Here is a 55253-nt window from a genome sequence, read left to right as displayed (position 1 = left end):
GACCACCCATCTCCCGCTTGAGCGCATCGCCGAAACGGTTGGTTTTGGCGATCCCGGACGCATGCGGCGCGCCTTCCTGCGTACCCTTGGCCAGCCGCCGCAGGCGTTTCGGGCGACAGCCGAACACAGAGAGCTTCAGCCGGGGCGGCCAAGCAGCGGCTCTGCCGGCTTAGAGGCCGTTCTGGTCCAAAGGCAGACAAAAGCGAATGAGTGCACTTGATCCATCGCCGAAGTTTCCCAAAAATCACCAAAGCCGGTGCTGCCATCGGGGCGCGCGCCACTTTCCGTCTGTTGGACTGGATATTGCGGCGCCTGGCCTAATCGCCGCAGTTGAGGAACCGGATAGCCATTATGAGGAGACTGTTTATAACGGTCGCTGAAATCGCGATGACCAAGGGGAGACGATGCGCTACATACGTCCGCTTTCAATAGAAGATGCCGTTGGCCAGTTGGCCGGGTCGGCTGGTACGGCCGCCATCCTTGCAGGAGGCAGCGACCTCCTGGTCAGGATGAAGGGCGGCTTTGCCGAACCAGAGCTGATCGTCGACATCAAGGCGATCGATGGCTTGAGCGAGATCCGGGAAACGGCTGAAGGCTTCAGCATCGGCGCCGCGGTTCCCTGCGCCGTCCTGGGAGAGAACACCGCCCTCAAGAAGGCATGGCCTGGTGTCGTCGAGGCGGCCAAGCTGATCGGCTCCAAGCAGGTGCAGGGACGCTGCACCATCGTGGGCAATCTCTGCAACGCCTCGCCGGCCGCCGACAGCGTGCCGGCGCTGGTTGCCGCCGGCGCCAAGGCAGTGGTCGTCGGGCCGGCGGGCCGGCGCACGATTCCCGTGCAGAGCGTGCCGACCGCGCCGGGCAAGACGTCGCTGGCCAAAGGCGAGATCATCGAGGCGATCCTGCTCGACAAGCGCGAGCCGCGCTCTGGCGATGCCTATCTGCGTTTCATTCCACGCACCGAGATGGATATCGCGGTGGTCAGCGCCGGGGTGAACCTGACGCTCGACGAGCACGGTGTCGTCAAATCGGCCCGCGTTGCGCTGGGCGCCGTGGCGGCGACGGTGCTTCTGGTCGAAGAGGCCGCGGAGGTGCTCATCGGCTCCAGGCTGGACGAGGCGACGCTGGAGCGGCTCGCCAAGGTCTGCGCGGGGGCATGCCGTCCCATCGACGACAAGCGCGGCACCATCGAATTCAGACGAAAAGTTGCGGGTGTGCTGGCCCAGCGGGCCGCCACATCAGCCTATGCACGTGCAGGAGGCAAATGATGGCTGGTATAGCAGTTTCAACGACAATCAACGGCGACGCTGTCGAATATCTTTGCCAGCCCGACGAGACGCTGCTGGACGTCCTGCGCGATCGGCTGGGGCTGACGGGCGCCAAGGAAGGCTGCGGCACCGGCGACTGCGGCGCCTGCAGCATCATCCTCGACGATCGGCTGGTGTGCTCGTGCCTGGTGCTCGGCGCCGAGGCTGAAGGCCGCCGCGTCGAGACCATCGAGGGCATGGCCCATGGCGATACGCTGCACCCGCTGCAGCAGAAGTTCCTCGAGCACGCCGCATTGCAATGCGGCATCTGCACGCCGGGCTTCCTGATCGCGGCCAAGGACCTCCTGGCCAAGAACCCCGACCCGACCGAGGAGGAAATCCGCTTCGGCCTTGCCGGGAACCTCTGCCGCTGCACCGGCTACGACAAGATCGTGCGCGCCGTCCAGGACGCGGCCATCGTGATGAAGGGAGCCTGAGATGAATTTCGATCCACGTTTTTCCGGACGTAAATTCACCTCCGTCGGCACGCGTCCGATCCGTCCCGACGGCATCGACAAGGTGACGGGCCGCGCGCGTTATGGCGCCGACTTCAACATGGCCGGCCAGCTGGTCGGGCGTGTTCTCAGAAGCCCGCACGCCCACGCCAGGATCGTCAAGATCGACACGTCCAAGGCGGAGAAGCTCGCCGGCGTCAAGGCGGTGATCACCGCGGCCGACCTGCCCGACCTCACCGATGGCGATGCCGCCATGTACGACGTCCTCGACAATTGCATGGCGCGCACGAAGGCGCTCTATGACGGCCACGCGGTGGCCGCAGTCGCCGCGATCGACGCCCGCACCGCCAGGCAGGCGCTGAAGCTCATCGAGATCGAATATGAGCTTTTGCCGCATGTCACCGATGTCGACGAGGCGGCGAAGCACACGGCGCCCTTGATCAATGATGCCATCTTCACCGAGGGCCTCGAGGAAAAGCCGGTAAAACCCTCCAACATCACCAAGCGCAGCCAGTTTGGCCATGGCGATGTCCATCAGGGCTTTGGGCAGGCCGACTTCATCGTCGAGCGTTCCTTCAAGACCGAACAGACGCACCAAGGCTATATCGAGCCGCATGCCTGCGTGGCGAATTTCAGCTCCGACGGCACCGCCGACCTCTGGGTGTGCACGCAGGGCCATTTCGTCTACCGCCAGCACTGCGCCCAGCTGCTTGGCATGGAAGCCTCGAAACTGCGCGTCACCTCCTCGGAGATCGGCGGCGGTTTTGGCGGCAAGACCCATGTCTGGGCCGAGCCGGTGGCGCTGGCGCTGTCGCGCAAGGCTGGACGGCCGGTGAAGCTGGTGATGACCCGCGACGAGGTGTTCCGCGCCTCGGGCCCGACCAGCGCCACCTCGATCGACGTCAAGATCGGCGCCCGCAAGGACGGCACGATCACCGCCGCCGAAGCGACGCTGCGCTACAGCTGCGGCCCGTATGCCGGCTCCTGGGCCGAGATCGGCGCCATGACCGCGTTTGCCTGCTACAAGCTCGATAACGTCAAGACGGTCGGCTACGAAGTGCTGGTCAACCGGCCGAAGACCGCGGCCTATCGCGCGCCTTCGGCGCCGATGGCGGCCTTCGCGGTGGAAAGTGCCGTCGACGAGCTGGCCAAGAAGATCGGCATGGACCCGGTCGACTTCCGCATCAGGAACGCCGCGCAGGAAGGCACCCGGTCCTCCTATGGCCCGGTCTACGGACCGATCGGCATCGGCCCGACGCTCGAGGCGGTGAAGAGCCATCCGCACATGAAGGCACCGCTGGGCAAGAACCAGGGCCGTGGCATGGCTTGCGGCTTCTGGTTCAACTTCGGCGGCCAGACCTGCACCGACCTCAACATCGGCATGGACGGCTCGGTCTCGCTGGCCGTCGGCACGGTCGATGTCGGTGGCTCCCGCGCCTCGCTATCGCTGGTGGCGGCGGAGGAACTCGGCATCGACTATTCCCAGGTCAAGGCGATCGTCGCCGACACGTCCAGCCTCGGCTATAACGACATGACGGACGGCAGCCGCGGCACCTTCTCGTCTTCCATGGCGACGATCTCGGCCGCCCGCAATGCGATCAAAATCCTGCGCGAGCGCGCCGCGCAGATGTGGGACATTGCCGTCGACGACGTGGTCTGGGAAAAGGGCCACGCGATCGCCAAGGGCGAGAAGCACGGCAATCTCGGCAAGCTGTCGCTGAAGGAGATCGCGGTCGAGTCGGGCAAGACCGGCGGCCCGATCGCCGGCCACAGCGAACTCGTCGCCGATGGCGCCGGCGTCTCCTTCGCCACCCATATCTGCGATATCGAGGTCGATCCCGATACCGGCGCTACCAGGGTCATCCGCTACACGGTCGTGCAGGATGCCGGCAAGGCGGTGCACCCGACCTATGTCGAGGGCCAATACCAGGGCGGTGCGGCGCAAGGCATCGGCTGGGCGCTCAACGAGGAGTATATCTACGGCAAGGACGGGCGGCTGCAGAACGCCGGCTTCCTCGACTACCGCATCCCGGTCTGCTCGGACCTGCCGATGATCGACACGCAGATCCTCGAGATTCCCAACCCCAACCATCCCTACGGGGTGCGCGGCGTCGGCGAGACGTCGATCGTGCCGCCGCTGGCGGCGATCGCCAATGCGGTGTCGAACGCCGCGGGCGTGCGCATGACGCACATCCCGATGTCGCCGCCGCGCATCCTGGCGGCGATCGAGGCGGAACGGGAATGGTCGAAGTAACGCTCTGGGGCTCGCTCGCCGCGACCGCCGGAGGCCAGAGCAAGGTCGAGATCGAGGCCAAGGACATAAGGGAGCTGTTCAGGAAGCTGGCTGAACAGTATCCCGGCCTCGAGCACTGGATCGACAAAGGCATCGCCGTCGCCATCGACGGGACGATCTACCGCGATACCTGGTCGAAGAAGCTGCCAGAGGGGGCGGAGATTTTTTTGTTGCCGCGGCTGGCGGGGGGATGAGCGGGCGGCTGGCAGGGTAAAAAGTGCACTGTCACCGTAATTCTAAGAAGGCCAAAAACCGCTGTTGGATTCGACCGGGAGGAGGGTCTGATTTGCGCCTCATGCCGGTCATCGCCACGGCTCATCGCCTCTTCTCACGAGCGGACATCTTCGCGACTAGGCTGAAGCTCGCTCGGCGCCGAGAACCGCAGCGAATGTCATGGACTCGATGGTCCGCCCTCTCATCTTTCCGTCCGCCCACCGCATATGCGCGACGTCGAAACTCCGGGAAGGATTGCGTTGGAGCGGCGCTGATCAGACTGGCTGCGCCTCTTCAGTGTGGCGTGCGTTCCAATGGCGCAGCAGGACCGGGACGAAAAGCGCCACGCCGAGTAGCGAGGAATAGAGTTCGGGTGCCACCAGAAGCAGGGCGGCGAACACGAGCAGCACGTTTTCCCATGGGCGTGTGCGCACCAGAAGATAGCGCGATAGCGCGGCGCCCAGGCAGGTGATGCCCAGCACGCAGCCGAAAAAGGCGAGGAAGAAGTTCGGCCAGGTGAAATCCTTCGTCACCAGCAGCAAGGACGGTGAGAAGACGAACACGAAAGGAACCAGTGCCTTACCCATCCCCAGCCGGAAGGCGGTGTTGCCGGTCTTGAACGGGTCCGCCCCCGCCATGCCAGCGGCGGCGTACGCCGCCAGCGCCACCGGTGGTGTGATGTCCGCCAGCAGTCCGTAATAGAACACGAAGAAGTGAGCGACGATCGGCTCGGTGCCGAGCATAACAAGCGCCGGCGCCGCGATCGTCACCATAATGATGTAGTTCGCGGTCGTCGGGATGCCGCAGCCCATCAGGATGCAGACGACGCCAGTCATGATCAAGGTGAACAATAGGGTCAGACCCTGGGCCGAGAAGATCGCCTCAGGGATGAAGGTGCCGAAGAGAAGGGAAAGGTGTCCAGCCGTCGATGTGACGATGTAGGACAGCTTGAAGCCCACTCCGGTCAGGGTGACGACGCCCACGACGATGCCGACGGTTGCGGCGGCGGCTCCGACTGCGAGCGCATATTTGGCGCCGTCGCGCAGGCACATCACGATGTCGGCGACCGACATGCGCCGGCGCGGATTGAGCAAACCGACGAGAATACACAAGGTGATGCCCCAGAAGGCGGCCATGTAGGGCGTGTAGCCCGAGAGCAGCACGCCGATGAGGACGACGAGCGGGATGATCGTCGGCCAGTCCCGCTTCAGCGCCTCGACGACATCGGGCATCTCGTCCGGCCTGAGCCCCCTAAGGCCGGTTCGCTTGGCCTCGAAATGCACCTGCATGAACACGCCAAAGAAGTGCATGAAGGCGGGCACGATGGCGGCAAGGATGATGGTCGTGTAGGGTAGTTCGAGAAATTCGATCATCAGGAAGGCCGCTGCGCCCATGATCGGCGGCGTCACCTGACCGCCGGTCGAGGACGCCGCTTCCACCGCTGCGGCGAAATGTTTCTTGTAGCCGAGCTTGATCATCGCCGGGATGGTCAGCGAGCCGACGGTAACGGTGTTGGCGACCGACGAGCCGGAAATCATGCCGAACAGCGCCGAGCCGAAGATCGACACCTTGGCGGGACCGCCGGCGTAGCGGCCGGCGACCCACGCCGCGCAGTCGAGGAAGAGCTGGCCGAGGCCAATGCGGGTGGCGAAGACGCCGAACAGCACGAAGTGGAAGACGTAGGTGGCGACGACGCCGAGCGCGATGCCGTAGATGCCCTGCGTCGTCAGATAAAGGTGATCGACAAGCTGGGAGACGGACGCGCCGGGGTGCACTAGAATGCTCGGCATGTACCGCCCCAACAGCGCGTAGGCCATGAAGACGACGGCGATGATGGGCAGCGGGATGCCGACGGAGCGGCGCGTCGCCTCCAGCAGAAGCAGGATGAGGATAAGGCCGAACACCACGTCGAGCGCCGTGGGATTGCCGACGCGGAAGGCAAGGTCGTCGAGCGGGATCATAGGCACGTGCATGACGACGACGACCGCAGCGATCGCCAGCAGCCAGTCGAAAAGGGGTATGCCGAGCGGCCGCAGGAGGCTGGACCGCGCGGGCTGGTCGTAGCTTTTCTTCACCAGCGGGAAGACGAGGAAGATCAGCGCCAGCACCATCGACAGGTGGATACCCCGGTGCAGCATTTCCTGCAGCAGGCCGAAACCGGCGGTGTAGTAGTGAAACAGTGACAGCGCCACCAGGAGGAAGCCGACCAGCCAGCCCGCGACACGGGTCAGTGGCCGGAAGCGGATTTCGGAGTCGAATTTCTCCTCCAGTTCGCGAGCGTTCTCCTCATCGAACTCCATTGCGGAAAGCTTGATCTTGTCGTCATCGCTCATGGCCGGTTCCGTGTCCTTAATTTCCAGACAAAAGAGGCGGAAAGCATCCCTTCCGCCTCGTTGTTGTCAGCCGGTCCAAATGGCTCTTATTTCAGGGTGCCGACTTCCTTGTAGAATTTCTCTGCGCCGGGATGAAAAGGAATGCCGGCGCTGGTAACCGCGTTCTGGAGCGTGATCAGCTTGCCCTTGGCGTGGCCTGCCTGCAGGGCCTTTTGGGTTTCGTCGCTGTAGAGCGACTTGACGATCTTGTAGACGAGGTCGTCGGTCTGCTTGGCGCTGGTCACCCATTGAGCGGCGACGGAAATGGTCTTGGTTTCGCCGACATTTTTGTAGGTGCCTTCCGGCACGGTGTCGGTGGAGAAGAACTTCTGCTCGGACAGCAGCTTGTCGGCCTCGGGGCCGGTGATCGGCACCAGCGTGATGTTGTTGGTGGTGGCAAGCTCAACGATGGCGCCGGTCGGATAGCCGCCGACGAAGAAATAAGCGTCCATGGCGCCATCCTGCAGCCGCTCTCCGGCCGGGCCAGGCTTGAGATATTCGGGCTGCACGTCCTTTTCAGCCAGACCGTAAGCGCCAAGCACAAGTCGCGCATCGACGATGGTGCCGGAGCCCGGCTCGTCAAGAGAGACGCGTTTGCCCTTGAGATCCGCCACCGACTTAATGCCGGCGTCGGCGCGCGCGACCAAATGGATCGTCTCGGGATAAAGCGTCGCGATGAGGCGCAGGTCATCAATCTTGGGCTTGCCCTCGTAGAGGCCGGTGCCCGAATGCGCCCAGTAGGCGACGTCGGATTGCGTGAAGCCCGATTCGGACGCGCCCGACTGGATGGCGCTGATGTTGGCTACCGAACCGTTGGAGGACGTGGCGGTGGCGACCAAGCCTTCGACGCCGGCCGCGCCAGTTGCCGAGATGGCGTTGGCGATCAGGCCGCCCACCGGATAGTAGGTGCCGGACGTTCCGCCCGTGCCGATGCGGAAAAACGCCTGCTGCGCGCGTGCCGGCGAAAATCCGGCCGCAGCCAGCGCCAGAGCGCCCGCGCCTATGGAAAAGGTGCGGCGGTTGATCGAAATAGTCATGCTACCTCCCAGTCTAAAGACCGGCAGGATGTTGCAGCGGCCAAGGTGTTGTCAACCTGTACGCGCTTTTTGAGAGCGGATCGGTCCTCGCGGGCTGGGGCTGTCGGCTGTTGCTGGCCGTGGCGCATCCTCAATGGGTGCAAATTTTGAAGAAGCACCAAAATTCGATCTGGCTTCATCATTGGTTGAACGGCAGTAGTTCGCATCCTTGCGCCAAAAAGCTGCCTGTCTGAATTCGGCCCAAACGCAGCCATTCACCTCAACCCGCTCCCATTTCTCCTCCACGATCCTCAAATAAGCCGCCGTCACGAATAGCAGATCGGCCCGAACAAGATCCGCCTTGCCCCTCCGGCATCCGCAGGATGGTCAAGAGCGTCGTCAGCACGGTCAGGATCAGCGCGCCGATGATGGTGCCGGTGTAGACACCGCGGCCGCCGAAGATGGAGGTGCCGCCGATCGCGGCCGCGGACCGATGGCAGTACCAGCGGTTCGGCGAGCGACAGCGATGGCGCCTTGATCAGGCTGATAGCAGGCGGGTGATGCCGACGAGCATGCTGGAGATCACATAAGGCCCAACGGCGCCTTCCATCACTCACACCGCTTCGCAATTCCGGCGCCTTCTGCCGGAAGGGCGCGGCAGCGCTATGGATACTTCGTTGGACGCACCCCAGGGTTCAAATCGCCCTGCAGTTCCTTCGGCAGCGGCAGGCTTGAGCATTGCAAGTGCACTTCCCGCGCGAACAGCTTTCGCTGCTTCTGCTCATGCTCCTTGATGGCCGCGACGAGGCCCATCGAGTATGGACCAAGCAGGACGCCGAAACCCCATCCCGGATGCTCCTTCTCGCGAGCCTGGTAATCCGAAGCCGCCCTGCGCGCCTGCTGGCATGCCGGCGAAGCCCATTTCTGGTCCTGCTGCGAAAGCGACGCCTCATAATCGACCGGCGATGTCGCGCACCCAGCCACTGCCGCAGTCAATGCGAGGCAGATTGCGATTCTCATCCGAAGCCTCTCCTAAGCCTTGTACAGGGCCTGCATAGACCTCTTCATCGCACAAGGCGATAGCTGCGGTCAGGCGCCCTCCCCACCCCCCGCAACCCCTCGCCCTCTCCCCGGCCTTCCCGCGGCCGGATTCGAACCCTGGAACCAAATCACGGGGCCTGGAACCAAATCACGGGCGAGACTGTTCAGTTGTAACTTTGATCCCACGCAGACATCCCGGCCGGCAAAGCGGCGACATTGAGGAGTTCTCACCATGAAGATTTCATCCGGATTTCGTTCCATCGCGGTTGCCGCCATCGCAACCGCGAGCATCGGCTTTGCCAGCGCCGCGCATGCCGACAGCGGCACGATCCGCTTCGCCGTCTACAAGGCGGCCTTCTTCGTCGGTGGCTCCGGAGGGGAAGGAACGTTCACCTTCCACGGCCGCACCTATCCCATCTCGGTCGGCGCTGTCTCGGGCGGCCTCGCCTTCGGCGTTTCCAAGACCTATTTCAAAGGCACCGTGCGCCACATCAAACGTGCACGGGATGTGACCGGGGTCTATGGTGCGGCGGGCGGTGGCGGCGCGCTTGGCAAGGGGGCTCAGGTGATCGTCATGACCAACGACAAGGGCGCCCGGCTCGAATTGACGGGCAGGCAGGTCGGCCTGCAGGTCAACGCCGATCTCAGTGGCATGAGCATCTCGCTGCGGTAAGGGCTAGCTCCTCAACCCCGGCGCTTCCTGCCCGGTGCGCTCGACATATTCCGTATAGCCGCCGCCATAGGTGTGGATGCCTTCGGGCGTCAGTTCCAGCACGCGGTTGGAAAGCGCCGCCAGAAAATGCCGGTCGTGCGAGACGAACAGCATGGTGCCCTCGTACTGCGAAAGCGCCGTGATCAGCATCTCCTTGGTGGCGATGTCGAGATGGTTGGTCGGCTCGTCCAGCACCAGAAGGTTGGGCGGGTCGAACAGCATCAGCGCCATCACCAGCCGCGCCTTCTCACCGCCTGACAGCACGCGGCATTTCTTCTCGATCTCGTCGCCGGAAAAACCGAAGCAGCCGGCAAGTGCCCTGAGCGGCGCCTGACCGGCCTGCGGAAACGCGTCCTCCAGTGTCTGGAACACGGTGCGCTCGCCTTCCAGCACCTCCATGGCGTGCTGGGCGAAATATCCCATTTTGACGCTTGGCCCGCGCGCGACCGTGCCGGTGTCGGGCTCGGAAGCGCCGGCGACCAGCTTCAAGAGCGTCGACTTGCCGGCGCCGTTGACGCCCATGATGCACCAGCGCTCGCGGCGGCGGACCTGGAAGTCGAGCCCCTCATAGATGGTGCGGCTGCCATAGCCCTTGTGGACGTTCTTCAGCGTGACGACATCTTCGCCGCAGCGCGGCGCCGGCAGGAAATCGAAGGACACGGTCTGGCGGCGCTTCGGCGGCTCGACGCGGTCGATCTTGTCCAGCTTCTTCACCCGGCTCTGCACCTGTGCGGCATGCGAGGCGCGCGCCTTGAAGCGCTCGATGAAGGCGATCTCCTTGGCCAGCATTGCCTGCTGGCGCTCGAACTGCGCCTGCTGCTGCTTGTCGGCGATCGCCCGTTGCTGCTGATAGAATTCGTAGTTTCCGGAATAGGCGGTCAGCGAACCGGCGTCGATCTCGACCACCTTGTTGACGATGCGGTTCATGAACTCGCGATCGTGCGAGGTCATCAGCAGCGCGCCGTCATAGTTTTTCAGGAAGGATTCCAGCCAGATCAGGCTTTCCAGGTCGAGATGGTTGCTCGGCTCATCGAGCAGCATGGCGTCGGGCCGCATCAACAGGATGCGGGCCAGCGCCACGCGCATCTTCCAGCCGCCGGACAGCTTTCCGACATCGCCGTCCATCATCTCCTGCGAAAAGCCGAGACCGTCGAGCACTTCGCGGGCGCGGCCGTCCAGCGCATAACCGTCGAGTTCCTCGAAGCGGTGCTGCGCCTCGCCATATTTTTCGATGATTTCGTCCATCCGGTCGGCCTGGTCGGGATCGGCCATGGCCGCCTCGAGGGCTGCCATTTCGGCCGCGACTTCGCTGACCGGCCCGGCGCCGTTCATCACTTCGGCCACAGCGCTGTGGCCTTCCATGTCGCCGACATCCTGGCTGAAATAGCCGATGGTGACGCCGCGATCGACCTGCACCTGGCCTTCATCGGGCTGCTCCTGCCCGGTGATCATGCGAAACAGCGTCGTCTTGCCGGCGCCGTTCGGCCCGACGAGGCCGACCTTCTCGCCCTTCTGCAGGGACGCCGACGCTTCGATGAAGACAAGCTGACGGCCGTTCTGCTTGCTGATGCTTTCAAGTCTGATCATGCGGTGTCCGGGCTATATGCTTGCGTGAAAGGATTTGCCCGGCGCCTTACGCGAAGGATGGCCGCAAAGAAAGAGGCGCAAGCGCCGCATACAGCGGAACGCCCTTGCCTTCCCCCCTTGTGGGGGAAGGTGGATCGGCGCGTCAGCGCCGAGACGGATGAGGGGTGTTCCAGCGGAATGAGACGTTGGCGTTCCCTGGAACACCCCTCATCCGACCTCGCTTCTCGAGGCCACCTTCTCCCACAGGGGGAGAAGGGAAAACCGCACCCAGACACACTCCAGAAACAAGAAACAACATCCGGGAAAAGCTCGCGAAAACATCGCCTGTCATAACCACCCTCGCGGCGGTCAAGCGGGCTGCTGCACAACGCGAAGAAATGGTCCAAAACATGCAACGACGTTCGACCGGATGGATGGGTGCCCTGACAGGCATTTCGCTCGCCATGCTGGCGGTCGCACAGTCGGGGGCGGAAGCAGCGGTCACCCGGAGCGAATATTGCAGCCAGCTCGGTCTTCAACTCGACGGAGCCATCCAGACCAAAGCCAAACCCGGTGCCAGTGCAGGCGAGATCGCCGAGGCAACCGCGCTCCAGGACAAGGCGAACCGGTTTTGTGCCGAGCGCAAGCAGGCCCAAGGCATCAGGACCTACGCCAACGCCCTGAAACTCCTTGGAGTGACGCCGGTCGACTTGAACCAATAGTATCTGCCTTTGAACCATCAAGCACGCCAAGGCTGTTGATTGCCCCTCCTTCCTGACTTCCTCCACTCGCAAAAGCGAGGGCGGCTTTTTCTTGACTACGCAATGCCGGAGGAAATGCGCGACAGACACCTGTCAAATCTGCACAAAAACAGATGCTTATAACAATTCGGCGATTCAGATACTGAAGCACTTCATGCGACGCTGAGTGCCGATCGCAATCTGCCCAGGAATGGGGTGGCGGGCCGCATGCGCAACGCATACCCCTCGCCGTAGAAAGAGCCTGAGCGGCTTACTTCCTGCCTTGCGGATGGATCGTCTCGCCGCGCTTCAGCATTGCTACGAACGTCTCGATCTTCTTCTTGCGCCCGGCCTCGGTCTTCATGTTGTGGGTGCGGAAGGCGAGCGCGAAACGGTTCTGCGCGCTGAGTTTTTCAAGCATCGCCTTGGCGGCGGGTTCCGCGTCTATGGCTGCTTGCAGGTCGTCGGGGATTTTCATCTGCTTGCCGCTGCCATAGGCGCGCGCCCAGCGCCCGTCCGCCTTGGCCGCCTCGACCTGTTTGAGCCCATGCTCGGTCATGCGGCCCTCCTCGACCAGCCGCGCGACATTGTCGATGTTGATCAGGCTCCAGATGCTCTTCCGGCTGCGCGGCGTGTAGCGCTGCAGGAAACTCTTGTCGTCCAGCCCCTTGCGCACCGCGTCGATCCAGCCGAAGCACAGCACCACGTCGATGGCTTCCTTCGGCGTGATCGACTTCAGTCCCGACCCCACCTTGTGAACCTTGATCCACACTTCGGTTTCCGTGGCGTGGTGCTTGCCGAGCCACGCGTAGAAGCTGCCCGCATCCGGAAACTCGTGCACCTTGTCGGGATCGACCTTGACCGGCGCCATTAGCCGGCCTGTTTGTTCAGTGCCGCTCGCGCCACCATAGTTCCTGCTCCCACTGTCGTATTGCCCGCATTGCGCCCATCGTCATCGCCCGGCATGTGGCACAGATCGCTGTCAGTTTTCGTCAGTTGCGTCACCACAAAGCGAAGAAAGCATCGCCGCGCGACTTCGTCGGGGAGAAGAGAGGGCGCGCGATATTCCACCGCCATGCTATAGGACCGCAAGGTGTCAGTCTGGGGGAATATGCCACCATGAAATCTCTGCTGCTCGCTTTTCTATCTTTGCTGTTGCCGAGCCTCGCCCTTGCGGAGCCGATCGAAACCCGGAAAATCGTCACGGCTGTGACTGGCGACTTCAACGGCGATGGCGCCGTCGATCTTGCCATGGTGGTCGAGACCGAGCCCGGCCAGCCGATGGACGTCCACTTCTTCCTCAGGGACAAGGAGCACAATTACCTCAAGCCTGTCGAGATCGTGCACGAGCAGGTCCACGGGGAATGGAACGGCTACGACCGGCCGGGCTACGAGAACTCCGACACCGAGCCGGAACTGACGATGCTGCCCAACGGTTCGATCAAATTCTACCTGCCAGCGATGCCGGTCGGCAGCGAACGGACCGACATGACGCTGACCATCGCCTGGCGCAACGGTGCCTTCATCGTCGCCGGCTTCGCCTATAACCATGATGACTATTTGAAGGAGAATGCCGAAAGCGCCTGCGAGTACAATGTGCTGACCGGCAAAGGCACCAGCAGCGAAAAGCAGCCCGACGGCAGCACCAAGCACAAGACCGTCTCCGTCGAAGGCCAGGCCATCGCTTTCAAGGACTGGAACCCGGGCGCTGCCTTCACCGCTTGCGGCAACTGATCGCCCTGCATCATCGGCGCTTCCGATAGCGCTATCGGTTTCTTCCGTTTTCACTTGCCGCACCGAACTGCCAATTCCCTGCCCTTCTCCATCCAAGCAAAGGCAGAGCGAATGAGCATTTCAAATCAGAAAATCCTGATCGTCGGCGGCGGCTCCGGCATGGGTCTGGCGCTGGCCCGGCGCTGCGTTGAGGCTGGGGCCTGTGTGACCATAGCCGGGCGCGGCGAGGATCGGCTGCAACGGGCGCGTGAGGCGCTGGGCAATCCCGGCGAGGCCCTGGCCGCGATGGCCGAGCGGCTGCCCGTCGGGCGAATGGCAACCCGATGACATCGCCGACGCCATCGACGCGCCTACTGCAGCTGCGGCTTTTTCAGAAAACTGCCGCGGTCGGCCGATTTGACGCGCAGCCAGGTTTCGCGGCCGTCGCGCAGCACCCGCATCGGAATCTCGGCCCCCGCCGAGCCGCTTTCCCACAGCTTGCGGTAGAAATCCGCCAGCCCGTCGACCGCGCCGTCGCGGATGTCGGAGATGATGTCGCCCTGGCGCAGGCCGGCCTTGGCCGCCGGGCCGCCCTCGGTCACGCTCATCACCACCACTCTGCCGTCGCTTTCGGCCGACAGGGCGCCGAGCCACGGGCGCGGCGGCTTGGCCACCTGGCCGCGTGTCAGGAGGTCGTCGAGAATGGGCGGCAAAAGATCGATCGGCACCACCATGTTGATATCGGCGACCTCGCCGTTGCGGCTCATCTGCAGGCGCAGCGAACCGATGCCGAGCAGCGAGCCGTCGGCGCCGAACAGCCCGGCACCGCCCCAGGACGGGTGCGCGGGCGCAATGAAGATCGCCTCGTCGAGCAGATATTCCCAATAGCCGGCGAATTCCTGCTTGGTGACGATCCTGGCCTGCACCGACTGGCCGACGCCGTCGGCCAGCACGACGGCGTCGCCGATCCTGGCCTTGCCGGCATCGCCCAGCGCCACCGCCGGCAGGCCGAGCGGCGCCAGCGCCTGCACCAGGCCGAAGCCCGATTCCTGGTCATAGGCGAGCGCGTGCGCGGGGATGACGCGGCCGTCATGGCTGGTCAGCCAGACCTCTTCCGCTTCGGTGATGAGATAGCCGATGGTCAACACCAGCCCGTCATTGCGAATGACGACGCCGCTGCCTTCCCTGAGCGTGCCGAGCGCCCCGGCTGTAAAGGCATCTTCGGGAACAGTAGCCCGCACGGCAACGACCGAGCGCGGATTGGGATTGATGGTCATGCTTTTGTCCTGGATGGGCTTTGGCGACATCTTCTATAGGTATGCCACGCCGGAGAAGGCGCAAGGGCAAGGAAGAGCCCAATTGCCGATGTTGGCCCTGCGGGCATCGATAATAGTTCAACGCAAGTTGAACTTACACATCCGCAGCCCTAGTTTATGGCGACCTGCCATCCTTCCCCACGACACGAGGCCCCCGAGATGACCGAATACACCCCGCCGAAAGTATGGACCTGGAACAAGCCGAGCGGCGGAGCCTTTGCCAGCATCAACCGGCCGATCGCCGGACCGACGCATGACAAGGAACTGCCCGTGGGCAAGCATCCGTTGCAGCTCTATTCGCTGGCGACGCCGAACGGCGTCAAGGTCACCGTCATGCTGGAAGAGCTTCTGGCGCGCGGCCACAAGGGCGCCGAATACGATGCCTGGCTGATCCGGATCAACGATGGCGACCAGTTCGGCAGCGGCTTCGTCGAGGTCAATCCCAACTCCAAGATTCCGGCCCTGATGGACCGCAGCGGCAAGACGCCGGTGCGCATCTTCGAATCCGGTTCGATCCTGGTCTATCTCGCCGAAAAGTTCGGCGAATTCCTGCCTACCGAACAGCCGGCGCGCGCCGAAGTGCTGTCCTGGCTGTTCTGGCAGATGGGCTCGGCGCCCTATCTGGGCGGCGGCTTCGGTCACTTTTATGCCTATGCGCCGGAAAAGTTCGAATATGCCATCGACCGCTTCTCGATGGAGGTGAAACGCCAGATGGATGTGCTCGACCGCCGACTGGCCGAGACCGAATATCTCGGCGGCAAGGACTATTCCATCGCCGATATGGCGGTGTGGCCCTGGTATGGCGGGCTGGCGCTCGGCCGCATGTACAATGATTCCGCCGAGTTCCTGTCCGTGCAGGAATACGCACATGTGCAACGCTGGGCCAAGGCGATCGACGCACGACCGGCGGTCAAGCGCGGTCGCATGGTCAACCGCGCTTTCGGCGAGCCTGCCATGCAATTGCATGAGCGCCACGACGCCAGCGATTTCGAGACCAAGACGCAGGATAGACTGGCCGCCGAATAGGCCATAGCGGGTCGCGGCAAAGGAAACCCGCCACCGACGCGACGTCGGGGCGGGTTTTCCCCAAGGTTCAGTGCTGCGGGAACCCCCTTAGTGCAGCACTTCAACGATCTGGCGGGTCTCCGGATCGACGAGGACCGTCTGGTCATTGATCACGGCGACGCGATATTTGACGTCGGGCACCTCACGCAATTCGACAGTGTCCGGCACCGAGGAGCCGAGCTTGAGTTCGACCCCCAGAAGGTTTACCGAGGCAAGCGGTTCCCTCTTGATGTATTCGCGAACGACCGTCTCCTGCTCCGGCTGGACGACGACGACGCTCTCCGCCAGCGCCGCACCAATGCCGCCCATCAGGACGACTGCGGCCGCCGCGCTTGTAAGATAAAGTTTCATGACCGTCTCCTAGTGACAATTGAATTCCGCCCTCCATAAAAACTCCACCGCTGCCATGCGGTTCCATCGAACTTCAGAATTGAAGATGTTACGTTTTCGGCTCGGATATTAATTTGTTGCTGATCAGACATGCGGCAGACAGCGCAGAAATGCTTGAAAACTTGCACAAATGTGTACGAACATTAGAAGACGAAAAATTCCTGCTGTAGCCGGATTGGCGAAGCACCTGTCGTCGCCGCGTCAAATCAGCCTCGCGTCCCTCTATCTGGACGATGGGAGCACGAAAAAGGCTCGCCCCGCCGGGAGCAGAGCGAGCCATGGCAGTTCCGATGGAGGTGGCAACCTCACCGGTACCGCTAGAGAACGCGAAGCATCATCACTTGTTCCACCTGACGGCCTGAGCTCCATGCGAAGCTGGTCGCGCATGCGTCATGTTCCCACGATAACGCTGCGCCGAAATCTCCGGCAGGGATATGCTCGGACGCTGTCTCGGTGACCAAACACCGTGGTCGCGCTGGTGGCGAGGTTCCCCGAATTGCCCGGGCGCACACGCGCGAGTGATCCTGGCTACCCGGTCTTAAAGCCGGACACCGTCGCGACGCAATGGCGGGAAGGCGTCTACCGGATCCTCGCTCGGCGCGATATCGTGCGAGCCCCTGAAGATCAGCCTCACGATGAGCACGAAGTAGCCGACCTGCAGGACAAGCAGCGTCGCTATCGTCCAGGCAAATGCCTCCCAGAAAGAGCCGGTAACCATATAGGTCCAGACCGCGACGATGATGGCCGTGGCTGACATTCCTACGAGAAACTGTCCAAAATACATGGTTCCCCAAAACCGTCGAAACCGCGGCGGTTCCGATCAGTCCCTGCCTCATTCCCATTTCCCGCGGACAACATTTCATTATTTTAGCAACTTCGCAAGTAAGCGGCCCATCGCCACTGCGCTCTCCATTGCGCGGCGACTTGGCAAGCGTGGCGATCCGGGGACGGCGGCGGGTGCTGGCGGGGGCTGCCAGCTGTCGGCAATCCAGAAGCACGCCTGCACTTCAAGCACGGGAACAAACGCCGTCACCCCGAGTTTCGCCTCCAGTTTTCAAGGAAAGGAGCCCAGCATGGCACCGCGCAACAAACCAGACGCCGATATCGAAGATGACGCACCGCAGGCGGACGGGCCGACCATCGAGCAGCAGGATTGGGATGCAATCAAGGGCGGCGAGATCCTGCCAGAGTCCGTGCCGGAAAACGGCGACATACGTTACGGCATCGAAAAAGACGGCGATCTGCCCGACGAGGACGACGATAACGCGTACCAGGACAGCGACGACGCCCTTCCCGATGATGAGGAAGAAGCCGCGATCACGCGCGATCAGAACCGCGAGGGCCCATTCGACGAGACGTGAGCCATTCGTCGCCCGAGACATGACTGCCTGTTGTTGAACTTGCCAAAGCCACATTTTCCATGCCCGTTTCGCGGGAAAATGTGCTTGGCTGGCTAAGTTTTCCCCCTAGGCTTTATATCAGATTTACCTAAAATACCGGAACATCCAAGGGACATTATCGGAACTGAACAAGGCCCCTTGGACTTTTGCGCACAACAGATAAGACCTTGGTCCTACAGGAAAAAGCAAAAGCCCGATCTGACCGATTGAAGCTCCGCCAGGGGAACATCGGGCTGCGCTTGTCGTTTGTCGCGAAGGTTCGGCACTCCTGGTGTGCCATATCTGGAGAACGGCGCGATGCCCCACCGATCCACCATCATCAAGACAGGCCATGGTCCAGGCACGGCGATCGCCGTGCTCATGGTTGGATTGATGGCGGTGGGCATCGTGTTCCTCGTTCTCGGCAGTTCGCTCTACTTCAACGAGCAGCCTGCGGATCAACGTGCCCTGCCTTCGCCGCCCGCTCGATCGACACACGATAGCAAAGCGGCAAACTGAACGAGCCCGAACCAATTGCCGAGCGATGGCGAGATTGCGGCCGCGCGGGTCCTCCAGGCTTCGTCCAGTGGAGCGGACGGCTTCGGGCGATGTATTGTCCACCGGAGGCTTTTGGCGCCGCTTGCATTAATATTAGACGTATAGAATATAAGGATGGCCGGCGACCGCCAGAAGTCGGCTGGCCCGGCGTGCCTCCCTTTGCACCTGGCTGCCGGGCCATTTCTCGCCAACGGATGGCATGCGTCGGTGCACCGTCATCTTGACGTCTTCGCTTCTGTCTGGCGCGGATTCACCTTCGCGCCGCCTCGCCATGTGGAGCTCCAGCCTCGGCAAACGGCATTCTGCTCGGCAACCGCCGGAAAAATGCGGACGCCGAGCCGATCGCGCTGGTCAAGCCGCTAAGACGTGCTGGCTAGCTGCTAAAACCGAAGGATGACCGAGGGCCCGCGTCTGCGATAGCACCGGACGCGACGGCGACCATGCCGCCAATAACTACGGCAGACCCGTCTCCATCGCCGCCCGTGCCGGCGCCGGCGCCAGCCCCGATCCCGGTCCCGATCCCAGTCCCAGTCCCGATCCCAGCGTCGATGGTCGACCGGCTGCACCTCCGCATGTGTACCGTCGTCGAAGGCCTCTGTTTGTGACGCCTCTATTTCATCGAGAATGCCGTTTCCGGCGCCTGGAACACCGGCCACTGCTTCGATCGGGCGAATTGCCCCTGCAAGGGCTGCTGCCCCGGCAATGCCAAATATTGCTGTCAAGAAGGATCGCCGATCCATAGTAAACCTCCCAACGTTGCATAAGCTGAACGAAGCGCTCGCTTGCCGAATGAGCAGGCCCGCGCGTGGTGAAGATAGAGGATTCGCCAGCCGCCGAAGCGGCTTGCGAATCCTATCAGCGCAGGAAGGGACGTTGCTGCGCCGATCGACGACATGTCAGCCAAGGACTATTCCCATCACCAGAAAGGTCACGGCCGTCGCGAAAATCGGTGCGAGCAACCAGCGCGCTTGGCCAACACTTTTGTCCATCTGTTTCTCCGAATCCGGGAGACAAACAGTCGTGAACAGAGAGCCGTTCCCGTCGGTAAGACCAATGCGCTCGCGGACCGGACTTAAGTCGCACTTCTCATCCGACCGAAGCCCCAGCGGAGGAACATTTTCATTTGGCTCAAGTTCAGTTGCTCGTCAGCGTTGGACGATCTTGTCATGCTGACTCGCAAGGAGAAACAGTATGAAAATGCACCTAACGGGCGCCGCTGCGGCGCTATTGCTGTTGGCCGGAGTCGGCGCCGTTGCCGCTCAGGACGTTGTCATTCAGCCTGAACAGGACACGGTCATCCGCGAGTATGTGAAGAAGCAGCCCCTCGCTTCGGTCAAGGTTCCCGGTGTGGAACTGAATATTGGTAGCGCGTTGCCGGAAACGGTCGAGCTTCATGAGATCCCCGATGTCCAATACCGCTACGTGGTCGTCGACAACCGCACGGTCCTGGTGGATCCGGGCACCCGCAAGATCATCAAGGTCTACGACTGAATTTCGAACGGTCCCAAACCCGCCGCCAGCCACGGCGGCGGGTCGCACATGTCAGGTTCCAATCAGGACGAGTGAAGATGACAAGCAAAGCTGTGAGATCCCCTGCTTTGGGCGTTCGCCTGGCCGATCTCCAAGCCAGAATGCGCAATGCGCGGGTGACGGATGCCGAAATGAAAACCTTTCAAAAGGTCGCGGCCATCATGGAAGATCGTCATGGCCGGATCGATGCCGACGACCTGATTGCGGCGTCGTTCCTCGCCGATCCGGTGCAGGAGCGACGGACGCCTTGAGGGGCATGCCGACAACCAGCAGACTTTTTGATTCCCCGTACCGGGAAAGCGCGCCGAAAGTCTCAGCCGAATCCGCACTTTTGCTCCGGCCTATTCCGCTTTCGCGGAAGTTTCGAGCGACCTGCGATGTGCAATGTTGCTAATGCGGCGGTACGAGCCGCCCTGGTTGACGCGGGCGCCCGAGCCATCCCAACAATGCGCCCCCCCGTCCGCGTCGACCACGGCAGCCGCCCAGCGCTGTCTTCCCTCGCGAACTCCTCAAGCCGGCCTGCCTGATGCGGCCTGCGGCGACGGTCGGGCTTCAGCCGCCGACAAGCGCCTTTGTGGTTACCAGATTGACACCGGCCTCCGCGAATTCGCCATTGTGCCTGGTGATGACCTGTTCGGCACTCTCGCTGGCATTGTCCAGCGTGCTGTGCGCATCGGACACCACGATCACGCCGAGCCCTCTGGCGATCGCGCCCTTGACCGTCGCGGCCACGCAAAAATCGGTCTGTGCGCCCAAGAGCACGACAGCACCCGCACCTTGCCCGGCCACCCAGTCGCCGAAGGCGGGATTGCTGAATGCATCGCGCACCGATTTGGCAAAGGTCGGCTCGTCCGCCGCCTGGCCGAGCGCGGGCCAAACCGGCCAGCCCGGCTCATCCGGTGCCAACGGATCGCCATCGGGTCCGTCATGCCTGATAAAAGCGACCTTGCGCCCGCCGCGCCGCGCCCAATCGATCACCGCCTTGGTGCGCTCGACAATGCCTGGCGCATCATGGATCGGCGGCTCGTGCACACCGTCGAACATGCCGGTCTGGAGATCGATGACAATGAGCGGCGCGTTGTCCGGGAGGCTGGGAGCTGACATGGATTTTCATAGCACGGCGGACAATGCGATCAAGGTTCCGTTCACTCCGGCGCGCCGGCAAACAGCACGATGCTGTCGCCGCCGGCGGCCGGCCAATCCCTGATGGTGCGGTCGTTGCCGCCGGTCAGCACCGTGCCATCGGCGGTGAAGGCCACCGCGTAGATCGGGCCAGTCCGGCTATCGAACATCGCGATTTGGTTGCCGGTGTCCATGTCCCACAGCCGCGCCGTGCCGTCGAGCGAGCCGGAGACCAGGCGCTGGCCGTCGGCCGACAGCGCCAATGCGTAGACAGTGCCTTCGTGGCCTTCAAAGCGGCGCGCTTCGCGGCCGCTGTCCAGATCCCAGAGCTTGATCGTGTAATCGCCACTGCCGGTGACCAGATGATGCCCGTCGGCGGTGAACGCGGCGCCATATGTGCCTCGCTCATGCCCGTGCCAACTTCGTAATTGCTTGCCGCTTTCAATGTCCCAAAGTTTCAGTGTGCCGTCTATGCTGCCGCTGAGGGCTTGCCTGCCATCGGGCGAGACGGCGACGGCGCTGACCGACCAGCCGTTCCCGCTCATGGCGTGCAGCACAGCGCCCTTCTTGAGATCCCAGACGATGACATTGCCCGTGTCGTGCCCGCTGATGGCATGTATGCCGTCCGGGCTGATCGCCAGCTTTCTGACGCCGCCATTGCCGCCCGAGGAGAAGACATGCAGCACCGCGCCGTCGGAAAGTTTGCGCTGCACGATCTCGCCGTCGTCGCCGGCCGTCAGCGCGCTGACGCCGTCGGGCATGAACAGCGCCGTGCGGGCCATATCCTTGTGCACGCCGAGAGTACGGATCAGCTGCTTGGCGGCGATGTCCCACAGCTTGATCGTGTGATCGGTGCTGGCGCTCATGATCGAGTGCCCGTCGGGCGCCACCGCCAGCCAGACGACCGAGTCGCGGTGGCCCTCGGGCTGCGTCGGTAGCGGCGGCGGAGCCGGCGGCAATGGCGCCACGATGGGCGGCGGAATGACCGCGACCTCCGGCGGCGCCGGAGGCGCGGGCGCGGTCGGCGGCACTAGCGTTGGCGGGGTCGGTTGCACCAGCGCCGGCGGCGTCAGTGGGACCGGTGCCGCAGGCGGATTGGCGGCCTCCGGCGGCGAAGCAGCTTCTGCTGGTGCAGGCGGTGGGGCTGCCGGCTCTGAGGCCGGCGGCGCGCTGGCGACATCCTGCCCCTTGGGTTCGTTGGCCTTCGGCTCGCCAGGGTTGGGTTCGTCGGCCTTCGGTTCGACGGGCTCGCTGGCTATGTCGCCGCCCTCATGCCAAGGGCCGAACCGGTCGGCGGCCAGTGCGGCGACCACGACCAATGGCAGGACGAGAAAGACTCTGCGCAGGCCGGGCCTGCCAGCGTCCTGCATCTCCGCCGCGCGACCAAACAGCGGCGCGCCCGCTGCTTGGCCCGACCGGTCCGGCAAGAGGCCGGCCCAAAACAGCCCTGCACCAAGCAGGCAGGCGAACGCCGCCACCAGGAACCCCGCCAGCCGTAACGAGGCTGGATCCATCGGCGGGCCGGAAAAGCCGCGCCAGAGGAAAGCCTCGCCGATTGCCGGCCAATAGATCCGCGCCAGGCAGCCTACGGCGACAACGACCAGGGCAAGCGCGAGCAATCTGTCGGCACCCTTGTTCATTGAAACCCCTCGGGCGTTGTTGCGGCCCTCACCATGTGACGGTTGCCCGCCGCATGTCGACGCCAAGACTATCAGCCGCAAGCTCGTGTCGCCAAGAGCCCGTGTGGACGCCCGGCTTGGTTGACACATCTTGCGTATCTGCCATTCTCGCGTAGGGATGAGGAGAGATTACCATGAAGAAGACTTACGCGAAGCCGGCTTTCGTCAAGAAGGGCAAGCTTTCAGCCGTCACGGCAAACGGCTCGACCAGCGCCACGATATAATCGGGCACACTCTTGGCCGAATCGTGCCTGGCGCTGGAGCAATTCCAGAAAAAGCACCGAAGGCCTTCGATCCGGAATGGCGTAAACAAAGAATTGGAGGGCGGGCGCCTTGCCGCTCCTCCTTGGATTTATTGCAGTTTTACCGATTTCAGCCGCATGGTTGACAGATGGCCGCAGTCTGGCATCATCGGATCGGGATTTTAGGAGAGTCTGATATGAAAAAAATCTATGTGAAGCCATCGTTCTTGAAAAAAGGCCGGTTGTCGGCGGTCACTGCGGCCAACGGCTCCTCGCTGCCGACACCGCAATAATTTCAGCGCCACCTGCTCCTGGCGCGTCCAAACCTCAACGCACCAGGATCAGGTCGTCCAACACCAGTTGCCAATAGTGCTTCGTCGACAGGCGAACACGCGTTACAGCTTTGAGCATTGGGGCGTAGTGCAGCGGCGTCAGCGCCGACAGCGTGACCTCGTCGCTTGCAATCAGCTGCTCGCCAAGCCAGCTTTCGATCAGCGCCACCTCCCCTTCTGACGCCAGCCAGGCGGCGCTCAGCATGACCGAGTGAAAGCCGAACGGCCGTTCGCAGCTGAATTCGGCCGGCAGCCCGCTGCTGGTGTAGAGCACATGGTCGCCGGAAACATTGCCATTGACATAGCCCTGGCTATCCTTGGTGAAGTCGCGGGCCATCGCATTCAGGTTGCGCCACGCCAATCCGGCATGGCCAGCCGGAATTTTCCTGAGGCTGCGCGACGTCACATCGTCGAAATCGATCGTTTCGAGGGCGGCATCAGTGTCGATGCCGGCGCGTTGCGGCGACAGCAGGCCTAGATCCGCCGAGTAGGGCGACAGCGTCAGCCGCCGCTCCAAGCCGCCGCCGCTGACGCTGACCGTGTCGGCTTCTTCAGCCAGGTCGAAGCTGAAGACGGCACCCGGGGCCAGTGCCCGCGTCTCCAGGACGTGCCCGTCCCCCGACATGGAGAGGGTCGCTGGTCCATCGCCGGCAACGCGCCCGCTGACGCGGCGCGGCGGTGCCAGACCGACCGGCAGCAGCATCTCCTGCGATACCATCCCGGCCGGCGAACCCGGCAGCGGCATGAAGCGTCGGGACTGAATGTCATTTTCGCTTTTCGCCTGCCAGCCGGGCGGCACCGAAACCACAAAGCGCCAGTTGCCCGGCTTGCGGATCACGGCCTTTCTGCTTTTCACCGACATGGGAAAATTGGCAAAGCCGGCATTGTTGGTGCGCGCGGATGCGGCGAGCTTGCCCGCTTCGTCATACAGCCGCACCATGATCCCGGCCATCGGCCGGTCTCCGGCGCCGTATTTGCCGTCGCGATCGACATCGAAATAGACGAAGGATGAGTAATTGAGCATACCCCCGCGGGCATTCCAATCGGTACGGACGGCATAGTCGGCAGCCGGATTGGTCTGCCGCCGTCCCTTGCGACGGCTGCGCTTCCGCCACAGCAGCCAGGACATGACAGCAGCCGCAAGCACCACAATGGCGGCGGCCAATATCTCGACAGCGCCCAAGTCAGGCATGGAGCCTCGATCCACAAATCTCCTGGGGGGTTGCGTTCACGGGCGATCCGGCTGCGTTGGAGTACTTTGCCGACAGGTTATTGCATGTCGGCCAAAAGCGAACCCGGATTGGGACAGCAACATGCATCGAGACAAAAGACTTTAAGCGCGTTGCAGGGAGCCGTTCAAGCGCGACGCAATGAAAGCAGTCGCCTACTTCAATTCCACCCACACCGGCGCATGGTCGCTGGCGCCGTCCTCGCCGCGCACGTCGCGGTCGATGCCGGCGGCGGTCAGGCGGCGTGCCAGTTTCTTCGACAGCAGGATGTGATCGAGCCGGAGGCCGGCATCGCGCGGCCAGCGGTTGCGGCGATAGTCCCAGAATGTGTAAAGCGTCTCCTTCGGATGCTTCTTGCGCAGGGCATCAAGCCAACCCTGATCGAGCAGGCGCTGGAACGACGCCCGGCTTTCCGGCTGCACCAGCGCGTTGTCGTCATAGGAGCGGGTGGCGTAGATATCGCGCGGCTCGGGCACGATGTTGTAGTCGCCGGCCAGCACCACCGGCAGGCCGGTGTCGAGCAACTGTTCGGCATGCACCTCCAGCCGCGCGTGCCAGGCGAGCTTGTAGGCGAATTTCGGGCCGGGCTGAGGATTGCCGTTCGGCGCATAGAGACAAGCGACGATGATGCCGTTCACCGCCGCCTCGATATAACGGCTCTGCCTGTCGGCATCATCGCCGGGCAAGGCATCGCGGGTCAGCACTGGCTCGGCGCCCCGTGCCAGGATGGCAACACCGTTCCACGTCGGCTCGCCCTTCCACACCGCGCCATAGCCGGCCGCCGCCAATGCCGAGCGTGGAAACTGCATGTCGCGCGCCTTCAGCTCCTGCAGGCAGGCGACATCGGGCTTTGCCACAGCCAGCCATCCCAGCAGGTTTTCAAGCCGGCTGTTGATGTTGTTGATGTTGAAGGAGGCGATCTTCATCGCTTCAGGAAGCGATCCGACCCGACCACGCCTTGACCGTCTCGGCCAGCGTCTTCAGATGGTCGGCCGCCGAAAATCCCGAGATGCTCTTGCGAGGCTTGAGATCGTGGTCGCCGTCCTCCAGCCAGATGACCTCGATGCGATCGGAAAGGTCATAAGTCGCAACCTCGTCCCTGGTGCCGAACTCGTCGCGGGTACCTTGGAAGATCAGCGTCGGCGTCTTCCGATCGGCAAGGTGTTTGGTGCGCAATTGCTCGGGCTTGGCCGGCGGATGGAAGGGATAGCCGAGGCAGACCAGCCCTGAAATCTCGCCCTTGGCAAACATCTCGTCGGCGACCATGGAGGCGACGCGCCCGCCCATCGACTTGCCGCCGATGATCAGCGGTCCCGTCACGCCCTTTGCCCTGAGGTCGGCTGTCGCCTTGATATATTCCGGGTTGACCGTCTCGGCCCGCGGCGGCGGTTTGCGGTGGCCGTAGCGGCGGGCAGCCATGTAGTGGAATTCAAAGCGCGCGACCTGTAAGCCGGCCGCGGCCAGCGCCTTGGCGGTGGCGGTCATCGAAGGCGAATCCATCGACGCGCCCGCACCATGGGCGAGCAGGATGGTGGTGGGCGCGGTGTCGGGACCGTCGAAGAGGAAGTGGGTCATGCTGTGATGTCCGGCGCGACGGCGACGCTGCTGATCTCCCCCCTCGTGGGGGAGATGCCCGGCAGGGCAGAGGGGGGCGTGAAGGAATGCCAGCCTTCGGTCATGCTTGCGTGCGGGAACACGCGCCAAAATTGGCCGATCTGTTGGCGGGACAGCGCCCCCCTCTGTCCTGCCGGACATCTCCCCCGCAAGGGGGGAGATTGGCTGTCATCGCGGCCTTTGCCAATCATGCTCACCCCGCCGTCCGCGCCAGCTGCAGATCCACGAACTGCACGCCCTTGGCTGCAACCCGCGCCCATTCCGAATCCGCGTCGAGTTCGAGATAGCGCACCCACAGCTGCCGCGCCTCCGGCAGATTGCCCGCGTCGAACTCCAACCTCGCAAGGTTGAACACCGGATCGGCATAGGTCTTGTCGAGCGCGATCGCCTTCTGCAGGTGCCTTCGCGCCGAGGCTTCGCGACCTTGCTCGCTCATCAGTCCGGCCAGGTTGAACCACGCCTCGACGAAGGCCGGGTCGAGTTTTATCGCATTGATATAGTCGTGCGCGGCGTCCACCGCGTGGCCGCCGGCGCGCAGGCAGTTGGCGCGGTTGAAGGCGGCAATCGCATCGCTCGGATCGATGGCCAGGCAACGCTGGTAGAGCGCGGCGGCCCCATCATGGTCGCCCTGCTCCTCCGCCGCTTCCGCCTCGGCGAACAGCTCCTCCAGCGTGTCGTCACCCTCTGCCCCGGCTGTTCCGAGATCGAACAGCAACTGCCCATCGAGTTCGCTCTGGCCGCCTTCGAGATAGATCGCGTCGGCGCGCCCATGCTGCGAGCCGACATTGAGCGACTTGGCGGTCAGCGACGCCACCGGGCCGGAGCGGTGGACGGAGCGCGCGATCGCCCCCCATGTCGCGCCGCCGGCGATGAGCCCGGCATATTTGCGCGCCAGGATCAGGTCGCGGAAGGAATAAGGTTCTGTGTCATGCTCGAACGCATCGAACAGCGACAAAAAATCGAGGTCGGCGCCGGATAGCCGCGACTGATCGATCAGCGATTGCCGCGACAGCGAAGACGCCTCCGGTGTCTTCATCAGTCCGAGAAGGCGCAGGAATCCGTTCTCGCTGATCAGCGTTCGACCGGCCGCGCGCTCGGCGGCGACACTGCGCTCGATCCCGGCATCGCCGTTTTTGACGAGGCCTGCCCTGGCGAGAAGTGTCCGGCCGAAGACGACATGCGTGGTGCGCCTGGTGATACCGCGCCGCAGCTGGCCGTGCTGGCGTTCCACTTCCCGCGCAGCCAGCCTGAGCGGAAAAGCCGCCAGTGCGCCTATCGTGCCGAAAACAGCGCCGGCCGGTGCCGTCATTTCTTGCTCTTGCCGACCGCCTTCAGCAGATTGGCCTTCAACGGATTTTCAGCAGCGCCACCCGCTGCCGCCTTCTTCGCGGCGGGCTTGGCAACCTCGTCGGCCTTGCTCTTCGATTTGGCCGGCGGCTTCGATTGCGACAGGCTCGCCTTCAGCGCATCCATCAGGTTGATGACATTGCCGCGCTCGGGTGCCGCCGCGATGATCGGCTTGTGGCCTTTCAGCTTCTCGCGGATCATCGTCATGAGTGCCGCCTCGTAGCGGTCCTCATAATTCTTCGGATCGAAGGCGGTTTCCTTCTGCTTGATCAGCGCTTCGGCGAGCTGCAGCATTTCGGGGTCGGGCTTGCCGGCCGGGATATTGCCGAAATATTCAGCCGTCCCGCGCACTTCGTTCGGGTTCCTCAAGGTGCACACGAACATGCCGTTCTCGCGCGCGCCGATCGTCACCACGCGCTCGCGGCTGGACAGCACCAGGCGGGCGATCGCCAGCTTGCCGGATTTGCGCATCGCTTCGCGCAGCACGGCAAAGGTCTCTTCCGCCATCGCACCGTCGGGCGCCATGTAGTAGGGCGCGTCCTGATAGATGACATCGACCTCGTCCTCGTCGACGAAGGCCTCGATGTTCATCGTGTGATTGGATTCGATGCGCACCGCATCGAGATCGGCATCATCGATGATGATGTACTGCTTGTCCTCGTATTCGTAGCCCTTGACCAGATCAGCACGCTCGACAAGCCCCAATTCGGGGTCGACCGGTTTCATGTTGATGCGGTTATGGGTCTTCTTATGCAGCTGGTTGAAGCTGATGCGCTCGCTGGCGCTGGTGGCGGGATATAGCCGCACCGGACAGCTCACGAGGCTGAGTTTGAGGTAACCTTTCCAACTTGCCCTGGGCGCCATGAAACACTCCTACGCGGCCATGCACTGACATTTGCTGCAGCGCTTTTCGTCCGAAGGACGATTGGCGCCGAGGAAATCCTACACCGACCCCACACGATACAGGCAAATCCCTGACGAAATCTTCCGGTACGTCTTTGAGGTCGTGGCGGAGAGAATAATTCAAATTGTCGGAAGCGTCGATGGACTTGGAATTGAGACGCTGGCGGGACTGCGCCCTCATCTCGCGACTACTTCCCCGTCCCCTCGAACACTGGCAAATCCCGCGCGAACTCGTCGATCTCGGCCCACGGATCACCCGACGTCGCCAGCAGCCCCGGCAGGGAGGAATAGTTCAGATCCTGCGGCGCATCGATGGATTCCAGATCGCTCCAGCTCACCGGCGTCGAGGCCGGCAGATTGGTGCGGGCGCGCAAGGAATAAGGGGCTGCGGAGGTGTGGCCGCGCGCATTGCGATGATAATCGATGAAGATGCGCTTCTTGCGGTTGTCCTTGCCCATGGTGGTGGTGAAGGTGTCCGGCGCCGTTGTCGCCAGATGCGTGGCGATGGCGCTGGTCGCCTGGTGCAGTTTCTTCCAGTTCTGCTTGCCCGTCACCGGCACGGTGATGTGGATGCCGCTGCCGCCGGAGGTCTTGGCGAACGGCACCAGCCCCAGGCGCTCCAATTCGCCCTTGATGTGCACGGCGGCCTCGACCACCTCGCGCCATGAAATCCCCTCGCCCGGATCGAGGTCGAGGACGATCTGGTCGGGTCTGTCGAGGCTGGTGCGGTGGGTGCCCCAGGTATGGAACTCGACGACGCCGAACTGCGCCAGCGCCAGATATCCTTTCGCGCCTTCGATCGAGAGATAGGATTTGGTCTCGCCCTCGGAATTTGTCGCCTCGAATGTCACCACCGAGGGCGGCATACCGGTGAAGGCGTGGCGCTGGAAGAAGCAATCCTTCGGCAGGCCGGTCGGGCAGCGCACCAGCGACACCGGCCGGCCGAGGATGTGCGGCAGCATGAAATCGCCGACCAGCGCATAATAGACGGCGATGTCGAGCTTGGTCGGGCCGGTCTTGCCGAACAGCCGGCGCGTCGGGTTGGTCACCCAGATGGTGGCAAGGTCGGCCTCGGCGATCAGCCGCTTGCGTTTGGACGAGACCGGCGTCGACAGGCCGACATCTCTCAAACCGCGGAAGACGCCGTGGCGCAGTGCGTTGTCCGATGTGCGGTTGGCGTAATGGATGCGCGCCGACAGCAGCGGGCGCACCCAGTTCATCTCGCGCATGATTTCGCGCGGGACGCCCTCGGGCGCGGTGGCGCCTTCCCGCAGCGGCTCCAGCCTGGCGAGCAACTCACCGGCGGTGGCGGCATCGAAACCAGTGCCGACCTTGCCGCGATAATGCAATTCACCATCCTCAAACTCTGCCATGCCGAGCGCCGCCAGCCCTTCGGCCGCATCGGAGATGGTGAAGCCTGCGATGACGAAGTCGTCCGACAGCAACGCCTTGGTCTTGGTCCAGCTTTTGCTTCGGCCGCTCTGATAGATGGCCGTGGCGCGCTTTGAGACGACACCCTCCAGCCCCAGTTCCGCCGCCTGGTCGTAGAGCCCCTGCCCCGAGCCCTCGACATGGTCGGAGAACTGGATGGCGGAATTGGCACCGAGGCCCGACAGCATCTGCGCCAGCAGCGCCTTGCGCCGGACCAGCGGCGCCTTGGTCAGGTCCCAGCCGTCGAGATGGAGAAGATCGAAGGCGTAGAAATAGAGCTTGCTGCCGGCGCCCTGCGCCAGCGCATCCTGCAGCAGCGCGAAGCGGCTGATGCCCTTGGCATCGAGCACCACGATCTCGCCGTCGATGATGGCGTCGCGGCACGGCAATTTGGCGAACGCATGCGGCAGGTCGCCATAGCGCTTCGTCCAGTCGATGCCGCCACGGGTGATCAGCTTGACCGCGCCCTCAGTAAGATGCGCCATGGTGCGGTAGCCGTCGAATTTGATTTCGTGCAGCCAGACTTCCCTTGTGTCCTCGCCATCCGGTGGTTTTGGCACCTGCGTCGCCAGTTGCGGCTCGATACGGGCAAGCATGGGGGCCTTGAACGCACCCGGCAGCGTGCCGGGCTTCAGCGATCCCTGTCTGGGCGCGGGTTTGGCGGCTGGCTTCGCCGGCGCCGCCAGCTCCTCGATGCGCAATCCGGATTTGACGCTTTCCGGCCGGGCCGTGAGGATGTCAAGCGCGGTGTCGGCGGCGAGGTCGCGCTCCTTGAACAGCAGCCAGTTCTTCTTGTTTTCGTCTTCCCCGGGTTTCGGCTTCAGCCGGGTCAGCATCCAGCCGCCATTGAGCTTGTCGCCGGCCAGCCGGAACTTGAAGGCGCCGGTGCGCAAACTCTTTTCGACATCGTCCATCGGCGCCCAGCTGCCGGTATCCCAGACGATCATCGGGCCGCCGCCATATTCGCCCTCGGGAATGACACCCTCGAAGTCGATGTATTCGAGCGGATGATCCTCGGTCTCGACCGCCAGTCTTTTGTCGGCCGGATTGAGCGAAGGGCCGCGCGGCACCGCCCAGCTTTTCAAGACATCACCGACCTGCAGGCGCAGATCATAATGGTCTGCGGTGGCGTGGTGCTTGTGGACAACGAAGCGGTTGCCTTCGTCCGTGATGAGGCCGCCTGCCGGTTCCGGCGTTTTGGAAAATTCACGCCTCGCGCGGTAGGATTGGAGCTTTGGCGGGGTGGTCATGGCAAAGGTCGAAGCACGGAGGCCAGGAACAAGCCAGTCGCGCTCAATCGTCAGCAGCCGGCGTCAACTCGAGCTCCGCCGGCGACAGTCCCTGCTGCAGCTGGCTCAGCCGGAATTCGTCGACCCAATAGGCCTCGCCGTCGACCAGAACCCGGGCCTGGTAGCTGCCTGCCGAAAAACGCTGCGCGGTGATGTAGACCTTGTGACGATCGAGCGCCTTGCGCACCGCGGCGCGCTTGGAATTCTGACCTGTGACGGGACTGAACATGACACTGCCCTCGGTCGCCCCAGACACACAACGCGGCCGCTGCCGGCAGCCTGACGACTGGGGTCAAGGATGGCGGAGACGCGCCGTCCTGTCAATTTCGCGGACAGCGCAGGATGCGGCCCGGTCAAATTTACCAATCTTTTGAAGATGTTTGGGCTTTGGCCTGAATCAAGACGTGAAGCGCGCCGTCAAACAATCGCCCGTCGCTGCCGCCCTGCTACGCGGCCGGCATGCCCGAATGAGCAGATTTTTGAACTTCCGTGCCGATGAGATCGAGTGTCGCCGCCGCAACATCGGCAACCTGGAGCCGCTGGACGCAGTAGACCCCACCGGCGTTGTTTTCTTTACACACACCTGGAGCGATGCATGGGCAAGGCATGGGCGGCTGGAGCGTCCGGTTGGGGACACCGAACGGGCCCCATTGCTCTGGCGACGTCAGACCGTACAGCCCCACCGCTGGAGTTCCGACAGAGGCCGCGATGTGCATCGGGCCGCTCTCATTGCCAAGAAAGATCGACGCTTCAGCCAACAATGCCGTCAGGACCTCAAGCGAGGCTTTTCCGACGACACTTGCGACCGGCGATGCTGCCACTTCAAGGATCCTTTGCGCGGCAAGCCCTTCATCCGGCCCGCCAACAAGGAGGGATCGCAGCCCGGTTTTGGCGTATACTTCGTCGATGACCGCAGCAAAATGTTGCGGCGGCCAACAACGTCCTTCGAACCTCGCGCCGGCATGCACGGCCACGTACGACTTCTTCGCCAAAGCGTTTTCCGCAAGAAGCCTGGCACACTCTTCCTGGGCAGTACTGGTCGGCTGCAGCCGGGGTGTTGGATCCTCACAATCCAGCCCAAGGGCGCGGAGTGGAGACAGGTTCCTGTAGAGATAATGCGGTCCGCCATGTCCGAAGGTCGCGGCGAGAACGTTTGCAAGCTGGATTTCCCAGAACTTCATCGGATGCTCGGAAGGATCGAAGCCGACGCGAAGTGGAGCGCCGATCAAACGATGCATGATCCGCGAGGTTTTTGAATCGGTAAGGTCGATGCTAAGATCAAATCTTCGACGCCGCAGATCAGAGATGACGCCACGATAGTCGCTCAAACGCTTGCGCAGAGTCCTTCCTCTGCCACGGGATTCAAAGCCAACGGCAACATCGGCGATCCCTTGCGCGACGATGAACTCCTTGAGACCCGGTGCACAAAGCATGGTCACCGATGCTTGTGGATAAGAAAGACGTAGATTGCGAACCAAAGCAGATGTCAGAACGACATCTCCAATGTACTTCGTTTGGATAATGAGGATGGAACGAATCCCATCTCCTAAACCTGCATTCATCGAGATGATCTGCCGAAAACGCCAACTTAAAAAAATCCGCCCGTGACACTCATTTCTGAACGTCAAGCCGCGCTTTCAGATATAGAGTTAACCGACCCTGTCAACAAGCTTGCCTGCCGGCCTTGGTGCTCTGCATCGCAGGACCGGCAAACGCTCGTCCTCAGTCCTTCAATCGCCGCAAGCGGCGCGTCAGGCCCTGGACGGCCTTGAGCAGCCGGGGACGCGACCGCGTCATGCCTTCGACCCGGCTGCGCAGCAAAATGGCTGCGTTCGCAGCCCTGCCCCGCACCGTCACCGGTTCGCAGATCTCGGCCAGTACCGAGCTCGAGGCGCCGATATGTTGCTTGTAGCCCTGGCCGCCGACCGACAGGTCGAAATAGTCGAAGCCCCGCTCGCATCCCCACATCATCAGCTTGCCCATCGTCGTCAGGCCGGGTGAGACATTGGCAACCGCATTCTGGTCGATGCCGAGCAGGAGGGCGTGAAGTGTGCCTTTTCTGACCAGCACATAGATGGAGGCGAGCCAGGCTTCACCGACGCGTAGTCCGAAGAGCCGCACCGATCCATTGGACAGGCCTTGCAGCGCCGCAGCGCGGTAGAAATCGACGACCGGCGCCTGCGTCAGGAGGTCGAAACGCCCGAGCTCACGAAAACGCTTGAGCCGCAGTTCCAACAGCGCATCCAGGAGCTCCTCGGCCAGATCAGGCGTGTCGGCCTCGATCAGAGCGAGGCCACCAAGCTGTTCGAAGCCGCGACAATGCTTGCGGAAGGCCTTGGCGAAGGACGGCTTGCAGATCCGCTTGATGAGCGTCTCCGGATCACCATGCAGAACGAGGCCGGAGCTGACCTGGATGGAGTCGCGCGCCACCGAAAGCAATGCCAGCGGATTGGCCACGCCGTGGACCTGCTGCGGAATTCCCGCGATATGGATGCGATCCGCCGGTGGCAGCACGGCACGGACCGCCGCCCACATGGCGTCGGCACTCTGCCTGGTCCACTCTATCCCATCCGCCAGCAGCGGCACCGCGTAGTCGCACACGCGGCAGCTCAGCCATTCGATCACGTGGTGGCCGAGAGCTCGGCGCCGCATCAGCGGCAACAGCATGGCCGGCGCGCCGGTCACTGCGTCACTCACCTCGACGAGGACCAGATCCGCGTCTTTGGGCATCAGCCGTGCGGCGATTCCTTCGACCCAGGCATAATGCTGGTGGGCAGTGCAGACGCCGTGAGCTTCAAGGAGCAGCCATAGCAGCCTTACGGTGTCGAAGCTGGTGTGCAGCCGAGCCGTGAAGTGCGCGGTTGCATCAACGTTGGCGACAGTCGGGGAAACCGGCCCACCGGGCAAATCCTTTATCGGAGTCGTTCCCGCCGCGTAGCTTGCCACATGCTTCTCCCGTCATTCTGATCCCCCGCGCAGGCGCCGCAAACCCCGCATCAGTCCCTGGAGCCTCTTCAGCAGCCGAGGTTTGGAGCGCACGAACACCTCGGCCCGGTTGCGGATCTCGATGGCTGCGCTCACGGCGCTGCCTCGCACCGTGATCCCGTGGCAAAGCTCGCGCAGACCCGAACCCAAGGCACCCATATGTTCCTTATAACTCTGGTTGCCTACCGACAGGTCGAAATAATTGAAATCGCGCCCGCGCGCCCAGCTCATCAACTTGCCCATGATCAGAAGTCCAGGCGAGACATTAGGCACCGCGCCCTGATCGATTGAGATCAGCAGAGCATGAACGGTGACTTGATGGATCAGCAGGTATTGGACCGCGATAAGAGCTTCACCCACACGCAACCCGAAGAGCCGCACCGACCCATCCGACAGGCCCTCGAGAGCAGCGTTTCGATAGAAATCGACAACCGCCGCCTGCGTCAGCAGGTCGAAGCGGCCCAGTTCGCGAAAGCGGCTGAGCCGCATCCGGACCAGGCCGGCGAAGATGACCTCCACCAGGGCCGGCGTGTTGGCTTCGACCAGTTCCACGCCGCCAAGCCGTTCGAGGCGACGCCAGTCCTTGTTGAAAGCCTTGACGAAGGATGGCCGGCATAGGCGCTTGAGGACAGTTTCCGGATCGCCGTCGATGGCGAGGCCGAAGCTGGTATGCAGGGAATCGCGCGTGGCCGCCAGCAGGGCCAGCGGATTGGCGACACCGCTGATCGATTGCGGAATTCCCCTGATCTGGATACGGTCCGCCGGCGGCAGCACGGAACGCACCGCGGCCCACGCGGCCTGCGCCGACTGCGACGTCCACGGGCTCGCATCGGCCAGCAACGGTGCCGAATAGTCGCAAACGCCACAGCTCAGCCACTCGATCACCCGATGGCGGAAAGCCGGTCGCCGTATCAACGGCACCAGCATTCGCGGCACGCCCGTCACGGCGTCGTTTACCTCCACGATGAGCAGTTCGGCACCTTCCGGCATCAGCCGCGCTACGATCCCCTCGGCCCAGGCATAATTCTGGTGGGCGGTGCACACACCGTCCGCCTGAAGGCGCAGCCAGAGCGGCCTGGCCGCTTCCAGGCTGGTGTGGAGCCGCGCCGTGTATGCATCGTTGGCGACGACGGTGGCCGGATGGGAGGACTGGCCATCGGGCGAGCCGGTCGCCGCAGCAATTTGCACCGCCTGGACTGCCATGTTTTTTCCTATCGCTTTGCCGTGGCGAACGACAGCGTGCGCCGCCACGCGCCCAACCGGCTGTCGCGCGCCTCGTCGGGATGCTCGATATTCCACATGCGGTGATGCGCGAAATACCATGATGCCACGAGCACGAACATCTCCGAGACGGCGGAACCCAACAACGCCCACGGCGGAGACGCCATTGCCAGCAGGGCCGCGATCAGCGCCAGCCCGACGACCGCGCCGCCCGTCGTGGTGAACGCGACGATCCGAAAATCGCCGAGTATCTCAAGCACGATACGGGGCATGATATAGAGCATGATCGGGACAAAATTCGCGATCACGAAAAGTCCGATGAACCAGGTCGAAGCGTCCTGGAGAGCCTGGGATTTTATCATCGGCAGGACGAACATGATGGCGCATCCATATGCAAGGCCGCCAAACCCCATGACGAGCGCCCAGATCTTGGCCTGCGTCCAGACACGGCCCGTTTCATTGTTCCGCATCAGCCTGGCGAGATCCGGCTGCGTCATGTTGACGAAAGCAAGGCTGATGATGCGCAGCGGGGCAAACAGCACCAGAACCGCCGCCAGCGGTGCGTAGGCGGCAGGACCGGCAATGCCTGCGACCAGCAGCGCCAGACATTGACCCTGGATGTTGGTGGTGGTGGCGCTGAATGCCGACCAGCGCAGCTGGGGCCAGAGCCTGACATAGCGTCGCCGGGTCGGCATGCGGAAGCTGATGCGAAGCGAGCGCCGAGCCAGCCGGACCAGGACGAAAATGCCGAAAACATTTGCCGCGGCTAGTGCATAGAACACGGTCTGCAGCGGGTCTTGGACCAACCAGATCGACAGCCCGGTCAGGACACAGCCGGCGACTGTAAAAGCGCCATCGCTGACGGAGACAACAACCTGCTGGCGCCGTGCGAAGAAAGCCGTGCGCATATGGCTGCGCAACGACCAGGCACCGACGAAGCAGCCGGCGGCAATTCCGCTTGGATCGCCAAGGACATGCATCAGGACTGCCGTGCCGACGGCCATCAGCAACGCCACGATCAGCGCCGCCGTTCCGAACGCCACGTCATAGGTATCGACGCCGGCGCTGTTGGTGCTCTTGCTCATCCAGATGCTGGCGGGAACGGCGGTGAGTGACCTGATATAGGACAGGCCGACACCGCCCATCACCATGCCGATGGCGAAGAGGCCGTAGCCCTGCGCCGACAGCATGTGCAACAGCATGATGTTGAGGGCAAAATGAAAGCCGCTCTGCATCGCCTCGCCGCCGATCATCAGCACGAGGCGTCGAACCAGATGGCTCGGAAACGCTAACTTCACGGCCGCGTCTCCGCTTCGCGGGCAGCAGGCACCCTGCCCGGCCGCGCGATGGTCGTCTTCAGCTTGTCGGCGGCGATCGCGGTGATCGCCGCGGCCGCGACCGGCTCGCTGAAGATTGCCTCGTAGCGCGCGCGCCCGGCAGCGACAAACCCGCGCCAGGCCTCAGGGGCGAGGATGATCTCCTGCAATTTCGCGCCAAGAGCTGCTGCGTCGCCGGGCGGAACATGCCAGCCGGTCTCCCCGTCGCTGACCACTTCCACCAGCCCGCCGATCGCCGATACAAGCGGCGGCCGGCCGTAAGCCATCGCCTCGATGGCGACGCGGCCCAGCGATTCCGGACGCCGCGACGGCACGGTGACGATATCGGCCCATCGATAATGCTCCGAAGGGTCGGGAATGAAAGGCAGGACTCTGACGCGCCCGTTAAGCCCCATGGTTTCGACCAGTTCGGCAAGCGCATGCTCGCGCTCAGTGCTTTCGAAGGCGCCGCCGACCAGCCGCACCTCGATCCTCGACTGGAGTTCTGCCGGCATCGCGGCGATCGCCTCCAGCAGGATTTCCTGCCCCTTGATCCGGTTGATGCGGCCGAGCAGCAGCACCCGCAATGGGCGCTTGCCGTCATAGGTGGTCGGTTCGACCGCCGCCGGCCCGGCAACGCCGTTGTAGACGACATGCGTGCGCGCGGTCTTGGGATCGCCGAAAGCGGCGCGCGTCGCGCGCGAGTTGAAGATCAGATCGGCATGGCTCCAGCGCATCAGGCCGACGAGTATCCTGCGCATGGCGCCTTCGGGGATTTCGTGGATGTGCAGGACGGCCTTTTGGGGAAGAAGGCGTGCGGCCAGCGCGTAGTCGGCCACGATCGAGGTGTTGACATAGACGAGGTCGCAATCCTTGAGCCGCCGCCACGCCCTGAACACGGCAATTGGCAATCGCGCCATCTCGACGGTCGCAAGGCGCGCAATGGCCTGGCGCCTCAGCACCCACAGCGGTTCGAATACGATCCGGCTGGCATGCGCTTCCAGAATCCGCACGATCGGCCCGCTACGTGGCAAAACCACTTCGATGTCGGCCGACGGAAACGCGGCGCGCAGCGCGGCAACGCTCTCCGCAAAGCTGCGGTCAGAACCATAGAGTTCATAACCCTGATGAACGCAGGCAATCCGCATCTTTATATCCCGCCGGGTGCTACAACCATCGCGCTGGGCGATTGTGGCAGAAGCCCGTCCGCAAGAATCATGCCTGGTTCGATACGCCCGACTGCCGGCCGTACGCCCCAGGCATTGCTTCGTTTCGATACAGCTACGCACAGAAGGGTTGACCGAGAATGAAACAACCATCGGCTTCAACACCGTTTTTTTACAACCCCGCGCGATGATCCCTCGCAGGATACCGAAATCGGGAGCTGGCACGGAAGTTGCCATCTGCTCATTATAAATTAAGCAATATCTAATGTATGAGACATGTGAAAGTGCCGCCGGCCATGAAACCAGAAACGCCCGCCATTCTGATCCTGGGGACCCGCGGCATACCCGCGGCCCATGGCGGCTTTGAAACCTTTGCCGAAAAACTGGCGCTATTTCTTGTCGGGCGCGGTTGGAAGGTCGGCGTCTACTGCCAGGATGAGGTCGAGCGGATCGACCAGAGGGTGCGCAGCGAAACCTGGCGCGGCATCGAGCTCATTCACATCCAGGTTGCCTCCAAGGGACCGCGCGCGACGCTGGAATTCGACTGGCAATGCGCCCGCGACGCCGCCCGGCGACCGGGCGTTTGCCTGGTGCTCGGCTACAATGGCGCGGTCTTCCTGACCTGGCTCAGACTGAAGCGACGCAAGATCTTCACCAACATGGACGGCATCGAGTGGCGCCGCCCAAAATGGGGAATGGCGGCGCGAACCTGGTTCTGGCTCAACGAATGGATCGGCGCATGGGCCTCGCATCGGCTGGTCGCCGATCATCCCGCCATCGCAGATCACCTGGCGACACGCCGGCCGCGCAGCGCCATCGCCACCATTGCCTATGGCGCCGATCCGGTGACATCAGCGCCCGAGGCGCCGGTCCGGGCGCTCGGCCTCGAGCCCGGGCGCTATCTCGTCTCGATCGCGCGCATCGAACCCGACAACAACATCCTGCCGATCGTCGAAGCTTTTTGCTCCGCCAAGCGCGACATGAAGCTGGTGGTGCTGGGAACGCTGTCCGACGACATCCCCTATCATGCCGCCATCCGCAAGGCGGCGAATGGCTCGGTGGTCCTGCCGGGCGCCATCTACGACCAGGCGACGGTCAAGGCGCTCAGATACCACGCCCGCGCCTATCTGCACGGCCACACGGTCGGCGGCACCAACCCGTCGCTGGTCGAGGCGCTGGCGGCCGGCAACATGGTGATCGCCCACGACAATCCCTACAACAGATGGACCGCCGGGGCTGCGGCGATCTACTTCACCGACAAGGACAGTTGCGCCAAGCGGATGCAGCAGGCGCTGGACGATGATGCCCTGGTCAAGGCCTGCGGCGTTGCCGCCAGGGCGCGCGCCCGCGAAGCCTTTCGCTGGGACGATGTCCTGCTTGCCTATGAAAATGAGGCCTATCATTTGCTCGGCATGACCGCCGCCAAGACCACCGCGATGGATCATGCATCGCCAGGAACCGTATGACAGGCTGGTCGCGCCGGCGGGTGCTGCGGACGGCGCTGTCCACCGCGGCGGCTCTCGGCTCGCTCCCGGTCGCACCAATCGCTCGCGCAGCCGCCGGGCCGCGATTTCGGCGTGGCGTCAACGCCTGGCCCTGGTTCTCGCTGACGCGCGAATTTCCCGCTCCGCGCACCGACTATGACTGGCCGCCCTTCCAGTCGCAACGGCCGGTGCCGACCCCGGACGACCTGCGTCGGCTGCGCAGGACCGGGCTCGATTTCATCCGTCTGCCCGTCGATCCCGGCCCTTTCCTGGCCGCTGACGCCAAGACGCGCAGTCGGTTGCTGGACATGCTGGACGCCGCCGTCACGGCCACCCTCCACGCCGGTCTCGGCATCATCGTCAACATCCAGGCCAATGCAGCCACCCATTACTGGAACCCCGACCGCATGGTCTCCAGCACCGCCGCACCCGCCTTCGATCTATACCGCGGGCTGGTCGGCGAGCTTGCCGGCAGGCTGGCGCGGTTCCAGCCCGGCAGGGTGGCGCTCGAGCCGGTCAACGAGCCGGCGCAGGCCTGCGCGTCGAACGTCTGGTCGCAGATCCAGCTTTCACTTTTGACGGCGGCAAGAGCATCGGCCGCGACCCTGCCGCTGGTCGTCACCGGCGGCTGCGGCTCGATGGTGAGCGGACTGACCGCGCTCGATCCGGCAACGCTGTCCCCGTTCGAGCCGATCCTGTTCACCTTCCACTTCTATGAGCCCTATCTGTTCAGCCATCAGGGGGCACCCTGGATGCGCGAGCCCGTCTACCGGTCGCTCAACAATGTGCCGTGGCCGGCATCCGCCGGCTCGCTGGAACAGACGCTGGCATCGGTCAGGGCGCGCATGGCGCAGGACACCGAAACCCCTGAAGACGCCAAGCAGGCAGCCTATGCCGAGACCGAGCGTGTGCTGAAAGTCTATTTCGATGCCCGGCCCGACCGCTGGTTTGTCGACAAATATCTTCGCCAGGTTCGCGACTGGGCCGACGGCCACGGCCTTGCGCCGGAACGCATCATCATGGGCGAGTTCGGCGCGCTGCGCACCGACGCCCGCTATGTCGCCGCACCCAATCCGGATCGCGCGCGCTACATCGCCGATGTCAGGCGGAGCGCCGAGGAACTCGGCCTCGCCTGGGCACTGTGGGATCTCTTCGATGGCATGGGCATGATGGACGACACCACCCGGGCACTGGACCCCGATATCATCGCGGCGCTTGGCTTGACCATGCCGGCGGACTGACGGGCCTGAACGCTGCCCGCGTCGGCCGGTAAAGCACCAGCGCCAGCACCACGAACTTGGTCAGCAGCGTCGTCTTCGACGCGACGCTTTCCGAGGTGTTGATCAGAATGACCCAGCCCAGCATCGGCAGCCAGATGCCGGGATGGCAGCGGCGCGCCACCTCGAACAGGAACAGCACGAAGCCGAACGTCAGCAAAAGGGTGAAGAAGGCGCCCTGATAGAGGACGGTGCGGATAATCGGGTTCTCGATGCCCTGTTCGAGACCGTTGATACGGCGCAGGCTGTCGATTAGGTCGACATCCGGCCCCACGATCAGATCGCGTAATTCCAGGTGCTTGAAGAGCTCGAACATCTCGACGCGGGCATTGGCGCTGCCGCTGTCCGACACGAAGCGCTCCAGCAGCGCATCGAAAAAGCCATAATATGCCGCCACGATGATGACGACCGGCAGCAGCGCGGCAAGCATGAAGCCGAGTGCCGCACCCAAGAGATTGACGCGTCCCCGGCGCAATTTGCTGATGCCCTTGGAAAGCAGATAGCAACCGCCCAGCACAATCGTCATCACCATCGCCGAACGGCCGCCGAACGCGACAAGTGCCGCGCATTGCAGGCCGATCAATCCTATCCGCACAGGCGTCGACAGGGATCTGGCACCGGAGAGCAGCGCAAGCACGTAGATCGACGTCACCATGGCATTGGCGAGCGGATGCCCCTGCAGCGCGCTCGAGCGCAGATCGGTGGTAAACGCCACGCCGTCCAGGCGATAGGGGAAGATAAGCGTCTTGGTGGCGAACTCGAAAAGGGCAAGCAGCGCATTCGCCGTCATGACCACGTGAACGACGGTCTGCAGCCCGGCGAAGGTCCGTTCGTCGTCCTCGCTGAGCATCAGGACCAGAAGTGCCGCGGCCACGAACGTATCGATCATGCCGGCCATGCCGGGCCGCTGCCTTGCGATGACGACGAACAGAAGCACGATCGATATGGCGGCCATCAGCGCGCTGGCCGGCCGCCTGTCGGCGAGATGGACGATATGGCCCACCGGATTGCCTGATGCGCAGGAACGCCAGGCAAACAGGAGGACGATGAGATAGGTGGACGGGTGGATCTTGGTCGCCGGGTTGCCGAACAGGCCATCATAATTGTAGCCGACCAGCCACAGCATGCCGCCCGAGATGCTGAACAGCACCGCTACCGCCGCGATCAGTCCGAAGCGCGTCAGCGCATCGAGCGACGTGCCGGCGCGGGGTGCGGCAACACCATGGTTCGAAGCGCTTGCGCTCCAACTGGCAGCCATATCAGGCGGCCTCGTCGACCAGCAAGGCGGCCGTTGGCAACCGCCCCATGACGGAAACCGCCTGCGCGGTCGTCGTGACGTCGCGCATCGGGGTGGCGTTCAGCGTGGCGACGAGCACGATCTCGTCGGCCATGGCGACCAGCGGCGAGGCATTGAGATTGTCGGCCAGCGCGCCGCCGTCGATGACGACGAGTTCGAAGCTCCGGCTGGCCCGCGCCAGCATCTGCTGCGCAAAATAGATGCCATGCGCTTCCTGGAAGACCGCCTTTGAGCGGCCCCTGCCCAGCACGGCAACGTTGCTGCCGGCTGCGTAATGGCTGACGGCCTCGAAGGCGTACTCGCCGCGCAGCACATCGAGGATCCCCGGCTGCGGATCCTTCTGGTCGCCGCCGCCGGCATTGGCATCGATGAACAGCACCCGGCTGCCCCTGGACGCCGCGGCATTGGCCAGCAGCCGCGCCACCCGGCTGCGCTGCGCGCCCTCGCCCGGCGACGATGTCACCAGGATGGAAGGCACCAGCGGCCAGTCCGCCGGACGCTGGCCCGAACTGAACATGCGCCTCAGCGCAAGGCCGACAACGGCGTCGGTCTTCTGGCTGGAGGCGGCGGCCGAACTTGCGCCGAAAGGCCACCAGCGCCACCCAGTGCCTGAATTTGCCGGCACCACGCCCAGCACCGGCGCGTCGATGGCCGACTGCATCTGCGCGCTGGAAAGCACCGTCGGCGAGGAATATTCGGCGATCAGCGCCAGACCGGTGCCGAGCCCGAGGCCGCCGAATATCGCGCCCAGCAACAGCAGCGGCAAAGGCGGCCAGCTTTTCTTCAAGGCGGGCATGGCATTGGAGATGATGCGCGCATTGGTGCTGTCGACATTGATCTGCTCGCGCGTCTCCTGGGCGCGCTGGAGATAGTTCGAGTAGACGGAGCGCAGCGCCTCGAGATCGCGCTGCAATTCGCGCAGCCGCACCGAGGCCTGGTCGGTGTCGAGCGACTTGCTCTTCATGCCGGCGACCTTGGCTTCCAGCGCCTGCTGGTTGGCCAGCGCCCGTTCGTAGTCCGTCTCGGTGGCGGTGGCGATGCGGCCGAGCTCGCGCGCGATCAGCTGGCGCGTGTCGCGCAGCTGCTGCTGGGCTGCGATCAGCGAAGGATGACGCGGCCCCAGCTCCGTGCCGAGTTGCGAGACCTGGTCGACCAGCGTCGCCTCTTGCGCCCGCAGGCTCGAGATCACCGCCGAGCGCATCGCTTCCGAGGTCGCGTCCGCCGTGCCGCTCTGGCGGCGCATCTGGTCGACCTGCGCCTTTAGCGCCGCGGTGCGGCTCTGCGCCGCCGCAAGCTGCGTGTTGATCTCGGTCAGTTCCTGGTCGCTGACCAGATTGCCTGCCGCCATCACCATGTTGTTGGCGGACTTGTAGGCCTCGACGGCATTCTCGGCCTGCTGGACACGCTTGCGCTGCTCGTCCAGCCGGGCGGTGATCGACTCGGAAGCGTCCCTGGCCATTTTCGCGCGCGCGCTCGCCTGGTCGACCAGGTAGGCCTGCGCGATGGCGTTGGCCAGGAGGGCGGCCTTGTCGGCGCTCTTGGCGGTGACGATGACGTCGAGGACCAGGACCTTGTCGGCCCGCTTCACCGCCAGGCGCCGGCGCAGCGCGTCGAGTGTCTGCACCGACCTGTCGCCTTCGGCCGATGCCGAACCGAGCAGGCGCGACAGCAAGCCCTGCCCGTTGAATTCCGGATCCTGCGTCAGGTTTGTCGCCGCGATCGCCCGCATCAGCACGCCTGTCGACTGGACCACGCTGACCTGGCTCTCGACCTGCGTGATGCCGCCATCGGGTGAGATACGGCTGGGATTGACGTCGTTGGTGACCACCTGCAGGTCCTGCGGATCGATGAGGATTTCCGCCGCCGAGCTGTAGAGCGCGGGCGTAAAAAGACCGTAGAGAAGGGCGACCAGCGTCAGCAGCGCGACAGTGCCGAAGATCCAGAACCGGCGGCGCACCAGGATGCGCTTCAGGTCGCCCAGTTCGACAGTCGAAGCTGCGTATGATCCCGCGCGTGCCGCATCCGGAGAGTGTTGCTGAGGAACCATGGGCAGGGATGATTGCATGGCTGCCTCCGACAATACTCCATATGCCGGCAAGATCAGTTTGCGGCGATAACCTAGCTATGCCTCCAACTGTTAAAACATTGTTAATTATGTTGAGAGGTGACGTGAATTTTGGCACGCGGTTTGCTTAAAAATATACATATCGAGGTGTTGGCTACGCAGCGAGCGGAGACGGATGCAGATGGGGTTACAATTTGACCGGACCGGCCTGGCCGGCAAGGCCGGGCACCGCCTTTTCGGACCTCCACCATGCAGATAAGTCTACGCCTGGACGGCGACTGCGTCCGCGCCTTTCATCTCACGCTGCTGGAGCGCCTTGCCGCGCTCGGCGACGTCGAACTGTCCGTCGATGTCAGGCCGGCGGGCGGCGGCATTCCGCGCAGCGCCGCGGCCCTGTTTCAACTCGAAACGGCGATACACGGACTGGCCCATGATGGACTGGCCCATGATGGACTAGCCAAGCGTGTGCCGCTTTCGGCGCTCGCGCCCTATCGGCGGTCCCCCGCTTCGCCCGACCTGGTCGTCGATCTCTGCGGCGATGTCAGGCTGGAAAGCACACGGGTCTGGCGCGTCACCTATGACGGCGCCAGCGGGGAAGCGGCCTTGCTGGCCCTGACCCTCGCCGGCCGCACGCCGCTTGCCCGCATCGAGGAGAACGGCGTTGCGATCGCCGCCGGGCGTCTGGGCACAGAATATGGCGGCATCGCGCTGGCGTCCTTCCAGGATATGCTGGCGCGCACAGCAAGCCTGATCGTCGCTGCCATGTCAGGCGCGGCAAAGTCGGTGCCCGATCTGCCAGAGCCGGCGCAGGCAGGCAGCCCGCCGCCAATGCCCTCGGCCGGCAAGCTTGGGGTCAGAGCCGGCAAGGCGCTGGCGCGGCGGATCGTCCAGAAGATCTATCACCTTTGCTACAACGCGCCGCATTGGAAGGTCGGCTGGCGGCAAACCGGGGGTTCCGATCTGTTCGACCTGCGTGCGCATCCGGCGTCGGGTTGGCAAGAGCTGCCGGACGATGGCAGCCGCTTCTACGCCGATCCGTTTCCCATCCTCTACCAGGGCCAGCTGACCCTGTTCGTCGAGGACTATATTCACCAGCTCGGCAAGGCCATCATCTCCGCCGTGCCCTTCGGCCCGGCAGGCCCGCTCGGAAGGCCTGAACCGGTGCTGGATCTGCCCTACCATCTCTCCTACCCCTTCGTCTTCGAGCGCGACGGCGAGGTCTGGATGGTGCCGGAAAGCTGCGCCAACGGCACCGTCGATCTCTACCGGGCCACCGCCTTTCCCGGTGGATGGGTCAAGGAGGCGACGCTTCTGTCCGGTGTCGTGGCCAGCGACGCCACGCTTGTCGAGCATGGCGGCTCCTGGTGGCTGTTCGCCACCGTCCGCGACGGCGGCGGCGCCTTCTCCGACACGCTGCATCTGTGGTCGGCGCCGGATTTTCGCGGCCCCTGGACGCCGCACCCCAAAAATCCCGTGCTGATCGACATCGCCTCGGCGCGGCCGGCCGGCCGCATGGTCAGGCGCGGCAACGACCTGCTGCGCCCGGTTCAGGACTGCCGCAGGAGCTATGGCGCGGCGCTTGGCATCGCACGCATTTCTCACCTTGATTTGATCGGCATGGAGCAGGTCGTTGAAACCATCTTGCATCCAGGTGCGCTATGGAGTGGGCGTAAACTTCACACGCTCAACGAAGCTGGCGGCTTTGAGTTCATCGATGGCTCGGCGATCGCACCGCGCTGGAAGCAGCGGGCCCGCGATTAACCTAAACATTGGTTACTACCAGGCACGCGCTCCGGTTGCTTGCGGTTGATTTAGGTCCGGAAGATATTTTCTACCGGAGATTGTGAAACGTGCAGTTGCCACCAGAAAGGGCAGCAGAATGAGTATCTCAGAGGCCTGCCCGGCCGAAGTCGATGTGGCGATCGTCGGCGCCGGAATGGCTGGGACCACCTTAGCCATGCTGTTGGGAAAAGCCGGGCGCAAGGTGACGCTGATCGATCCGCACCGCGTCCACCACGAGGAGTTCCGGGCCGAGAAGATCGGCCTGGATCAGATGCTGCTGTTCGAAAAGCTCGGCCTCGATGCGACACTCAAGCGTCTCGTCACCTCGACGACCGACACGCATGTCTTTCGCCTCGGCCAGTTCTTCGCGCATGAGAAGAAGGCTGAATTCACATTCTCCTATGGCGCGCTGATCAATGGCCTGCGCGACGCCTTGCCTCCGCAAGTGCCGCTGACGGTCGGCAAGGTAACCGAGGTCTCGACTGGACCGAACCGGCAGCGGCTTGTGCTGGCCGACGGCACCATCATCGATGCCCGCCTGCTGGTGGTGGCAACCGGTCACGGCGAGGCGGTGCGGCGCGCCGTCGGGGTGCAGCGTATCGAGCAATCGAAGGCGCATTCATTGTCGATGGGATTCGACCTCGCCATCTCGCCGCGCGATTTCGGTCATCAGTCCGTCACCTGCTACAGCAGGCGGGCTGCCGACCGTATCGCCTACATCAGCATCTTTCCCCTCGGCGACAAGATCAGGGCGAACATGTTCGGCTATCGGCAAGTGGCCGAGCCGTGGACGCGGGCGTTTCGCCAGGAACCGCAAAAGATGCTCTGCGAGCTGATGCCCGAAATAGCGGCGCGATGCGGCAACTTCGAAGTCGCAAGTCCTGTCGAGGTCAGGCAGATCAGTCTGAGCACCACGCAAGGCCATCGCCGCGACGGGGTCATCTTCATCGGCGATGCCTTCTGCACGACGTGTCCAACACCGGGCGTCGGCATCGGCCGGGTGATGACCGACGTCGATCAGCTCCATTCGGTTCACATTCCACGATGGCTCGAAACACCAGGCATGGCGGCTGACAAGATCAACGCTTTCTATGACGACCCGGTCAAGGTGGCTGCCGATGAGGATGGCATGCGGGTGAGTTACTATGCCAAGTCGATCACCGCCGGCACCGGACTGGAATGGCGCGCAAGGCGCCTGCGCAACAACACCGCGCGCCAGCTGATGATCATCGGCCGCAAGGTCCGGCATCTGGGACAGCGGCGGGCGCCCAGCATGGCGTAAGCCCGCGCTCTCTCGGCAGAAAGGCGCGGGCCGATCTGAGGCCCCGATCTTCGGCAGGCGATGGAGGGCACCACATGCCGCAAGCATCAACTTTTAGAGACGGCTAGTGTTCCGTCTGGCCCCGCTTGGTCCTGCCCAAGGGCTGTGCTGAACGCGCTGGCAAAAGCGCCCCGTCTTGCCTCCCCGCGCGATGTTGTAAATCGTTTCATCCAAGGTATTTTGGCCATCGGGAACAGAGGGAATAGTCATGTCCAACAGCGCCTTGCCGCTGGTTATCAGTGCGCCGGAACCACGCACGCTCGACCTGATCTTCACAGCCCGGCAGCTGGCGCGGCTCAAGGCGCATTATCGCATTGTCGAGACGACCGCTGACGGCGTCGCGAAACTGCCGGCCGACGTGCTGGCCGAGGCGCGCTATATCATCGGCCAGCCGCCCATATCGCCCGAAACGCTCGACCGGATGAAGGCGCTGCGCTGCGTCTTCAATGTCGAGACCAACCTCATCAACAACATGCCCTACGAGACCTTGTTCGCGCGCGGCATCCATGTCGTCACCACCGGCCTGGTGTTCGCCGAGCCGGTCGCGGAGCTTGGCCTTGCCATGGCGCTCAACCTCGCCCGCGACATCGTCGATGCCGATCTCGCTTTCCGCCAGGGACAGGAACTGTGGGGCGGCGACGGCAACCAGACGGCGCGGCTCTTGTCCGGCGCCGATGTCGGCATCATCGGTTTCGGCGATCTCGGCCGGGCGCTCAACCGGCTGCTGTCGGGTTTCCGCACCCGCACCAAAGTCTTCGATCCCTGGCTGCCGCCATCCATCCTCATCGACAATGGCGTCGAGCCGGCCTCTCTCGACGAGGTGCTGTCGACCAGCGACTTCATCTTCGTCGTTGCCTCGGTGACCAGCGAGAACCAGGGTTTTCTCGGTGCCGAGGCCTTTGCCGGCATGCGCAAGGGCGCTGCCTTCATCCTGCTCAGCCGCGCCGGCGTGGTGGACTTCCCGGCGCTGATGGCGGCGGTGAAGAGCGGCCACATCGTCGCCGCCAGCGACGTTTTCCCCGAAGAACCGCTGGCGCGGGACCATCCGGTGCGCGCCCTGCCCGGCTTTCTGCGCTCGGCTCACCGTGCCGGCGCGCTCGACATCGCCTTCAAGCGCATGGGAGATATGGTGCTGGAGGACATGGACCTGATCGACCGCGGCCTGCCGCCGCTGCGCTCCAAGCGCGCCGAGCGCGAAACGGTTTCGCGCATGCGTTCCAAGCCGGCCGACAGGAATTGAGGCATGGATTTTCGTCCCCTCGACCGACCCTCGACAAGGTCGGCTTGATAAGAGCGCGGCCGGCGATGACGCTGCCGCAATCGAACTTTGCGGAGGAAGCCATGAACATGAAGAAGATCTATGAAAAACCGATGCTGCTCAAACGGCAGAAACTCTCCGCCGTGACGGCGCAGCAAGCCACTTCAGGAGTGATAGGGCCGACAGGCTGACGCCTCGCGGCGTCCAATAAAGGCAGCATTGGACGCGCCCGCGGGTCGGCGGCGAAACGGCAGTCGCTCGCAACTTCAGTGTTCATGGCTGCTCTTCGCTCTGCGGGCAACCGCTTCCATAAAAGAGCGCGCGGCAGCGTCACAAGCCGTTCTGGACGGTCCGTTCGCGGACAGCACGACCTCCGCGGCCTTCCGCGACATGCCGTATTTCCGGGCGAAGATCGCAGCGTCGTAAGGTTCGTTTTTGGCTGCCGGAGTCGCGGACGTGATCCTGGCCTTGGTCATTGGGGGGTCCGCCTGAAACTTTCGAGCAACTCGCCTTCATTGCGGCAGCCATTCTGAAACAGCGAAAACACCGTGGCTGCCAGCCGCTGTACGTCCGACTCCCCCGACATGCGGTCAAGTTTGCGCTCCAGGCAGACCCGATCGAAGACGCGCTGGCACAGCTGCAGATCGGAAGGATGGAAACCGGGATTGCGCTTATGAAGGCTCGACATAAGAAGCCCCTTTCGGAGCAGCGACCACTTCCTTTGACGCTGTGGATCAAAAAATGAAATCGGACTGAGCAAGAGTCAACATCGGCCTCATCACAGTAAATATCGTACAATTCTCCCGCCGCTCTGCCCCACTTTTCGAACGGTTCTCGAGCCCGGCGCGACATGGCGCCTTTGTCATTAGCCGGCGGATTTCATCGACCCTCACCGTGATCCGGCGCTCTCATGAAATATGTCGGTTTTGTACCAAGTGGCGCTTGGTACGTTTCCGACACTAACATTCAGGCCGATCTTTTCATATGCGAACGGGCGTTGGGGGGCGCCGTGCTTCGAATTTCATATCGCATTGATATCTTTCTTCGTTCAGAGCCCCTATACATAGGCGATCGTCCGTACGTTTTTACGGGCACGGACGGCTGGGAGATTGGATGGCTCTTGCCCTGCATTGGGCCACGCCATGTCTGATCTCACCAAAAACCATCAATACCGAAATCAGCTGCTGCGGCGCATGCCCGCGGATGATCTGGCGTTGCTCGAGCCGCACATGCAGCGCTGCGACTTGCCGCTGCGCATGATGCTTGTGACCCCGAATATTCCGATCGAGGCCGTCTACTTCATCGAACAGGGCATCGGTTCGGTGGTCGCCAGCACCACGAGCGGCCAAGAGGCCGAAGTGGGCTTCATCGGCTTCGAAGGCATGACGGGATATTCCCTGGTGATGGGCGACGACCGTGCGCCGCATGCCTGTTACGTCCAACTCGAAGGCGAAGCGGTCCGCATCGAAGCCGGCGCTTTCAAGGCAGCATTGGAGGCAAGTGCGACCTTGCGCATGTTCCTGCTGCGCTTCGTCAACGCGCTACAGACCCAGGCCGGCTGCACCGCGCTCGTCAACGCGCGGTTGAAGCTCGAGGAACGGCTGGCGCGATGGCTGCTCATGTGCGATGACCGCGTGCCGGGCGAACATCTCGCCATCACCCACGAATTCCTGGCCATCATGCTTGGTGTCAGGCGGCCAGGCGTCACCGTCGCCCTCCAACTGCTCGAAGGCCGCGCGTTGATCCGCTCGCGTCGGGGCGAGATCGTCATTCGTGACCGCGCCGGGCTGCTGGAACTTGCCAATGGCAGTTACGGCGAAGCCGAGGCCGAATATGCAAGGCTGATCGGCGAGATCGGCGCGCCCTGATCAGGAGCGGTCGCCGCCGGCATCCGGCTTGCCCGATGTCGCTTTGCCGGGCGGCGCCGCACCGCCTTCAAATGCGCCTCGGCCAATCGGCCCATCCCTGCCGACCGGCAAGCCGGCATGCTCCAGACTTGCAAGCTTGCACTTCGTCTGCTCGGCCGCCGCTCCGACAAGGCAGTCGATGGTGAACATGGCACCGGCGTGCTCGCTTGCCGCGACCGCCTGGCGGATCTTCGTCAATTGCGCTTGTGTGTAGTCCAGAAGCTCGACCAGGCCGGTATGATCCAAACCGCCCTCCATTGCAGGATGTCGAGAGGCCGATCTGAGGTCGCTCTTGCCACCGAAATACGCCCATTTGCGGGGCTTGCATAGCCGGACTGTCAAAATCGTACAGTCTACGCGCCACGGGATCCTCGCCCTATTGGACAAAGGTCCATCTTCGCACCCTCGCTACGTCATGCAAGTGTATATAAGCTATCGCTTGAATACTGGTCCGTACGTCTGTCGGGGAGATGTCGTGCCAATCCGCGAGAATCTCGCCGCCAATCTCAGGCGGCTGGTCCAACGCCACGCTTCCGTCAGCGCGGTGTGCCGTGAGCTTGGCATCAACCGCACCCAGTTCGAGCGCTATCTGCAAGGCAAGGCGGTTCCCAACAAAGCCACCGCCAGGCTGATCTGCGACTATTTCAAGATCGACGAGGATGAGTTGTATCGTGAGCCGGCCGCCGCGGCAGCCAAGGGCGACAGCAATGCAACGTTGCGCGAGGCACTGTACGAGAACATGGTGCGGCCGCCGTCGCCCGCCATCGCCGGAGGCACCTATTTCACCTATTTTTCGATCCCCGGCCGGCCCGATTTTTTGATGCGCTCGGTCACCTTCGTGCGGCGTGAGGCCGATCTCGTCACCTTCAGGCGGGTAACGCGCTGGGCTCCGGGCGATGGCCAGGGTGGTTCGAGAATGCCCGGCAACCATTACGGCGTGGCGATCTCGCGCCTGAACTGGATCTATTTCACAGGCATCAACCGCCGCCAGACAAGCGAGCCCTCGATCATGACCGTACAGTGGGCGCCCATCTCCGAACCAGTTCTGGTCGGCAGGGCGATCGTCCTCACCGGATCGGGGCCGGCCTTTGTGTCGGTCATCATGCGGCAGGACGTCACCAGGATCAGCATGAGGCGAGCGATGCTGATGGCCCATATCGTCAGTCTCGACGACCCCAGCGTCGATCGGCTGGTGGTCAGTCTTGCACGCGAGACCCGCTAAACTCGCTTTCTACGGGAAAAATCGGGGAAAGTTTCAAGTTTTTCGACTATATTTTTCTTCGTTTCGGGATTTTTGCGCAAAAAATGCCGGAACTTTCACCCAAACCTGTCGTTTTCCAACTGATCGTTGCTTCGACGATCCCAAGCAACAGGAGGAGTACACCATGAACATCAAGATGATCTGTTTCGGCGCGATGACGCTCTCGATGGTTGCCGGCTCCGCGCTTGCGGCAGGCGACACCGGCACGTCGGCTCTCGACGATCCGGCCAAGATGCAGCCCTTCTACACCGATAGCGGCATGAAGACGATGGTCAGCAACGACGACTTCGTGAAAGCCTGGAAGGCCCTTACGCCGGACGACCAGACCGCGATGATGAAGGCCTGCGAGGACGAGGCGAAGGACGCCACTGCGGCCAACAGCCATCCGGAATTCTGCAGCAGCGTGAAAGCGAACGGCGGCAGCAAGTAGCAATCCAGCGAACCGATGAGAAACAGCCCCTTCGCGGGGCTGTTTTGCGTCTGCCGCAGGGCGCGCGGCCAAGCCCGCCACGCAACGATCAAGCCCGGCCGGCGCGCCGGCCCATTTCCATTCCTGCTATGTTGCACCGCGATAAAATTGTTTTATGTTGCACTGCGATAAATTTGTTGCATTGCGATATCAGCCTGCCCGGCCGACGTTGCGCAGGGGCTGGGCCTTGCACGAAGGAGCCGTCGTGGCAGCATCGTTCCGGTCGGACATACAAGGATTGCGCGCGCTCGCTGTCGGCGGTGTCGTCGCCTACCATTTCGGCCTCACCGCGCTCCCCGGCGGCTTTGCCGGCGTCGACATCTTCTTCGTCATCTCGGGCTGGCTGATAACAACCCACCTCATGCAGGAGATCGGCGAGACCGGCCGGCTCGACCTTTGGCGCTTCTATGCCAGGCGCGCGCGGCGGCTTCTGCCGGCAGCTTTGTTCGTCATCCTGGTTACGCTGGCCGCCGGCTACTTCATCCTGGCGCCGCAGGAGCAGGCGCTCTATTCGCGCGGCGCCATGTTCGCCTCCGCCTATGCCATCAATCTTTGGCTGCTGCGCTGGTCGTTCGACTATTTCGCCGCCGACGCCACCAGCAATCCCTTCATCCACTTCTGGTCGTTGTCGGTGGAGGAGCAGTTCTATCTGGCCTGGCCGGCGCTGCTTCTGCTGGCTGCCTGGCTGCGGCCGGGCCGGCGAACGGCCGCAGCCGTGATAGGCGTTGCCGGCCTTGCCTCCTTCGCCGCCTGCCAGTGGCTGACCAGCGCGGCGCCGGCCTGGGCCTTCTATTTCTCGCCGCTGCGCGCCTGGGAGTTCGCTGCCGGCGGCCTGGCGACGCTGGTCCCCATGGCTTTGCTGCAGCACCGCATCTGGCTGCGGGCCGCACTTGGCTGGCTCGGACTGGCGCTGATCGCGACGGCCTATCTCCTGTTGAGCGAGGACCTGCCCTTCCCCGGCTGGTACGCGTTGCTGCCGGTGGCGGGCACCGTGCTGGTGCTGCTGAGCGGCGTCGGCGGGTCGCGGACCAATAGACGGACCGGCTGGCAAGCCCTTGGCCCGGCTACCGCTTTGTCCCTGCCGCCCTTGCAATGGATCGGCACGCTCTCCTATTCGCTCTATCTCTGGCATTGGCCGGTCATCGTCTATGCCGGGATGCTGGCGCCGGACCTTTCCGTGCCGCAGCGCCTTGGCTGTGGCGTGCTGGCGCTCGCGCTGTCGGTGCTCACCTATCATTTGATCGAAGACCCGGCGCGGCGCGGCGCCTGGATGGCGGTGGGCGCCCGCGCCTTTCCCAGGGTCATTCCAGACGCAAAACCGCTTCGCGCTTTTCCCGGCCTTGTGCTGGTTCCCGCGCTGATGCTGACCGGCACCGGCGTGGCGGTCGCCTATGCCAACGCGCATCTGGCCACGCGCAATATCGGCCCCGAGCAGCGCGGCATCGAGCAGGCGGTCGAAAGACCTTCCATCGCGCGGGCCGTCGACAAGAACTGCCTGGCCGACTTCCAAACGGTGACGCCGAAACCCTGCATGTTCGGCCCGGCCGATGCCACCCGCACCATCGTGCTGTTCGGCGATTCGCACGCCGACCAGTGGTCGACGCCGCTGATCGAGGCGGCCAAGCGCAACGACACAAAGGTCATCACCTATCTTAAATCATCGTGCCGCGCCTCGCGGCTCTCCACCTTCAACACGGTGCTGAAGCGCGACTACACCGAATGCGACGCCTGGCGCGAGCAGGCCATATCAGAGATCATCCGCCGCAAGCCGCGCCTGGTGGTGATCTCCGAATTTTCCATCGGCAATCTGACCCGCGACCTGCCCGCCGCCGAACGCACCGCCGAAGTAGCGCGCTGGCAGGCCGGCCTGCGCTCGACCTTGCAGGCCTTCAGCCGGGCCGGTGTCGAGACGGCTGTTATCCGCGACACGCCGATTAACGCCAGCTTCGCCGGCTCCTGCGTGGCGCGCACCCTGTGGTGGCGCGAAGCCCCCTCGCCGCACTGCGATACGCCAAGGGCGGACGCCGCCAACGACAGCACCGCCGCCGCCGAGCGCGCCGTGGTGACCAGCGTACCCGACACCCGCTACATCGACCTCACCAACCAATTCTGCGGCCCGACCACCTGCCACGTCGTCATATCAGGCAAGCTGGCGTTTCGTGACAGGCACCATTTGGCGACGGGCTTTGCCGAGACACTGGCGGGGCCATTGGAGAGGGCCTTGTTTTAGGCGCCTGGGTATCTGCGCCCGGTCCGCATTGTTCATCACATATTGCGAATCTGTGGAACGGGCTTGATCACCGATCCGGCAGGCATCGCCGGTCGGATCCATTTCACCCCTCACCGCCTCATCATCATCCCGTAATGCACTGCCAACAAATCCAGCCCCACCTTCAGCAGCTTCGTCACCACGTTCCGGCCCTCGCCGGTCTGCTCGGACAGGCGCTTGAGGGAACCGTCCGCGCAGCAGACTTGTCGCACCACGGCGGCCACCTCCCAATGGCCTAGCGCTCTTGTGGCGGCGGCATAGGCCCTGCCGGCGTCGAGCACACTGTCGGCGATGCCGCCGCCATCGCGGCCGCCGTCGACGCGCTCGGTCCAGCGCATCGGCTTGACATCAGCCTGCTGGCTGCAGCGGAAATCCTCGCGGTAGCGCAGACCTGCCTCGCGCTGCTGGCGCGACAGCGAGGTGATGCCGATAAGCGCATCGATGGCGCGCACCCGCACGATGCCGCCGGTGGCGGCGTAGCCGTCATTCGACACCTCGTAGACACGAGCAGCCTCCAGCGTGCCCGCCGCCAGCCGCTTGCGACCGAAGGCGTCATCCCTGAGCGCGAAATCATGGCCGATCTCCCGGCGTATGCGCATCTGCTCGGCCTCGCCCTTCGGCAATTTCGGCGCCTGCGGTTTGACGGGTCTGGTCCTTTTGCTCATGGGAGGCTCCTGGTTGGCTCGGGATGATGGAGAACGGCAAAGCGCGGCGATCCTTCGCGCAGTTGGGCATCTCCCCACATGGTCGGCAGGGCGGAGAGAGCCGCCGTTCGGTTGGCCTTCGTTGAATCGGAGGTCGTCGCCTCCTCGCCGCTGCGCCAGCATCCTTGCCGCCCGGCATCCAGGCTGATGGAACCGGCGCGAGCTTTCGACGTTATGTCGCGTCCATGCCAAGGGGAGGTTCGCCGATGACAGCCTTCATGCCGGTTACCGTGCGCTTTTGCGATAACAAAACCATGCTGGTCAGTTCGGTGGCCGGCGCAGCCGAGGCATTGCGCCACCAATGGCCCGACAAGACAGCACCTGGTTATCTCGAGGCGACGCGGTTGGTTACGCTCGCCGTCGAAGGCATCTGCTGCCAGCGCATTGCGTTCGACGCCTTCACCAGGGCGGCCAAGCAACAAAACATACTGGTGGCCAGGCCCAAAAGCCGCGCCCATGACTGGCTGAACGCGGTGGCTAGCCCATGAGGATCGCGCGCCAGCCGAAAAATTGATGCAACCGCCCGCCAGCGGGGTAATGCAGTTCACTTAAGTTGGGCTGGATGAGGATCTGGTAAGACCTATCGAACAGGATGGAGATTCGTTTCCATCCTGTTCGTG

56 protein-coding genes and 1 pseudogene (1 of these 57 running past the window's edge) are annotated in these 55253 nt (G+C 63.4%); 27 read left to right on the top strand and 30 right to left on the bottom strand.

Translation table 11 applies throughout. The annotated features are described in order from the left end of the window. The 5 genes from NKJ67_RS31355 to NKJ67_RS31335 all read left to right on the top strand — a co-directional run. Positions 1–220, top strand: the 3' end of a protein-coding gene (locus tag NKJ67_RS31355) for a GlxA family transcriptional regulator (RefSeq protein ID WP_352585152.1). Its footprint begins 806 nt before the window's first position; 220 of the gene's 1026 nt are visible here — the last part of the coding sequence; the start codon falls outside the window, past its left edge; the stop codon is at positions 218–220. Between the two features lie 184 nt (positions 221–404). Continuing rightward, a complete protein-coding gene (locus NKJ67_RS31350) occupies positions 405–1265 on the top strand; it encodes an FAD binding domain-containing protein (protein WP_127398132.1) in 861 nt (286 codons plus the stop codon). Then, on the top strand, positions 1265–1741 hold the full coding sequence (locus tag NKJ67_RS31345) for a (2Fe-2S)-binding protein (protein ID WP_013530647.1): 477 nt from the start codon (positions 1265–1267) through the stop codon (positions 1739–1741). The genes NKJ67_RS31350 and NKJ67_RS31345 overlap by 1 nt, the downstream gene beginning before the upstream one ends. Position 1742: 1 nt before the next feature. Beyond that, positions 1743–4013, top strand: a complete 2271-nt coding sequence (locus NKJ67_RS31340; protein ID WP_352585150.1) for a xanthine dehydrogenase family protein molybdopterin-binding subunit — start codon at positions 1743–1745, stop codon at positions 4011–4013. Next, positions 4001–4246 carry a MoaD/ThiS family protein gene (locus NKJ67_RS31335; RefSeq protein WP_352585148.1) on the top strand — a complete coding sequence of 82 codons (246 nt, stop codon included), beginning with the start codon at positions 4001–4003 and terminating at the stop codon, positions 4244–4246. Before NKJ67_RS31340 ends, NKJ67_RS31335 begins: the two co-directional genes overlap by 13 nt. Before the next feature lie 294 nt (positions 4247–4540). On the opposite strand, the gene NKJ67_RS31330 is transcribed toward NKJ67_RS31335, so the two are convergent. From NKJ67_RS31330 to NKJ67_RS31315, 4 genes and pseudogenes are all read right to left on the bottom strand, one after another. Next, complete coding sequence (locus NKJ67_RS31330; protein ID WP_128309636.1) at positions 4541–6598, bottom strand: TRAP transporter permease; 2058 nt, start codon at positions 6596–6598, stop codon at positions 4541–4543. 86 nt (positions 6599–6684) lie between these two features. Further along, complete coding sequence (locus NKJ67_RS31325) at positions 6685–7674, bottom strand: TAXI family TRAP transporter solute-binding subunit (protein ID WP_013530643.1); 990 nt, start codon at positions 7672–7674, stop codon at positions 6685–6687. A 273-nt stretch (positions 7675–7947) separates the two neighbouring features. Beyond that, a pseudogene (locus NKJ67_RS31320) lies at positions 7948–8242 on the bottom strand (ABC transporter permease); the annotation flags it as partial. Positions 8243–8316: 74 nt separating this feature from the next. Beyond that, entirely contained in the window at positions 8317–8673 is a 357-nt protein-coding gene (locus NKJ67_RS31315; RefSeq protein WP_256746805.1) for a hypothetical protein, read from the bottom strand. Positions 8674–8926: 253 nt separating this feature from the next. Between NKJ67_RS31315 and NKJ67_RS31310 the strand changes: the two genes are divergently transcribed. After that, entirely contained in the window at positions 8927–9367 is a 441-nt protein-coding gene (locus NKJ67_RS31310) for a hypothetical protein (protein WP_256746804.1), read from the top strand. Positions 9368–9370: 3 nt separating this feature from the next. Here the strand turns inward: NKJ67_RS31310 and abc-f are convergent, their stop codons facing one another. Continuing rightward, the gene (abc-f, locus tag NKJ67_RS31305; protein WP_256746803.1) at positions 9371–10993 is read right to left on the bottom strand and encodes a ribosomal protection-like ABC-F family protein; all 1623 of its coding nucleotides are present in this window, start codon (positions 10991–10993) and stop codon (positions 9371–9373) included. A gap of 413 nt (positions 10994–11406) precedes the next feature. On the opposite strand from abc-f, the gene NKJ67_RS31300 reads away from it, so the two are divergent. Further along, entirely contained in the window at positions 11407–11694 is a 288-nt protein-coding gene (locus tag NKJ67_RS31300) for a hypothetical protein (protein WP_352585145.1), read from the top strand. 289 nt (positions 11695–11983) lie between these two features. Here NKJ67_RS31300 and NKJ67_RS31295 read toward each other — a convergent pair whose 3' ends face one another. Continuing rightward, a complete protein-coding gene (locus tag NKJ67_RS31295; protein WP_127267003.1) occupies positions 11984–12583 on the bottom strand; it encodes a YdeI/OmpD-associated family protein in 600 nt (199 codons plus the stop codon). Then, positions 12583–12789, bottom strand: coding sequence for a hypothetical protein (locus NKJ67_RS31290; RefSeq protein ID WP_352585142.1), 207 nt, complete (start codon positions 12787–12789; stop codon positions 12583–12585). Before NKJ67_RS31290 ends, NKJ67_RS31295 begins: the two co-directional genes overlap by 1 nt. Before the next feature lie 42 nt (positions 12790–12831). On the opposite strand from NKJ67_RS31290, the gene NKJ67_RS31285 reads away from it, so the two are divergent. Both NKJ67_RS31285 and NKJ67_RS31280 read left to right on the top strand, forming a co-directional pair. Continuing rightward, a complete protein-coding gene (locus NKJ67_RS31285) occupies positions 12832–13446 on the top strand; it encodes a hypothetical protein (protein WP_127809776.1) in 615 nt (204 codons plus the stop codon). A 111-nt stretch (positions 13447–13557) separates the two neighbouring features. Further along, positions 13558–13773, top strand: a complete 216-nt coding sequence (locus NKJ67_RS31280) for an SDR family NAD(P)-dependent oxidoreductase (RefSeq protein ID WP_502905252.1) — start codon at positions 13558–13560, stop codon at positions 13771–13773. Positions 13774–13796: 23 nt separating this feature from the next. Here the strand turns inward: NKJ67_RS31280 and NKJ67_RS31275 are convergent, their stop codons facing one another. Further along, positions 13797–14702, bottom strand: a complete 906-nt coding sequence (locus NKJ67_RS31275) for a S1C family serine protease (protein ID WP_352585140.1) — start codon at positions 14700–14702, stop codon at positions 13797–13799. A gap of 198 nt (positions 14703–14900) precedes the next feature. Between NKJ67_RS31275 and yghU the strand changes: the two genes are divergently transcribed. Continuing rightward, entirely contained in the window at positions 14901–15767 is an 867-nt protein-coding gene (yghU, locus tag NKJ67_RS31270; RefSeq protein ID WP_352585138.1) for a glutathione-dependent disulfide-bond oxidoreductase, read from the top strand. 87 nt (positions 15768–15854) lie between these two features. Here the strand turns inward: yghU and NKJ67_RS31265 are convergent, their stop codons facing one another. Further along, a complete protein-coding gene (locus tag NKJ67_RS31265; RefSeq protein WP_027035237.1) occupies positions 15855–16157 on the bottom strand; it encodes a DUF1236 domain-containing protein in 303 nt (100 codons plus the stop codon). A gap of 577 nt (positions 16158–16734) precedes the next feature. After that, positions 16735–16953: an exopolysaccharide production repressor protein gene (locus tag NKJ67_RS31260; RefSeq protein ID WP_236382731.1), complete on the bottom strand. Its 219-nt coding sequence runs from the start codon at positions 16951–16953 to the stop codon at positions 16735–16737. A 316-nt stretch (positions 16954–17269) separates the two neighbouring features. Here NKJ67_RS31260 and NKJ67_RS31255 point away from each other — a divergent pair, with 316 nt between their 5' ends. The 4 genes from NKJ67_RS31255 to NKJ67_RS31240 all read left to right on the top strand — a co-directional run bounded on the left by NKJ67_RS31255 (position 17270) and on the right by NKJ67_RS31240 (position 19914). Continuing rightward, positions 17270–17557 (top strand): hypothetical protein, encoded by a 288-nt coding sequence (locus NKJ67_RS31255; RefSeq protein ID WP_352585135.1) that lies wholly within the window; start codon positions 17270–17272, stop codon positions 17555–17557. 336 nt (positions 17558–17893) lie between these two features. Continuing rightward, complete coding sequence (locus tag NKJ67_RS31250) at positions 17894–18094, top strand: hypothetical protein (RefSeq protein ID WP_127317973.1); 201 nt, start codon at positions 17894–17896, stop codon at positions 18092–18094. 1230 nt (positions 18095–19324) lie between these two features. Next, positions 19325–19624, top strand: a complete 300-nt coding sequence (locus tag NKJ67_RS31245; protein ID WP_127326587.1) for a DUF1236 domain-containing protein — start codon at positions 19325–19327, stop codon at positions 19622–19624. A 77-nt stretch (positions 19625–19701) separates the two neighbouring features. Then, a complete protein-coding gene (locus tag NKJ67_RS31240) occupies positions 19702–19914 on the top strand; it encodes a hypothetical protein (RefSeq protein WP_127268529.1) in 213 nt (70 codons plus the stop codon). Positions 19915–20215: 301 nt separating this feature from the next. On the opposite strand, the gene NKJ67_RS31235 is transcribed toward NKJ67_RS31240, so the two are convergent. Both NKJ67_RS31235 and NKJ67_RS31230 read right to left on the bottom strand, forming a co-directional pair. Further along, positions 20216–20767 carry an isochorismatase family protein gene (locus tag NKJ67_RS31235; RefSeq protein ID WP_128309313.1) on the bottom strand — a complete coding sequence of 184 codons (552 nt, stop codon included), beginning with the start codon at positions 20765–20767 and terminating at the stop codon, positions 20216–20218. A 41-nt stretch (positions 20768–20808) separates the two neighbouring features. Next, positions 20809–22425, bottom strand: coding sequence for a WD40 repeat domain-containing protein (locus NKJ67_RS31230; protein WP_352585132.1), 1617 nt, complete (start codon positions 22423–22425; stop codon positions 20809–20811). Between the two features lie 173 nt (positions 22426–22598). On the opposite strand from NKJ67_RS31230, the gene NKJ67_RS31225 reads away from it, so the two are divergent. Further along, on the top strand, positions 22599–22688 hold the full coding sequence (locus NKJ67_RS31225) for a putative RiPP precursor (RefSeq protein ID WP_127317985.1): 90 nt from the start codon (positions 22599–22601) through the stop codon (positions 22686–22688). A 215-nt stretch (positions 22689–22903) separates the two neighbouring features. Then, positions 22904–22999: a hypothetical protein gene (locus NKJ67_RS31220; protein WP_023813324.1), complete on the top strand. Its 96-nt coding sequence runs from the start codon at positions 22904–22906 to the stop codon at positions 22997–22999. 34 nt (positions 23000–23033) lie between these two features. Here the strand turns inward: NKJ67_RS31220 and NKJ67_RS31215 are convergent, their stop codons facing one another. From NKJ67_RS31215 to NKJ67_RS31160, 12 genes are all read right to left on the bottom strand, one after another. Next, the gene (locus NKJ67_RS31215; protein WP_352585130.1) at positions 23034–24230 is read right to left on the bottom strand and encodes a hypothetical protein; all 1197 of its coding nucleotides are present in this window, start codon (positions 24228–24230) and stop codon (positions 23034–23036) included. A 192-nt stretch (positions 24231–24422) separates the two neighbouring features. Next, on the bottom strand, positions 24423–25193 hold the full coding sequence (locus NKJ67_RS31210) for an exodeoxyribonuclease III (protein WP_127269168.1): 771 nt from the start codon (positions 25191–25193) through the stop codon (positions 24423–24425). 4 nt (positions 25194–25197) lie between these two features. Further along, a complete protein-coding gene (locus tag NKJ67_RS31205; protein WP_352585127.1) occupies positions 25198–25842 on the bottom strand; it encodes an alpha/beta hydrolase family protein in 645 nt (214 codons plus the stop codon). 232 nt (positions 25843–26074) lie between these two features. Next, entirely contained in the window at positions 26075–27190 is a 1116-nt protein-coding gene (locus tag NKJ67_RS31200; protein WP_352585125.1) for a tetratricopeptide repeat protein, read from the bottom strand. Further along, positions 27187–28092, bottom strand: coding sequence for a non-homologous end joining protein Ku (gene ku / locus NKJ67_RS31195; RefSeq protein WP_127317995.1), 906 nt, complete (start codon positions 28090–28092; stop codon positions 27187–27189). Before ku ends, NKJ67_RS31200 begins: the two co-directional genes overlap by 4 nt. A gap of 227 nt (positions 28093–28319) precedes the next feature. Then, a complete protein-coding gene (gene ligD, locus NKJ67_RS31190; protein ID WP_352585123.1) occupies positions 28320–30812 on the bottom strand; it encodes a DNA ligase D in 2493 nt (830 codons plus the stop codon). A gap of 43 nt (positions 30813–30855) precedes the next feature. Further along, positions 30856–31080 (bottom strand): hypothetical protein, encoded by a 225-nt coding sequence (locus NKJ67_RS31185; RefSeq protein WP_127317999.1) that lies wholly within the window; start codon positions 31078–31080, stop codon positions 30856–30858. Between the two features lie 217 nt (positions 31081–31297). Then, positions 31298–32479, bottom strand: coding sequence for a glycosyltransferase family 9 protein (locus NKJ67_RS31180; RefSeq protein WP_306283176.1), 1182 nt, complete (start codon positions 32477–32479; stop codon positions 31298–31300). A gap of 94 nt (positions 32480–32573) precedes the next feature. Then, positions 32574–33797, bottom strand: coding sequence for a GNAT family N-acetyltransferase (locus NKJ67_RS31175; protein WP_256746791.1), 1224 nt, complete (start codon positions 33795–33797; stop codon positions 32574–32576). A gap of 12 nt (positions 33798–33809) precedes the next feature. Beyond that, positions 33810–35039, bottom strand: a complete 1230-nt coding sequence (locus NKJ67_RS31170) for a GNAT family N-acetyltransferase (RefSeq protein ID WP_352585120.1) — start codon at positions 35037–35039, stop codon at positions 33810–33812. A gap of 8 nt (positions 35040–35047) precedes the next feature. Further along, positions 35048–36355 carry an MATE family efflux transporter gene (locus NKJ67_RS31165; protein ID WP_352585118.1) on the bottom strand — a complete coding sequence of 436 codons (1308 nt, stop codon included), beginning with the start codon at positions 36353–36355 and terminating at the stop codon, positions 35048–35050. After that, positions 36352–37521, bottom strand: a complete 1170-nt coding sequence (locus NKJ67_RS31160) for a glycosyltransferase (RefSeq protein WP_352585115.1) — start codon at positions 37519–37521, stop codon at positions 36352–36354. Before NKJ67_RS31160 ends, NKJ67_RS31165 begins: the two co-directional genes overlap by 4 nt. Before the next feature lie 314 nt (positions 37522–37835). Here NKJ67_RS31160 and NKJ67_RS31155 point away from each other — a divergent pair, with 314 nt between their 5' ends. Together NKJ67_RS31155 and NKJ67_RS31150 are read left to right on the top strand one after the other, a co-directional pair. Next, the gene (locus NKJ67_RS31155; protein ID WP_164762487.1) at positions 37836–39005 is read left to right on the top strand and encodes a DUF1972 domain-containing protein; all 1170 of its coding nucleotides are present in this window, start codon (positions 37836–37838) and stop codon (positions 39003–39005) included. Beyond that, a complete protein-coding gene (locus NKJ67_RS31150) occupies positions 39002–40264 on the top strand; it encodes a glycoside hydrolase family 5 protein (RefSeq protein WP_352585113.1) in 1263 nt (420 codons plus the stop codon). Before NKJ67_RS31155 ends, NKJ67_RS31150 begins: the two co-directional genes overlap by 4 nt. On the opposite strand, the gene NKJ67_RS31145 is transcribed toward NKJ67_RS31150, so the two are convergent. Both NKJ67_RS31145 and NKJ67_RS31140 read right to left on the bottom strand, forming a co-directional pair. After that, a complete protein-coding gene (locus tag NKJ67_RS31145; protein ID WP_352585111.1) occupies positions 40227–41558 on the bottom strand; it encodes a VpsF family polysaccharide biosynthesis protein in 1332 nt (443 codons plus the stop codon). The two genes, NKJ67_RS31150 and NKJ67_RS31145, sit on opposite strands and share 38 nt — an antisense overlap. Position 41559: 1 nt before the next feature. Further along, a complete protein-coding gene (locus NKJ67_RS31140; protein ID WP_127272564.1) occupies positions 41560–43662 on the bottom strand; it encodes a GumC family protein in 2103 nt (700 codons plus the stop codon). A 249-nt stretch (positions 43663–43911) separates the two neighbouring features. Here NKJ67_RS31140 and NKJ67_RS31135 point away from each other — a divergent pair, with 249 nt between their 5' ends. From NKJ67_RS31135 to NKJ67_RS31120, 4 genes are all read left to right on the top strand, one after another. Next, the gene (locus NKJ67_RS31135) at positions 43912–45423 is read left to right on the top strand and encodes a glucosamine inositolphosphorylceramide transferase family protein (RefSeq protein WP_352585109.1); all 1512 of its coding nucleotides are present in this window, start codon (positions 43912–43914) and stop codon (positions 45421–45423) included. 118 nt (positions 45424–45541) lie between these two features. Beyond that, positions 45542–46726, top strand: a complete 1185-nt coding sequence (locus NKJ67_RS31130; RefSeq protein WP_352585107.1) for an FAD-dependent oxidoreductase — start codon at positions 45542–45544, stop codon at positions 46724–46726. A gap of 247 nt (positions 46727–46973) precedes the next feature. Then, positions 46974–48005, top strand: a complete 1032-nt coding sequence (locus NKJ67_RS31125) for a hydroxyacid dehydrogenase (protein WP_352585105.1) — start codon at positions 46974–46976, stop codon at positions 48003–48005. Positions 48006–48106: 101 nt separating this feature from the next. Further along, entirely contained in the window at positions 48107–48214 is a 108-nt protein-coding gene (locus NKJ67_RS31120) for a putative RiPP precursor (RefSeq protein ID WP_352585103.1), read from the top strand. A gap of 75 nt (positions 48215–48289) precedes the next feature. Here the strand turns inward: NKJ67_RS31120 and NKJ67_RS31115 are convergent, their stop codons facing one another. Next, positions 48290–48499 (bottom strand): hypothetical protein, encoded by a 210-nt coding sequence (locus tag NKJ67_RS31115; RefSeq protein WP_023813302.1) that lies wholly within the window; start codon positions 48497–48499, stop codon positions 48290–48292. Continuing rightward, entirely contained in the window at positions 48496–48711 is a 216-nt protein-coding gene (locus tag NKJ67_RS31110) for a hypothetical protein (RefSeq protein WP_352585101.1), read from the bottom strand. The genes NKJ67_RS31115 and NKJ67_RS31110 overlap by 4 nt, the downstream gene beginning before the upstream one ends. Positions 48712–49165: 454 nt before the next feature. On the opposite strand from NKJ67_RS31110, the gene NKJ67_RS31105 reads away from it, so the two are divergent. Further along, entirely contained in the window at positions 49166–49891 is a 726-nt protein-coding gene (locus NKJ67_RS31105; protein WP_352585099.1) for a Crp/Fnr family transcriptional regulator, read from the top strand. Here the strand turns inward: NKJ67_RS31105 and NKJ67_RS31100 are convergent, their stop codons facing one another. Further along, entirely contained in the window at positions 49892–50176 is a 285-nt protein-coding gene (locus NKJ67_RS31100; protein WP_081734951.1) for a hypothetical protein, read from the bottom strand. A gap of 229 nt (positions 50177–50405) precedes the next feature. Here NKJ67_RS31100 and NKJ67_RS31095 point away from each other — a divergent pair, with 229 nt between their 5' ends. The 3 genes from NKJ67_RS31095 (at position 50406) to NKJ67_RS31085 (ending at position 53890) form a co-directional block, all read left to right on the top strand. After that, positions 50406–51152: a helix-turn-helix domain-containing protein gene (locus NKJ67_RS31095; RefSeq protein WP_023813298.1), complete on the top strand. Its 747-nt coding sequence runs from the start codon at positions 50406–50408 to the stop codon at positions 51150–51152. 163 nt (positions 51153–51315) lie between these two features. Then, complete coding sequence (locus NKJ67_RS31090; protein ID WP_023813297.1) at positions 51316–51621, top strand: hypothetical protein; 306 nt, start codon at positions 51316–51318, stop codon at positions 51619–51621. Positions 51622–51865: 244 nt separating this feature from the next. Beyond that, a complete protein-coding gene (locus NKJ67_RS31085) occupies positions 51866–53890 on the top strand; it encodes an acyltransferase family protein (RefSeq protein ID WP_352585097.1) in 2025 nt (674 codons plus the stop codon). Between the two features lie 110 nt (positions 53891–54000). Here NKJ67_RS31085 and NKJ67_RS31080 read toward each other — a convergent pair whose 3' ends face one another. Further along, complete coding sequence (locus NKJ67_RS31080) at positions 54001–54594, bottom strand: DUF6456 domain-containing protein (protein ID WP_352585095.1); 594 nt, start codon at positions 54592–54594, stop codon at positions 54001–54003. Positions 54595–54839: 245 nt separating this feature from the next. On the opposite strand from NKJ67_RS31080, the gene NKJ67_RS31075 reads away from it, so the two are divergent. Next, positions 54840–55121 carry a DUF982 domain-containing protein gene (locus NKJ67_RS31075; RefSeq protein WP_127268742.1) on the top strand — a complete coding sequence of 94 codons (282 nt, stop codon included), beginning with the start codon at positions 54840–54842 and terminating at the stop codon, positions 55119–55121. Positions 55122–55253: the final 132 nt, after the last annotated feature.

Source organism: Mesorhizobium sp. M0088 (assembly GCF_040322895.1).
Classification (GTDB): Bacteria; Pseudomonadota; Alphaproteobacteria; order Rhizobiales; family Rhizobiaceae; genus Mesorhizobium.
Note: the sequence above shows the minus strand (reverse complement) of the source record. Positions and strands in the feature narration are given on the sequence as shown.

Bases quoted from the DNA above. Each gene is read 5' to 3' on its own strand.
- NKJ67_RS31350 (WP_127398132.1), top strand. From the start codon at position 405: ATGCGCTACATACGTCCGCTTTCAATAGAAGATGCCGTTGGCCAGTTG.
- NKJ67_RS31345 (WP_013530647.1), top strand. From the start codon at position 1,265: ATGGCTGGTATAGCAGTTTCAACGACAATCAACGGCGACGCTGTCGAA.
- NKJ67_RS31340 (WP_352585150.1), top strand. From the start codon at position 1,743: ATGAATTTCGATCCACGTTTTTCCGGACGTAAATTCACCTCCGTCGGC.
- NKJ67_RS31335 (WP_352585148.1), top strand. From the start codon at position 4,001: ATGGTCGAAGTAACGCTCTGGGGCTCGCTCGCCGCGACCGCCGGAGGC.
- NKJ67_RS31330 (WP_128309636.1), bottom strand. From the start codon at position 6,598: ATGAGCGATGACGACAAGATCAAGCTTTCCGCAATGGAGTTCGATGAG.
- NKJ67_RS31325 (WP_013530643.1), bottom strand. From the start codon at position 7,674: ATGACTATTTCGATCAACCGCCGCACCTTTTCCATAGGCGCGGGCGCT.
- NKJ67_RS31315 (WP_256746805.1), bottom strand. From the start codon at position 8,673: ATGAGAATCGCAATCTGCCTCGCATTGACTGCGGCAGTGGCTGGGTGC.
- NKJ67_RS31310 (WP_256746804.1), top strand. From the start codon at position 8,927: ATGAAGATTTCATCCGGATTTCGTTCCATCGCGGTTGCCGCCATCGCA.
- abc-f (WP_256746803.1), bottom strand. From the start codon at position 10,993: ATGATCAGACTTGAAAGCATCAGCAAGCAGAACGGCCGTCAGCTTGTC.
- NKJ67_RS31300 (WP_352585145.1), top strand. From the start codon at position 11,407: ATGGGTGCCCTGACAGGCATTTCGCTCGCCATGCTGGCGGTCGCACAG.
- NKJ67_RS31295 (WP_127267003.1), bottom strand. From the start codon at position 12,583: ATGGCGCCGGTCAAGGTCGATCCCGACAAGGTGCACGAGTTTCCGGAT.
- NKJ67_RS31290 (WP_352585142.1), bottom strand. From the start codon at position 12,789: ATGGCGGTGGAATATCGCGCGCCCTCTCTTCTCCCCGACGAAGTCGCG.
- NKJ67_RS31285 (WP_127809776.1), top strand. From the start codon at position 12,832: ATGAAATCTCTGCTGCTCGCTTTTCTATCTTTGCTGTTGCCGAGCCTC.
- NKJ67_RS31280 (WP_502905252.1), top strand. From the start codon at position 13,558: ATGAGCATTTCAAATCAGAAAATCCTGATCGTCGGCGGCGGCTCCGGC.
- NKJ67_RS31275 (WP_352585140.1), bottom strand. From the start codon at position 14,702: ATGACCATCAATCCCAATCCGCGCTCGGTCGTTGCCGTGCGGGCTACT.
- yghU (WP_352585138.1), top strand. From the start codon at position 14,901: ATGACCGAATACACCCCGCCGAAAGTATGGACCTGGAACAAGCCGAGC.
- NKJ67_RS31265 (WP_027035237.1), bottom strand. From the start codon at position 16,157: ATGAAACTTTATCTTACAAGCGCGGCGGCCGCAGTCGTCCTGATGGGC.
- NKJ67_RS31260 (WP_236382731.1), bottom strand. From the start codon at position 16,953: ATGTCAGCCACGGCCATCATCGTCGCGGTCTGGACCTATATGGTTACC.
- NKJ67_RS31255 (WP_352585135.1), top strand. From the start codon at position 17,270: ATGGCACCGCGCAACAAACCAGACGCCGATATCGAAGATGACGCACCG.
- NKJ67_RS31250 (WP_127317973.1), top strand. From the start codon at position 17,894: ATGCCCCACCGATCCACCATCATCAAGACAGGCCATGGTCCAGGCACG.
- NKJ67_RS31245 (WP_127326587.1), top strand. From the start codon at position 19,325: ATGAAAATGCACCTAACGGGCGCCGCTGCGGCGCTATTGCTGTTGGCC.
- NKJ67_RS31240 (WP_127268529.1), top strand. From the start codon at position 19,702: ATGACAAGCAAAGCTGTGAGATCCCCTGCTTTGGGCGTTCGCCTGGCC.
- NKJ67_RS31235 (WP_128309313.1), bottom strand. From the start codon at position 20,767: ATGTCAGCTCCCAGCCTCCCGGACAACGCGCCGCTCATTGTCATCGAT.
- NKJ67_RS31230 (WP_352585132.1), bottom strand. From the start codon at position 22,425: ATGAACAAGGGTGCCGACAGATTGCTCGCGCTTGCCCTGGTCGTTGTC.
- NKJ67_RS31225 (WP_127317985.1), top strand. From the start codon at position 22,599: ATGAAGAAGACTTACGCGAAGCCGGCTTTCGTCAAGAAGGGCAAGCTT.
- NKJ67_RS31220 (WP_023813324.1), top strand. From the start codon at position 22,904: ATGAAAAAAATCTATGTGAAGCCATCGTTCTTGAAAAAAGGCCGGTTG.
- NKJ67_RS31215 (WP_352585130.1), bottom strand. From the start codon at position 24,230: ATGCCTGACTTGGGCGCTGTCGAGATATTGGCCGCCGCCATTGTGGTG.
- NKJ67_RS31210 (WP_127269168.1), bottom strand. From the start codon at position 25,193: ATGAAGATCGCCTCCTTCAACATCAACAACATCAACAGCCGGCTTGAA.
- NKJ67_RS31205 (WP_352585127.1), bottom strand. From the start codon at position 25,842: ATGACCCACTTCCTCTTCGACGGTCCCGACACCGCGCCCACCACCATC.
- NKJ67_RS31200 (WP_352585125.1), bottom strand. From the start codon at position 27,190: ATGACGGCACCGGCCGGCGCTGTTTTCGGCACGATAGGCGCACTGGCG.
- ku (WP_127317995.1), bottom strand. From the start codon at position 28,092: ATGGCGCCCAGGGCAAGTTGGAAAGGTTACCTCAAACTCAGCCTCGTG.
- ligD (WP_352585123.1), bottom strand. From the start codon at position 30,812: ATGACCACCCCGCCAAAGCTCCAATCCTACCGCGCGAGGCGTGAATTT.
- NKJ67_RS31185 (WP_127317999.1), bottom strand. From the start codon at position 31,080: ATGTTCAGTCCCGTCACAGGTCAGAATTCCAAGCGCGCCGCGGTGCGC.
- NKJ67_RS31170 (WP_352585120.1), bottom strand. From the start codon at position 35,039: ATGGCAGTCCAGGCGGTGCAAATTGCTGCGGCGACCGGCTCGCCCGAT.
- NKJ67_RS31160 (WP_352585115.1), bottom strand. From the start codon at position 37,521: ATGCGGATTGCCTGCGTTCATCAGGGTTATGAACTCTATGGTTCTGAC.
- NKJ67_RS31155 (WP_164762487.1), top strand. From the start codon at position 37,836: ATGAAACCAGAAACGCCCGCCATTCTGATCCTGGGGACCCGCGGCATA.
- NKJ67_RS31150 (WP_352585113.1), top strand. From the start codon at position 39,002: ATGACAGGCTGGTCGCGCCGGCGGGTGCTGCGGACGGCGCTGTCCACC.
- NKJ67_RS31145 (WP_352585111.1), bottom strand. From the start codon at position 41,558: ATGGCTGCCAGTTGGAGCGCAAGCGCTTCGAACCATGGTGTTGCCGCA.
- NKJ67_RS31140 (WP_127272564.1), bottom strand. From the start codon at position 43,662: ATGCAATCATCCCTGCCCATGGTTCCTCAGCAACACTCTCCGGATGCG.
- NKJ67_RS31135 (WP_352585109.1), top strand. From the start codon at position 43,912: ATGCAGATAAGTCTACGCCTGGACGGCGACTGCGTCCGCGCCTTTCAT.
- NKJ67_RS31130 (WP_352585107.1), top strand. From the start codon at position 45,542: ATGAGTATCTCAGAGGCCTGCCCGGCCGAAGTCGATGTGGCGATCGTC.
- NKJ67_RS31125 (WP_352585105.1), top strand. From the start codon at position 46,974: ATGTCCAACAGCGCCTTGCCGCTGGTTATCAGTGCGCCGGAACCACGC.
- NKJ67_RS31120 (WP_352585103.1), top strand. From the start codon at position 48,107: ATGAACATGAAGAAGATCTATGAAAAACCGATGCTGCTCAAACGGCAG.
- NKJ67_RS31115 (WP_023813302.1), bottom strand. From the start codon at position 48,499: ATGACCAAGGCCAGGATCACGTCCGCGACTCCGGCAGCCAAAAACGAA.
- NKJ67_RS31110 (WP_352585101.1), bottom strand. From the start codon at position 48,711: ATGTCGAGCCTTCATAAGCGCAATCCCGGTTTCCATCCTTCCGATCTG.
- NKJ67_RS31105 (WP_352585099.1), top strand. From the start codon at position 49,166: ATGTCTGATCTCACCAAAAACCATCAATACCGAAATCAGCTGCTGCGG.
- NKJ67_RS31090 (WP_023813297.1), top strand. From the start codon at position 51,316: ATGAACATCAAGATGATCTGTTTCGGCGCGATGACGCTCTCGATGGTT.
- NKJ67_RS31080 (WP_352585095.1), bottom strand. From the start codon at position 54,594: ATGAGCAAAAGGACCAGACCCGTCAAACCGCAGGCGCCGAAATTGCCG.
- NKJ67_RS31075 (WP_127268742.1), top strand. From the start codon at position 54,840: ATGACAGCCTTCATGCCGGTTACCGTGCGCTTTTGCGATAACAAAACC.